We start from the raw sequence: 56335 nt of genomic DNA, 5'->3' as shown, positions 1-56335 counted from the left end.
GGTACGTCGAACGCGCCACCATGGACGGCGAACGCACCGGCCGCCTCGCCGAGATCGACGCCGACGGCGTGCCGTACTTCTCGGTCGCCGTGCTGCCCAGCCGGGTCGCCGCTCTCGACTCCGCCGGCCGGCCGTTCGAGGCGCTGGCCGACCGGCAGAGCGAACTGCCGGACGGGGAAGCGGAGACGGGCGAGGTGGTGGTGGTCGGCACCGGGCCGGCCGGCCCGCTGTGGCTCACCCCGGAGGCGCGCGGGGCGCTCGCCAACGCGACCGACCTGGTCGGCTACACCACCTACCTGGACCGGGTGCCGGTCCGCGCCGGGCAGGTCCGGCACGGCTCCGACAACAAGGTGGAGGGCGTCCGCGCCGAATTCGCGCTGGAGTTGGCGCGCCGCGGCCGACGGGTCGCCGTCGTCTCCTCGGGCGACCCGGGCGTGTTCGCGATGGCCACCGCCGTCCTGGAGGCCGCCTGCGAGGAGCCGTACCGGGACGTCCCCGTGCGCGTCCTGCCGGGGATGACCGCCGCGCACGCCGCCGCGTCCCGCGCCGGTGCGCCGCTCGGTCACGACTACGCGGTGATCTCGCTCTCCGACCGGCTCAAGCCGTGGGAGGTGATCGCCCGCCGGCTGCGCGCCGCCGCCGAGGCCGACCTCGTCCTCGCGCTGTACAACCCCGGCTCCAAGTCCCGCACCACGCAGGTCGGTTCGGCCCGGGACCTGCTGCTGGAGTACCGCGACCCGGCCACCCCCGTGGTGATGGCCCGGGACGTCGGCGGCCCCACCGAGCGGGTCCGCACCGTCGCGCTGGCCGAACTCGACCCCGCCGAGGTCGACATGCGGACCCTGCTGCTGATCGGCTCCACCCAGACCCGGTGGGTGCGGCGCGGCGCCGATCGCGAAGTGGTGTGGACGCCGCGCCGCTACCCCGAGGACTGACGCCCCGTCAGTCCGCCAGTCCGCGCACCCAGTCGGCCGCCCCGGCGACGTCCGGGGCGGTCCGCACGCCCTGCGGGGCGGCCGGGCGCTGGACGACGACCACCGGCAGGCCCAGCTCGCGGGCCGCGGTCAGCTTCGGGGCGGTGGCGGCGCTGCCGCTGTCCTTGGTGACCAGCACGTCGATGCGGTGCGTCCGCAGCAGTTCGCGCTCCCCGTCGAGGGTGAACGGCCCGCGCTCCAGCAGAACTTCGACGGCCGACGGCATCGGCGGCACCGGCGGCTCGACCGAGCGCGCCAGGAACCACAGGCCGTCGAGGTGCGCGAACGCGGCGATGCCCTGCCGGCCGGTGGTCAGGAACACCCGGCCGCCGAGCGCGGGCAGGGCCTCGGCCGCGGCGGACAGGCTCGCCACCGGGTGCCAGCGGTCGCCGTCCTGCGGCGCCCAACTCGGGCGGCGCAGCGCGAGCAGCGGGGTGCCGGTGTCGGCGACGGCCAGCGCGGCGTTGCGGCTCATCGTCCCGGCGAACGGGTGGGTGGCGTCGATCAGCGCGTCCACCCGGTGGGTGCGCAGCCAGGCGGCCAGGCCGGCCGGTCCGCCGAAGCCGCCGATCCGCACCTCCCCGGCGGGCAGCCGCGGTTGGGCCACCCGCCCGGCCAGCGAACTGGTCACCCGCAGCGCCGGATCGGCGACCAGCACGTCCGCCAGGCGGCGGGCCTCGCTGGTGCCGCCGAGGATCAGGACGTGCATGGCGGACTCCCGGGGCCGGCGTGATCGGAACCGCAACAGCCTAACCGGGCCCGCCGGAACGGCCGAGGGCCCCCGGCGACGACGGTCGGCCGGGGGCCCGTCCGGCAACCGCGCCGGGCGTTGCGGCGGCGCGGGCGGCTGCCCGCGTCAGTCGGTGACGACGGCCTGGGCGTCGATCTCCACCAGCATGGGCTCCTGCGGGAGTTCGACGAAGATCGTGGTCCGGCACGGCTTGACGCCGCCCGGCTTGACGTTCTCGTCGATGAACTCGGCGTAGACCTCGTTCATCAGCGGGAAGTCGGCACGCTTGGTGAGGTAGACGCGGAACATCACCACGTCCTCGATGGTCGCGCCGCCGGCCTCGACGATCGCCTTGACGTTCTCCAGCGTGCGGCGGGTCTGCGCCTTCACGTCGCCGTGGTACAGGTACTCGCCGGTGGCCGGATCCTGCGGGCCCTGGCCGGAGACCTGCAGGATCGGGCCCTTGCGGACACCCTGCGAGAACATCCACGCGGGGGCCGGCGCGCCGTCGGTGCGGATCTCGGTCTTGTCGCTCATGTGCGGTGCTCCAAAAGGAAAGTGACGGTCGGTCAGGACGGAAGGGTGCGGGCGGGAAGGCCTGCGTCGGCGGAGATCGCCCGGGTGCAGGCGAGCAGCTGGGGGAGCAGGTCGAGCACCTGCTCGTACGGCAGGACGACGTCGGGGACGGAGATCGACGCCGCGGCGACCACCCGGCCGGAGGCGTCCCGGATCGGCGCGGCCACGCAGTTGATGAACGCCTCGTGCTCGGCGTGGTCCTGCGCCCAGCCCTGCGCGGCGACCTGCTCCAACTCGGCGAGCAGCGCGTGCGGACTGGTGATGGTGTTCGGCGTGTGGACGGTGAACTCGATGCCGTCCACCGCCCGCCGCCGCTCGACCGGCGGCAGATCGGCCAACAGGACCTTCGCCACCGCCGTGTTGTGCAGCGCCGCCCGCAGCCCGATCCGCGAGTACATCCGCACCGGGTGCCGCGAGTCGTACTTGTCGATGTAGACCACCTCGCCGCCCTCGTAAGCGGCCAGGTGCACGGTCTGGCCGGTCGCCGCGTTCAGCTCCGCGAGGTGCGGCGCCGCGGTGCGCCGGATGCCGCGCTGCTCCAGCGCGAGGCTGGACAGGGCGAACAGGCCCGCGCCCAGGTGGTAGCGGTACTGCGCGTCCCGGTGGACGAACCGCTCCTCCTCCAGCGTCTGCAACAGCCGCAGCACGGTGGTCTTGTGCACGCCGATCAGGTCGGCCAACTGGTCGAGGGAGCGTTCGCCCTCGCCGAGTTCGGCGAGCAGGCGCAGGGCGCGGGTGACGGTCTGGCTCATGGGTGTCCCGATGTTCCGAGGGTTTCGAGGGCTTCGGGGAGGTTACGGGCTCCGGCGCCCGCGGGGGCGAGCGCGGGGGAGGCGATGCCGGACGCGGACACCCGGGTGGCGGCCCAGTCGCGTGCGTCGGCGGCGAGCAGCGCGGCCACCGTGCGGGCGTCCGGGAGGGTTCCGTGGTCGGTGGGCGCGGTCAGCGCGCTCGCCGCCGACAGGTGGCCGAGGCGCAGCCGGGAGCGCTGGTCGAGCCCGCGCAGGGTGCCCGCGAGGTAGCCGGCCGCGAAGGCGTCGCCCGCACCGGTGGGCTCGACCACGTCGACGGCGAGCGCGGGCTCGGTGACCGAACCGCCGTCCCGGCCGAGCGCGGTGACGAGGTGTCCGGAGTCCTTGACGACCAGCACCGAGGGGGAGGGAAAGCGCTTTCTGAGCGCCGCCGGGTCACCGGTGCCGAACGCGTCCTCGGCCTCGTCCGCGCCGAGCAGCAGGACGTCAGCGGCGTCCAGCAGGGCCGGCAGCACCGACGGGTCGCGGTGCCGCCACAGCGCCGGGCGCCAGTTGAGGTCGAAGGAGACGAGCCGGCCCGGGCGGCGGCGGGCCAGCAGGGCGCGGACCAGCTCCAGGCAGCCGTCGGAGAGCGCGGGCGTGATGCCCGTCAGGTGCAGCAGCGGGGCGCGCTCCAGCAGCGCGGCCGCCGCCGGGTCGTCCAGCAGGGCCGGGGAGAGCGCGGACGCGGCCGATCCGGTGCGGTAGTAGTGCAGGCGGGAGCGGCCCGCGCCCAGGTCGTGCGGCAGGCCGGAACCGCCGGTCTCCTTCAGGTAGACGCCGGTGGGGCGGTGCGGGTCCACCGCGACGGCGGAGACGTCCACGCCGGCCGCCGCCAGATCGCCGGTCAGGCGACGGCCGAAGCCGTCCGCGCCCACCCGGCTGATCCACGCGGTCGGCACCCCCAAAGCGGCGAGCGCCGCGGCGACGTTGGACTCCGCGCCGCCCACCGAGGGCCGGAACGCGCCGACGGCCTCGAACGGTCCCGGCCGGTCGGGCAGCAGCACCGCCATCGACTCGCCCAGGCACACCGCCCGGGCGATCGCCGCCCCGCCGTCCTGATCCGCCATCAATCCCGCTCCCTCACCCTGGGGCCCGCGCTCCCCGCCCCACCGCGGCGGCCCGCGAGGCCCCGGCTCGGCGGTGAGCCGGGGCGCTGCGAACCAGGTGGGAACGGTGGACGGGCCGTGTCGCGGTCCGTTGACCGCTGTCCGGCGTGAATGCTAGAACCGTAACACCAACATGCGCAATAGAGGTTGCACATGTTGCAACATCCCAGCTCGTCGGGCGGGCCGGGAGTGGAACGGAGGCACGGTCATGGGCACCACGGCAGCACAACAGCACACCGGACACCGAGCCTTCGCGGACCCCGCCCCCGGGCCGGGCATCGACACCGCCGCCGTCGCCGCCCTCGCCGACGAGACCCTCGACTGGCGCTTCAAGGCCGTTCCCGCCGACGCCTGGGGCAGCACCGTCCGCGACTGGCTCGCCACCGGCCCCACCCTCGACCGGCTCGGCACCCCGCTGCTCACCCTCGACGCCGCCGCCCTCCACCACAACCTGCAGGCCATGGCCGCCTGGTGCCGCGAGACCGGCGTCCTGCTCGCCCCGCACGGCAAGACCACCATGGCCCCCGCCCTCTGGCAGGCCCAGCTCGCCGCCGGCGCCCACGCCATCACCCTCGCCAACCTGCCCCAACTGCGCGTCGCCCGCGCCTTCGGCGTCCAGCGCCTGCTGCTCGCCAACACCCTGCTCGACCCCGCCGGACTCGCCTGGCTCGCCGCCGAACTCGACCACGACCCCGAATTCGCCTTCACCTCCTGGGTCGACTCCGCCGACAGCGTCCGGCAGATGGACGCCGCACTGCGCGCCGCCGGCGCCCGGCGACCGGTCGAGGTCCTGGTCGAACTCGGCGGCCCCGGCGGCCGCACCGGCGCCCGCGGCATCCCCGCCGCCCTCGACGTCGCCGCCGCCGTGCAGGCCGCCCCCACCCTGCGCCTGGCCGGCGTCGGAGGCTACGAAGGCGCCCTCGCCCACGACGCCTCCAGCGCCGCCCTCGACACCGTCCGCGGCTACCTCCGCGACCTCGCCGAACTGCACCGCCGCCTCGCCCCCGACTACCCCGCCCCCACCCCCGTGGTCACCGCCGGCGGCAGCGCCTACTTCGACACCGTCGCCGAAGAACTCACCCCCCTGGCCTCGGAGTTCCCCGGCACCAAGGTGATCGTCCGGGCCGGTGCCTACCTCGCCCACGACGACGGCTTCTACCGCGGCATCTCCCCGCTCGCCCGCACCACCGGAGCGACCCCGCTGCGCGCCGCCATGCACGGCTGGGCCCGCGTCGTCTCCCGCCCCGAACCCCAACTCGCCCTGCTGGACGCCGGAAAGCGCGACCTGCCGTTCGACGAAGGACTGCCCGAGCCGCAACTGGCGCGCGGAGCACGAGCGTCGAGCGGATCCGGTGACGTCGCGTCGGGAATCGCCGAGTTGAAGGACGCCGAGGTCACCGCGCTGAACGACCAGCACGCCTTCCTGCGCGGCGCCGGCGACGCCGCACCGGTCGGCGCCGTCGTCCGCCTCGGCCTCTCCCACCCCTGCACCGCCTTCGACAAGTGGAGCCTGATCCCCGTCGTCGACCACGCCGACGCCGAAAACCCGCGCGTGGTCGACCTGGTGAGGACCTGGTTCTGATGGCCGACCTACTGCTGCGCGCCGCCACCGTCATCGACGGCACCGGCGCCGACCGCTACCGCGCCGACGTCACCGTCACCGACGGCCGCATCGACGCGATCGGCCACGGCCTCACCGCCCGCCGCACCATCGACGCCGACGGACTCGTCCTCGCACCCGGCTTCATCGACCTGCACGCCCACTCCGACCTGCAACTGCTCGTCGAACCCGACCACCCGTCCCGGATCACCCAGGGCGTCACCCTCGACGTCCTCGGCCAGGACGGCCTGTCCTACGCCCCGGCCGACGACACCACCCTCGCCGCCCTGCGCCGCCAACTCGCAGGCTGGAACGGCGATCCCGAGGACCTCGACCGGAACTGGCGCACCGTCGGCCAGTACCTCGACCGGCTCGACCGGTCGATCGGCGTCAACGCCTGCTACCTCGCCCCGCACGGCACCATCCGGATGCTCGCCATGGGATGGGACAACCGCCCGCCCACCCGGTCCGAACTCGACCGCATGCAGGCCCTGTTGGACCAGGCGCTGACGGACGGCGCGGTCGGCATGTCCACCGGGCTCACCTACACCCCCGGCATGTACGCCGGCACCGCCGAACTCGTCGAACTCTGCCGCACCGTCGCCGCCCGCGGCGGCTACCACGCCCCGCACCAACGCTCTTACGGCGCAGGCGCGTTGGAAGGCTACGCGGAGATGGTGGAGATCTCCCGGCGCTCCGGCTGCCCACTGCACCTCACCCACGCCACCATGAACTTCGGCGTCAACGAAGGCCGGGCCGGCGAGTTCCTCGCCCTGGTCGACGACGCCCTCGCCGACGGCATCGACGTCACCCTCGACAGCTACCCCTACCTGCCCGGCTCCACCACCCTGGCCGCCCTGCTGCCCAGTTGGTCCACCGAGGGCGGCCCCGAAGCCACCCTCACCCGCCTCGCCGACCCCGCCGCCCGCGAACGCATCCGCGCCGACGTCGAAGAGCACGGCAGCGACGGCTGCCACGGCGTGGTCACCGACTGGGACACCATCCAGATCTCCGGCGTCCGCCAAACCGCCCTCGCCGGAGTCGTCGGCCGCAAGGTCTCCGAACTCGCCGCCGAACAGGGCCGAACCGGCACCGACGTGTTCTTCGGACTGCTGCGCGCCGACCAGTTGGGGACCACCATCCTCCAGCACGTCGGCCACGAGGAGAACGTCCGCGCCATCATGCGCCACCCCGCCCACACCGTCGGCAGCGACGGCCTGCTCGTCGGCGCCCGCCCGCACCCCCGCGCCTGGGGCACCTTCCCGCGCTACCTCGCCCACTACAGCCGCGACCTGGGCGTCCTCACGCTGGAACAGGCGATCGCCCGGATGACCGGCCGCCCCGCCCGCCGACTGCGCCTCGACCGCCGCGGACTGATCCGCCCCGGCCACCACGCCGACCTGGTCCTCTTCGACCCGCAGACCGTCCGCGACACCGCCACCTTCGACGATCCCCGCCGCCCCGCCGACGGCATCGCCCACGTCCTGGTCGGCGGCGTCGCCGCCCTCAGCGACGGCAAACCCACCGGCGACCTCGCCGGGCGGGCGCTGCGCCGCGACACCGACGGGCTGGTGCGGGCAGTGAACTGACGGCGCGCCGCGCGGCCGTCCGCCGTACGGCAGGCGCAACCGGCAGGTGGGAGAACAGGAGTGGGAGACAAGGTGACCGGAGGGGTCGGAGTGACCGGAGTGAGCGAAGTGACCGGAGCGGCTGAGGCTGCCGGGAGGGCCGGGACGGCCGGAGTGGCTGCGGCTGCCGGCGTGACCGAGGCGGCGGAGGCGGCCGATCTTCGGGTGGCGCTGGCCGCACAGCCGGTGATAGCCGTGGTGCGGGCACCGGTGATCCCCGATCCGGTCGCGCTGTGCGAAGCACTCGCCGAGGGCGGCATCGCCTGGACCGAACTCACGTTCACCACACCGGACGTGGCCCGCCACGTCGCCGCCGCGGCGAAGGCCGGCTGCCGGATCGGCGTCGGCACCGTCCTCACCGCCGAGCAGGCCCGCGAGGGCATCGACGCCGGCGCCCGGTTCCTGGTCACCCCCGGCCTGCGCCCCGCCGTCGCCGCCGTCGCCCGGGACGCGGGGATCCCCGTCGTGATGGGCGCGTTGACGCCCACCGAGGTCGCCGACGCCCTCGACCTCGGGGCCGCCGCCGTGAAGATCTTCCCCGCGAAGACCTTCGGCCCCGGCTACTTCAAGGACCTGCGCGGACCCTACCCCGGCATCCCCCTGGTCGCCTCCGGCGGCGTCAACGCCGGCAACGCCAAAGCCTTCCTCGACCACGGCGCCCTCGCCGTCTGCGCCGGCACCGACGTCGTCCCCCCGGCGGCCGTCGCCGCCGGCGACTGGTCCGACATCACCCGCCGGGCGAAGGCCTTCGTCGCCTCCCTCGGCTGAGTGGCCGGTCGGCCACGCCGGGCGCGAGGCACCCGGGCCGTCGCTCTCCGGCTCCGCGCGGAGAGCGGAGAGCGGGAGCGGAGAGCCGAAGCGGAACCGGAAAGCGGTTGCCGGAAGGGTCCGTCCGGGCCTACCGGCTGCGGGTGGTGGAGTACAGGTGGCTGTCGCGGAACTCGGTCGCCGCGAGCGTGCGGCCGACGATGATGACCGCCGTACGGATCACGCCCGCAGCCTTCACCTGGACGGCGAGGTCGCCGAGCGTGCCGCGCAGCACCAGTTCGTCCGGGCGGCTGGCCATCGCCACCACCGCGGCGGGGCAGTCCGGCCCGTAGTGGGGGAGCAGTTCCTCGACCACGCTGTCCACGTAGCGGGCCGCCAGGTGCAGGACGAGCAGCGCGCCGCTCTTGCCGAGCACCGCGAGCTCCTCGCCGGGCGGCATCGGCGTCGCCTGCCGGGCCACCCGGGTCAGGATCACCGTCTGGCCGACGGTCGGCACGGTCAACTCCCGCTTCAGCGCCGCCGCGGCCGCCGCGAACGCCGGCACGCCCGGCACCACCTCGTACGGGATGTCCGCGGCGTCCAGGCGGCGCATCTGCTCCGCCATCGCCGAGAACACCGATGGGTCGCCCGAGTGCAGGCGCGCCACGTCCTGCCCCGCACGGTGCGCCCGGACGATCTCCGCGACGATCTGGTCGAGGTCCAGGTTCGCGGTGTCCACCAGGCGCGCGTCCGGCGGGCAGTCCGCCAGCAGCTCCTGCGGCACCAGGCTGCCCGCGTACAGGCACACCCCGCAGCTCGCCAGGGTGCGCTGGCCGCGCACCGTGATCAGGTCGGCCGCACCCGGACCGGCGCCGATGAAATAGACCGTCACTTCGCTGCTCCTCCGACTTCCTCGGCCGCGCCGGACGCCCCGGCACCGCCGCCCTTGACGACGCTCCACTGGGTCACCGGCATCGCCTGCCGCCACCCCGTGAACCCGCCCACCGGCACCGCGTGCGCGACGCTCAGCTTCACCAACTCACCGCCGCAGCGCCGGTACCACTGCGTCAGCAGCGCCTCCGACTCCAGCGTCACCGTGTTCGCCACCAGCCGCCCACCGGGGCGCAGCGCCGCCCAGCACGCCTCCAGCAGGCCCGGCGCGGTCAGCCCGCCGCCGATGAACACGGCGTCCGGGACGTCCAGTTCGGCCAGCGCCGCCGGCGCCGCACCGTGCACCACCCGCAGCCGGGGCACCCCGAGCGCGGCCGCATTGCGGACGATCCGCCCGGCCCGGACCGGGTCGCGCTCCACGCTGACCGCCCGGCAACTGCGGTGCGCCCGCAGCCATTCGATGCCGATCGATCCGGAGCCGCCGCCGATGTCCCACAACAGCTCGCCCGGGGCAGGGCCGAGCGCCGCGAGCGTCGCCGCCCGGATGTGACGCTTCGTCAGCTGTCCGTCCGATTCGAAGAGTTCGTCGCGGAGGCCGGGCGTCAGCTGCTGGCGGGGCGCGCCCGGGGCGGCGGCGCAGTCGACGGCCAGCACGTTCAGCGGATCGCCCGGCGCCAGCGACCAGCCGTCCGCCACGCCCTCGCGCAACGCCTCGGCGGGGCCGCCCAGTTGCTCCAGCACCCGGATCCGGCTCGGGCCGAACCCGCGCTCCGTCAGCAGCTTCGCCACCAGCGCCGGGGTCGAGGCGTTCGCGCTCAGCACCAGCAGCCGGCGGCCCGGGTAGAGCGCCGCGTGCAGCGACTCCGGGGCGCGCCCGACCAGCGTCACCACCTCGGTCTCCTCCACCGGCCAGCCCAGCCGGGCGCACGCCAGCGACACCGAGGACGGGTGCGGCAGCACCCGCAGGGAGTCGGCCGGCGCCCCGCACTCGATCAGCGTCCGGCCGATCCCGTAGAACATCGGATCGCCGCTCGCCAGCACCACCAGCCGCCGCTGCGCGAACCGGGCCAGCAGCCCCGGCACCGACGGTCGCAGCGGCGACGGCCACGACACCCGATCCGCCGTCACCTCGTCCGGCAGCAGCGCCAACTGCCGGGCTCCGCCCAGCACGGCCTCCGCCGCGAGGAGCGACTCCCGGGCCGCCGCCGACAGGCCCGGCCAGCCGTCCGCACCGACCCCCACCACGGTGATCGCAGACACGCGCAAACTCCTCACAGCTCGGGGGACGGGCAGCCCGCAGCCTACCCGCAGGCGACCGACGTCCCCCCCACGAGCTGCGGAGATCCACCGTGCGACATTGGCCACACCCGGCGACGGGCGGGCCTCTCCGGACGGCCGGTGCGGGTCTCCGGCCGTCAGCCCTGCCCGGGTACCAGGTGGACGGCGGGCTGCGAGGGTGTGCCGGGCTCCGCCGGGGTAGGGGGGAAGGCGTGGCGGAGCAGCAGCAGGGCGAAGATCTCCTGGGCGATGCCGTCCGGGTGGCGGGAGTGCAGCAGCCGGCCGGGGGCCGGGTCCGGTCCGCGGGTCGGCTGCGGTCCACGGGCCGGGTGCGGTCCGGGGGTTGGACGTGATCCACGGGTCGGGTGCGGTCCGGGGGTCGGGTGCGGTCCGGGACCGGGGTGAGCGGGCGTCAACCGGTCGAGGGCGGTGTCGGTCCGGGCCTGGTGGACGAAGCGGGTGGCCAACTCGGCAGCCGGGGCGGCGGCGGGGTCGAGGATGCTGGTGAGCAGGCGGTGCGGCGGGGCGTGGCGCGGGTCGGTGTCGAGGCGGTAGTCGATGACGCGGACCTGCGCCGGGCAGTCGCGTTCGCGCCCCGGTTCGGCGAGTCGGGAACCGTCGTCCAGCCGCTCGGTGATCGGGAGCCGCAGGCTGCCCGGCACCTGCCACAGCAGGTCCGCGCCGCCCGCGCGGGCCGCGTGCCAGGTGGTCGGGTCGGTCGTGCCGCGATCCGCGAGGGCGAGCGTGCCGCGCGTCAACGCCGGGTAGATGGCCGCTTCGAGGGCGCTCTCGTGGTCCGGGACGGGCCCGACGTCGGCGGTGAACACGGTGCCGGTGCCGCACTCGACCAGCGCACTGACCCGCGCCTGCGGGAAGCAGCCGGAATCCTGAACGGTGGCGTGACGGCCGGTGGTTGGGGCTGTCCTGGAGCGGGCCGGCCGGCCGGTCGCGCGCGTGGCGGTCGCGCGCGTGGCGGTCGGCGCGGCGGCGATGCCGGCGGGGCGGCCGAAGAACTCGGCGTTGGGCGCGGTGTCGGGGACGTCGAAGACCGCGCCGTCCAGGGCGACCAGTCGCAGGTCGTGGAACCAGGCGGCGTCCGTGCGGCGGGCGGCCGGTGCGGGACGGGTCAGGTCGAACAGGCGGCGCAGCGGCTCCGGGCCGAGTCGCAGCCGGGCCCGGTCGATCGCGGGGGCGGCCGGCAGGTGCCTGCCCTGCGGCCACCAGGGTTCCCGCTCCAGGGCGTCGACCAGCAGGCGAGCGGTCTCCGCGTGGCCGTGCCCGTCGAACAGGCCCATCGCCAGCACGAAGTAGACCAGCACCCGGGCCGGCAGCAGGGCGCCACGCCGGTCGACCCGTCCGCAGTCGAGCAGCACCTCGTCGACCAGGGCGGGAGGGAACGCACGCGTCAACCCGCCCAGTGCGGCCCGCTCCGCGAGCTGTCCGTCCGTCGACGCGTCTCTCTGCCCGGGCGCTGACACGAAGCGTTCAACGAGCCGCAGGTCGTGAAGTCACTGCGCCGTCAGGCGCTCGGCGAGCGGCGCGGGGAAGTGTGCGGGGGAGCGGGGCCGGTTCCGTCAGTCCAGGGCGTCGGCGGCGCGGCGCAGGGCGTGGGTGGCACGGGCCAGCAGATGACGCAGCTGGTCGCGTTCGGCGGCGGTGAACTCGTCGGACAGGGCCTGCTCGACGGCGGCGGCGCGGTCGTCGGCGAGCTCCAGCGCGGCGCGGCCCCGGTCGGTGAGGCGGGTCTCCAGGACGTTGCGGTGCCAGCGGTGCGGGGCGCGCTCGACCAGGCCGCGTTCGGCGAGGAGCTTGAGCAGCACGGCCATGGCCTGCGGGGTGACCTGGCAGGCGCGGGCGAGCGCCGCGCCGCTGATGCCCGCGTTCTCCGCGAGCACGAACAGGGCCGCGTACTGAGGCACCGTCAGTCCGGCGGGCTCGACGGCGGTGCGCTTGGCGGCCAGCAGTTCCTGGTCGGCGAGGTGCAGGTCGATGCCGAGACGGTCACTGGCAGGCATTCCCATGCGCCGATGCTACAAGGGCTGCTGGTGGTCGTGACATTGACAGGCATCAAGGTATTGATGATGATCGCAGTGTTGAGCGCCGAGCGCCGAGCGCCGAGCGCTGGGTGCTGGGTGCTGGGCGTTGGGCGTTGGGCGTTGGGCGCTGGGCGTGCGACGGCTGCGCGAGTGCCAGCACTGCGACCCGTGTGATGTTGATTTGTCGATCTGTCAGCCTGGCTGGCACCCGCGTCCGGAGGACCGAACGATGACCGACCTCTCCTTCCTCTCCGCTCCCGGCATGGCCGCCGGCTTCGCGGCCGAGACCCGCCCGAGGGCGCACGGGGCGGGCATCGACGTCCACGAGTACGACCGGGTCACCGCGCCGCTGGAGTCCCTGCTCCAGTGGCCGGACGCCTGCCGCGCCGCCGCCCTCCGGCACTGCGCCGCCGCCGAGCGGGCCGCCGAGCGCGGCCACCGCCGGACGGCGGGAGAACGTCACCGGCTGGCCGCGCGCTGGTTCCACCTCGGGACCCTGCTCCCCGATCCGGACCGGGGCCGGGCGGCAGACCTCGCCGCGGAGGCGGACCGGGCGATGGGGCGGTCACTGGCGCTCCTCGAACCGCAGGCCCGCCGGCTGTCCGGCGACGGCTACGCGGGCTGGCTGCGGCTCCCGCAGGCCGGGACCGAGGTCGATGCCGGGGCCGGTGCCGGTGCCGGAGTCAGGGCCGGAGTTGGAGCCGGGGCCGGGGTCGAGGTCGGGGCCGGGGACGCGGACGGTAAGCGCTTTCCGGTCGTGGTGGTGATCCCTGGCATGGACTCCACGAAGGAGGAGTTCCACCTCCTCGCGGACGCGCTCCTCGCCCGCGGTCTCGCCGTGCTGGCGATCGACGGCCCCGGGCAGGGCGTGATGGCGGCCGAGACGTCCATGAGTGCGGACGGCCACCGGCCGGCACTCGCCCGGGCGTTGGACGCGCTCGCCGCCGACGGTGCCGACGGTGGCCGCCTCGACCCGGAGCGGGTCGCGGTGGTGGGTCTCAGCCTCGGTGGGTACTTCGCCGCGAGCGTCGCCGCCCAGGACGCGCGGGTGCGGGCAGCGGCGCTGGTCAGCGGACCGTACCGGCTGGAGTGGGACGCGCTGGTCCCGTTCGTCACCGCCACCCTCGACCGGCGCTGCGGCGGCCCGGAGGCCGCGCGCAGGTTCGCCGACGGGATCGACCTGCGCGCTCTCGCGCCGTACCTGGACGGCCCGCTGCTGCTGGTCGAGGGCGGCGAGGACCGGATCCCCGGCGTCACCAACGCGGAAGCGCTTTCCGCGCACCTGCCGCACGCCGAGGTGCTGCACGTCCCGCACGGCAACCACCTGCTCGGCAACGCCCTGGCGGACTGGCTGCCGGAGACCGCCGACTGGCTCGCCGACGCACTGCTGACGAAGCGACAGGCGGAGCGGACGGCGAACCGGTAGGTGTGCTGAGCTCGCCGCTCCGTGCAGAATCGACCCGATGAACTCCCCGCTGCCCCTGCTGTTCCTCGACGTCGACGGCCCGCTGATCCCGTTCGGCGGCGACCCCGCCCGCCGCCGGACCCACCTGACGGACCGTCGCATCCGCGAACTGACCGGCGCGTCCAACCCGCTGCTGACGCGGGTCGATCCCGCCAACGGTCCCCGACTCGCCGCGCTGCCCTGCCGGTTGATCTGGGCCACCACCTGGTTCGACGACGCGAACACCTGCGTCGCCCCGCTGCTCGGGCTGCCGCCGATCCCCGTCCTGCCCGACCCGCCGCTCTCCGAGCCCGACCCCGCACCCGGCGTCCACTGGAAGTCCCCCGCCCTGGTGGCGCACGCCGCCGGCACCCCCTTCGCCTGGGTCGACGACGAGATCACCGAGGCCGACCGTCGCTGGATCGCCGACCACCACCCGGGGGCGGCCCTGCTCTACCGCGTCGACCCCGACATCGGTCTGACGGAACGGGACTTCGCACCCCTCACCGCCTGGCTGCGCAACCCGACCTGACGGGCACCCCCGCCGGAGCGGTCGGCGTTCGGGCCGCCGTGCGACCGGAAGGCCGGAGCTGTCACAGGTCGAGGCAGAGCGCCTCCGGAAGGCCACGGATCCACGCTGCCCGCTCCGGCTCGGCGACGGCGAGGCGTTCCAGCGCCGCAACGAAGCGCCGGCCCTCGGCGGGCTCCAGGCTGCCGAGTTCGTGAGCGATGTCCTCAAGCGTGCTCAGCGCGAGGTTCGAGTCCTGCCCGACGGAGACCAGATCCTCCAACGTCGCGATCGCGGTCACCAGCGCCCTGACCAGCCCGTCCCCCGGAACCACCGAGCCGCTTCCCTCTGCCACCTGAGTGATCACGCGACGATGCTGTCACGCACGCCGACGGCCCGAACGTCGGGGGCCCGCCCGGCCGATCGAAGGCGCGCCGGCCCGGGCGCGCACGGCAGGGAAGCGGCACCGGCTGCACCGGCAGGCAGGCGCACTCCCGGAAGTCCGCGGCGAGACGCAAGCGCGCCAAGCAGAGGAACAGTTCGGCGTGGCGTTCTCCGACCACGCCGTCCCGGCGCTGCGCCCGATGCCGCCGGGCCAGCAATCCCGTATCCCGTAGATGTGGAGAACCCTAATCACGACCGGAGTGCTCGTGAAGTGCCGTCAGGTGGTCGCCGAGGCGGCGGTTTCGGGTGTGGCGAGCCTCCAGGCGGGTGGCGGTGGGGAGTTGGGAGAGTTCGGCGAGGGCGTGGGTGACGGCGGTGGCCAGGTGGGTGCGGAGATCGGCGGGGTCGTCGGTCTCCGGGACGACCTGGTCGACCAGGCCGGTCGCGGCCAGTGCGGTGGCCGTGATGCCCTGAGCGCGGGCGAGTTGAGGGGCGTGGTCGCCGTCGCGGTGGACGATGGCGGACGCGCCCTCGGGCGGCAGCGGGGCCAGCCAGGCGTGTTGGGCGGCGATCACCCGGTCGGCGGGCAGCAGGGCGAGGGCGCCGCCGCCGCTGCCCTGGCCGAGCAGGACGGCGAGGACGGGGGTGCGCAGTCCGACCAGGGTGGTCAGGCAGTGGGCGATCTCCAGTGCCACGCCGTCGAGTTCGGCCTCGACCGAGAGTTCCGCGCCGACGGTGTCGACCACGGTGAGCAGCGGCATGCCCAACTCCTCCGCCAGTTCGGCCTGTCGGCGTACGGCCCGCAGGTCGGCGGCGGTGAAGGGCAGTTCGGGCAGGTCGGGGCCGGAGCGCTGCTGGGCGACGACCATCACCGGGCGTCCGCCGATCAGGGCGAGGGCCCGGACGAGCGAACTGTCGCCGTCCAGGGGGACGAACAACTCGGCGGTGTGGTGCAGCAGTTCGCGCGCCGAGAGCCGCTCGGGACGGCGGCTGCGGAGCACCGACTCCCAGGCGTCCCCGGCGGCGGGGGACGGCGAGGGCGCAGCGGGGGAGGGCGAACCCGCGGCGGGCGGGCGGGTGGTGAGGACGGTGAGGGCGCGGGAGAGGAAGGTGCGCAGCCGCTCGGGCGGGACGATGGCGTCCAGGCGGCCGTGGGTGGCGAGGGTTTCGGCGCGCTGGACGGTCGGCGGCAGCGGCTCGCCCCGCAACTCCTCGTAGACGCGCGGGCCGAGGAAGCCGAGGCGGGCGTTCGGTTCGGCGAGGACCAGGTGGCCCAGGGTGCCCCAGGAGGCGAACACGCCGCCCATGGTGGGGTTGCGCAGGTAGGTCAGGTAGGGCAGGCCGGCGGCGCGGTGGGCGTGGACCGCGGCGGTGACGCGGACCATGCACAGGAACGCCGCGGAGCCCTCCTGCATGCGGGTGCCGCCGGAGACCGGCAGGGCGAGCAGCGGCAGGCGTTCGGCGGTGGCGCGCTCCACGGCCCGGGTGATCCGTTCGGCCGTGGCGACGCCGATCGATCCGCCCAGGAAGCCGAACTCGCAGGCGACCAGGGCCAGCGGCTGCCCGTCCAGCAGGGCGCGGCCGGTGAGCACCGCCTCGTCCATGCCGGTGCGGGCCCGGGCCCGGGCGAGGGCGTCCCGGTAGCCGGGGTCGGCGGGCTCCGCGGTGATGGGCTCGTCCCAGGACGTGAAGCTGCCGGGATCGACCAGCAGATCGAGGAGCTGGCGTGCCGTCACCTGGGGCCTCCATCAGGGAGAACGGGAGCGGGGAGCGGCGAAGGGGGCTTCGCGGTGCGAGCCTACGGGCGGACGCGGCCCGGCGGCGGGCGCGCCGCACAGTGGTGACCGGGATCACCGGGGCCGGCCCGCACCGCGCAGGGGCAGGGCGGCGGTCGGGCAGCAGCAGGACGGTGTCCGGGAGGGACGGGTCGCCGGGCGGGGCGGTGGAACGTGATGGGCCGCCGGGCGGGGCGGTGGAACGTGATGCACCAGACACGGGGCTAATTGGTATCCGAGATGCCGAATTGGCTAGAGTCGGCGCCGTGAGGCTGACCAAGAGCACCGACATCGCACTGCGCATCGCGATGCGCCTGGCGGTGCTGGACGAGGACCAGAGTCCGACCACCCGCGAAGTGGCCGAGGCGGTCGACGTCCCCTACAACCACGCGGCGAAGGTGGTCAGCCGTCTCCAGCACCTGGGCGTGGTCGAGGCCCGGCGCGGACGCGGTGGCGGGCTCGCCCTGACCGCCGCCGGCCGCACCGGCTCGCTCGGCCGGATCGTCCGGGAACTGGAGGGCGCCGGGGACGTGGTCGGCTGCGAGGACGAGCCGCCCTGTCCGCTGCGGCACGCCTGTCGACTGCGCGGGGCGCTCCGCCGGGCGCAGGAGGCGTTCTTCGCGACGCTCGACCCGTTGACCGTGGCCGATCTGGTCGGTCCGCCGACCGGTCCGGTCCTGCTCGGACTCCCCGGCCGTGGCTAGCCGGGGCCGGTCCGGCTGGACTTCGGGGGTGGGAGCGGAGCCCCGCGACGGTGGTGCGCCGCCCGGCGGCTGATCCGCCGTCAGCTCTCCGCCGGGTAGCTGCACGGGGCCGTCCGCGGTCGGTCCGGACATGCTCGGAAAGCGCTTTCCGGCACCGGGCGGATCCAGCCTCACCAGCCGTTTCCGGCTGCGCCGGGCGGTGCCGGGAGTGGGCGGAGGCTCCGGCGGCGCGGGCGTAAGCAGTGGTACCAAGTGTTCTCAGCAGTACGCGTTCCAGGCATTCCCCTTCCAGGCATTCCCACACCGTAAAATGCGCATCTCAGATGCGAGTTTGGAGCTTCGGATGCTCTCCGAGAAGTCCGCGCAGACCGTGCGTGCCACCCTGCCCGTGGTGGGCGCGGCCATCGAGCAGATCACCGGCTCGTTCTACAGCCGGCTCTTCGCCGCCCACCCCGAACTGCTGCGCGACCTGTTCAACCGGGGCAACCAGGCCGACGGCAGCCAGAAGCAGGCGCTGGCCGGCTCCATAGCCGCGTTCGCGAGCGCCCTGGTGAACCACCCCGACGAGCGGCCGGACGCCATGCTCGCCCGCATCGCCCACAAGCACGCCTCGCTCGGCGTCACCGGCCCGCAGTACCAGGTCGTCCACGACCACCTGTTCGCCGCCATCGTCGAGGTGCTCGGAGAGGCCGTCACCCCCGAGGTCGCCGAGGCCTGGGAAGAGGTGTACTGGCTGATGGCCAACGCCCTGATCGCCCTCGAACAGCGGCTGTACGAGGAGAGCGGCACCCGCGGCGAGCGCCGCCCCTACACCGTGGTCTCCCGCACCGCCGAGACCGCGGACGTCGCCACCTTCCTGCTGCGCCCGGCCGACGGCGGCCCCGTCCCGTCCCACCGGCCCGGCCAGTACGTCTCCGTGCAGGTCGAACTCGCCGACGGCGCCCACCAGATCCGCCAGTACAGCCTGTCCGGCCGGCCGGAGGGCGGCCTGCAGATCACCGTCAAGCGGGTCGCCGGCGACCCGGCCGGCGAAGTCTCCACCCACCTGCACCGGCACGCCGACGAGGGCACCGTCCTGCTCGTCAGCGCCCCGTTCGGGGACGTGCAACTGGCCGACGAGGACCGCCCGGTCGTGCTCGCCTCGGCCGGCATCGGCTGCACCCCGATCATCGGGATGCTCGCCCACCTCGCCGGGACCGGCGCTCCCCGCAAGGTGATCGCGGTCCACGGCGACCGGCAGGAGTCCGCGCACGCCTTCCGCGAGGAGTTCGGCCGACTGGTGGCGAAGCTGCCGGACGCCGAGGCTCACGTCTGGTACGAGCACCCGGAGGGCGAGTGGCCCGTCGACCGCACCGGCCGCGTCGACCTGACCGGCCTGGCCGTCCCCGCCGACGCCGTCGCCTACCTGTGCGGCCCGCTGCCGTTCATGCGCGCCGTGCGCACCCAACTGCTGGAGGCCGGCGTACCCGCCGCCGACATCCACTACGAGGTCTTCGGCCCGGACATGTGGCTCGGCCGGTAACGCCGCCCGGTCCGGTCCGTTCGGCCACCGCCCGGGAAGCGGTGGCCGAACGGGACGGACGAACGGACCGGCCCGAAGGCGGACGGCGGCACGCGTCGGCGAAAGCCGGGGCGGTTCGCCGACGCGCGGTGCGGGCCGGGCGGGGAGTCACTTCAGGACGGCGCGGATCGCCTCCCGGAGCTGCTCGCCGTCCGGCTGCAACGCCCGGTCCAGGCCCAGGGCGAACGGCAGCACCGCGCCGTCCGGCCGGGTCACCCGCCGCGGCGGCGCGAGCAGCCGGCCCTCCTCGCAGGCGATCGCCAGCACCTCGGCGGCGAACCCGGCGAACCGGTTGGAGTCGTCCAGCACCACCAGCCGCCCGGTGCGCCCCAGCGAGGCCAGCAGCGCCGCCCGGTCGAACGGGTACAGGGTCCGCGGATCGAGCACCTCCACCGACACCTCGCCCGCCAACTCCGCTGCCACCGCCAGTGCTTGGTGCACCAGATGGCCGACGGCGACCACCGTGACGTCCGTGCCCGACCGGTGCGTGCGCGCGGCGCCCAGCGGCACCGGCGACAGCGGCGCCGTCACGTCCTCCCGGACGCCCAGCGCGCCCGCCGGGGCGAACAGCACTACCGGATCGTCGTCCGCGATCGCCGAACTCAGCAGCCCGTACGCGTCGGTGGGCGTCGCCGGCACCAGTGTCTTGATGCCGACGTGCGCGAACAGGCCGTACGGGTGGTCCGAGTGCTGGCCCGCCCAGCCGCTGCGGGAACCCGAACCCGGCACCACCACGGTCAGCGGAACCCCCGCCTGACCACCCGTCATCAACGAGAACTTGTGCGCCTGGTTCGCGAGTTGCTCGAACACCAGGAACAGCAGCGACGGGATCTGCAGCTCGATCACCGGGCGCATCCCGGCCAGCGCCGCACCGATCCCCGCCGACGTGAACGCCTGCTCCGACAGCGGCGTGTCCACCACCCGCTGCGCGCCGAAGCGCTGCTGCAGACCCGGCGTCAGGCCCGCCAGGCCCGCGCCCACGTCCTCGCCGAACACGCACACCGCCGGGTCCGCCTCCAACGCGTCCGCCAGCGCCCGGTTCATCGCCTTCGCGTACGACAGCAGGGTCACGGCATCGCTCCCGCCCGGGGCCGCAGCCCGCTCGCATACAGGTGGTCGGCCGCCGTCGCCGGATCCGGCTCCGCCGAACCGAGCGCGAACTCGGCGGCGGCGGCCAGGAGTTCCGACACCTCGGCGTCGATCGCGGCGACCGTGCCGGCCGGCAGGGCCGCGGCGGCGGAGGCCAGCGGGTCGCGCTCGCGCCAGGCCGCCACCTCCTGCGCGGTCCGGTAGGACAGCCGGAAGCGGCGCTCCATGGTGTGGTGCGCCTCGAAGCGGTACGTCAGGCACTCCAGGAAGGCCGGCCCGCCGCCCGCACGGGCCGCCGCCACCGCCCGCTCCGCGGCCGCACGGACCGCCTCCACGTCCATGCCGTCCACCGTCTGCGCCGGGATGCCGAACGCCTCGGCCCGGCCGCACGCCGAACCGCCGACCGCCGCACCGGCCGGCAGCGTCGTCGCGTAGCCGTTGTTCTCGCACACGAACAGCACCGGAGCCCGCCAGATCGACGCCAGGTTCAACGCCTCCAGCAGCACGCCCTGGTTGAGTGCGCCGTCGCCGAAGAACGAGGCCACCACCCGGGGTCGGCCCTGCCGCTGCGCCGCCCAGGCCGCGCCGACCGCGATCGGCGCGCCCGCGCCGACGATGCCGTTCGCACCGAGGATGCCCAGCGAGAGGTCCGCGGCGTGCATCGACCCGCCCCGGCCCCGGTTCAACCCGTCGACCCGGCCCGCCAGTTCGGCCAGCAGCCGGCCCGGGTCGGCGCCCTTGGCGAGCACGTGGCCGTGGCCGCGGTGGGTGGACGTCAACCGGTCCTTCGCGCCGAGCGCCGCGCACACCCCGACCGCCACCGCCTCCTGGCCGATGTACGGGTGGGTTCCGCCGACGATCAGCCCCGACCGCACCCACTCCAGGGCCAGTTCCTCGAACGAGCGGATCAGCCGCATCATCCGGTACCGCCCCGCCGGGTCCGCCAACTGTGGCAGGCTCACCGGCCCGACCGCCACAGCACCGGGCAGAACTCCGGGTCCGCGTAGTCCGGTTGCCCGTCGGCCGTGCGCCGCACCACCGCGTCGTGGTTGTACACCACCGGCGTGCCGTCCGGCCTCAGGAACGAGCGGTAGCGGTTCGAGCCGTCCTGAAGGTGCAGCGAGACCGCCCGGCGCGGCTGCGCGGACCGGTTCGGGCCCGAGCCGTGGTACGTGCGGCAGTGGTGGAACGAGACGTGCCCGCGCGGGATCTCCACCGGCACCGTCCGCACCTCCGCGCCGTTGAACTCGGCGTTCTCGTGCAGCAGTTGTTCCAGTTCGGAGCGGTCGCGGGCGGCGAAGTGCCGGGTCGAGTCGTCGCCGCCGGGCCGCTCCTCCCACCGGTGGCTGCCGTCCACCATGGTGATGGTGCCCATCTCCTCCGTGCAGTCGTGGAACGGCAGGAACGCCGTCAGCATCCGCTGCGAGGTCGACGTCTGCCAGTAGTGCTTGTCGAAGTGCCACGGCACCACGTTGCTCGGCTCGCCCGGCACCGGCGGCTTGTAGATCAGCGTCGCCTGGAACACCCGGATCTCCTCCACCTGTGCCAGGCGCGCCGCCACCGCGCCCAGCAGCGGCTTGCGCAGGATCCGGCCGATCTCGGCGTGCTGGTAGTGCACGTAGTCGTTGTGCCGCTGCACCGGCCCGTCGGCCGGCGTCCAGTTCGCCAAGTGCGGCGGACGGGCCGGGAGTTCGCGGTCCCGCTCGCCCGCGTAGTAGCGCTCGGTGGCGGCCTGCAGCGCATCCAGCTCCTGGTCGCTGAACAGTCGACGCGACAGGTACCAGCCGCGCTCCGCGTACTCCAGCACCTCCTCGGCCGTCGGCAGCAGCGCCGACTCCTCCTCCGACAGGCCGAACGGGTCGATGGCGGTGGTCACGTGAGGGCTCCCCTTCGGTTCAGTGGTCCGCGGTGGCGGCGCGCTCGCGCTCCACCGCCTCGTACAGGGCCTTGATGTTGGCGGTGCCGAACGAGCCGGCGCCGCGCCGCTCGACCAGCTCCAGGAAGAACGTCCGGCGCGGATGGGTGGAGCGGGCGAAGATCTGGAACAGCTCGCCGCCGTGGTCCCGGTCCACCAGCACGTTGGTGTCGCGCAGCTCGTCCACCGGAATGCCGGTCGGACCGAGGCGCGCCTCCAGAGCACGGTAGTACGCACCCGGCGTACTGAGGAACGCCACGCCGCGGGCGTTCAACTCCCGCACCGCAGCGGTGATCGACGCCGTGGTGAACGCCACGTGCTGGGCGCCCGCGCCGCCGTGCGCCTCCAGGAACCCGTCGATCTGGCCGGACGCCCGCGAGGTGTCCGGCTCCAGCAGGGTGAACGTGACGGTGCCGCACGGGCTCTGCACCACCCGCGAGTCCATCGCCTGCGCGCCGACCTCGATGTACTCCCGGAAGATCTCCCGGAATCCCAGGCCGCGCACCGCCCACTCCACCGAGGCGTCCAACTGCCCGCCCGGCACCGCGATCGCCACGTGGTCCAACTCCAACAGCGCACCGGCCCCGGGGAGTTCACCATCTGGCAGCAGGTCCCGCGCGTCCGCGAACCGCACCGCGAGGTCGCCGAACCCGGAGACCGTGCCCGCCCCGTCCAGGCAGCCGCCGCCGGCGTTCAGCGCCCGCTCGGCCGCCGCGGCCGCCGCCACCCCGTCGGCGTGCCGCAGCGCGACCACCGCCACGCCGTCGCCGTGCCGCCGCACCCACTCCGCCACCTGGTGCTCGGCCTCCACCGCCGAGGTCACCAGCAGCCGGATCGAGCCCTGGTGGGCCAGCACCTGCGCCGTCCCCGGCGCGGTCCGGGACGGCCGGCTCAGCGTGAAGCCCCACTCGTCGCGCAGCTGCGCGGCGTACTTGTGGGCGTCCTCCGCGTACAGTTCGAGATAGGCGATGCCCGCCACGGTCATGAGTCCCCTCCGAGATGCTCGGCCGCGACGCCGAGGTGCTTGGCCGTGATGCCGAGATGGCCGGCTGCGGTGCCGAGGTGGTCGGCCGCGACGCCGACGTGCTTCGCGGTGATGCTCGGCGGGCCGAACACCAGGCTCAGGTTGTGGCCGCCGAACGCGAACGAGTTGGACAGGGCGTGCCGCACCGGACGGCGCAGCGCGGCGCCGCGAATGTGCTGCAACTCGCAGTCGGCGTCGGGCTGTTCGAGGTTCAGGGTGGGCGGCAGCAGGCCCTCGGCGACGGCCAGCGCGGACACCGCCGCCTCCACCGCGCCGGCCGCGCCCAGCAGATGGCCCGTCGCTCCCTTGGTGGAGCCGACCAGGGGGCCGGGCCCGCCGAACACCTCGCGCAGCGCCGAAGCCTCGGCCCGGTCGCCCAACTTGGTGCCGGTGCCGTGGGCGTTGACGTAGTCCACGGCCGAGGCGTCCAGGCCCGCCGAGCGCAGCGCCGCCCGCATCGCGGCGGCCGCGCCGGCCCCGTCGGGACGCGGCACGGTCGGGTGGTGGGCGTCGGTGGCCGCGCCCCAGCCGGACAGTTGCGCGTACGCGGCGGCGCCGCGCGCGGCCGCGTGCTCGGCCCGCTCCAGGACCAGGACGGCGCTGCCCTCGCCGAGCACGAAGCCGTTGCGGCGGGCGTCGAACGGCCGGGAGGCCTTCGTCGGGTCGTCCCAACCTACGGCCAGGGCACGTGAGTTGTCGAAGGCGGCGGCGATGGTCGGGTGCAGCGGGGCCTCCGCGCCCCCGCACACCACCACGTCGGCCTCGCCGCCGCGGATCAGCCGCAGGCCCTCGGCGACGGCCTGCGCGCCGGCCGCGCAGGCCGTGATCACCGCCGAGCTGTAGCCGCGGATGCCGTGCGTGATGGCGATCCGGGCGGCCGCCATGTTGGACAGCATGCCGGGCAGCAGGTACGGGCTGACCGCGGCCCGGCCGCGCTCGCGTCGCCCCGCCGCCTGCTGTTCGTAGCTCTCCAGTCCGCCTCCGCCGGTGGCCAGCACCACCGCGACCCGTTCCGGGTCGGTGTCCTGACGGACAGTCAGCTTCGCGTCGGCGAGGGCGTCGTCCGCGGCGGCCAGGGCCAGCAGCAGGAACCGGTCGGCACAGCGGGTCTCGGTCGGTGGCAGCACCTCGGCCGCCGGCACGTCCGGGGCGATTCCGGCGACCCGCAGCCAGCCGGCCGCCGGGTGGCCGTCGGGCGGTGCGGTCAGACCGGAGCGGCCGGCCGCGAGCGCGCGGAACACCTCGGGGACGCCCCGGCCGAGCGGTGTCACCCAGCCGATTCCGGTGATCTGCGCGCCGACGCCGGCGGGCTGCGGGGTGGGGGCGGTGAGGTGCGCCGGGGCGGTGGCGGGGTGCACGGGGGCGGTCACCGGGCGCCGGCCTCGGCGAGGTGCTGCTGCCGCAGCAGGCCCTTGCGGACCTTGCCGGTCGGCCCGAGCGGGATCCGCTCGTCGGGCACGGCGAGGACCGCGCGGACGGTGGCGGCGACGTGCGGCTCCAGCGCGGCCAGCACCCGGCCGGTGAGGTCGCCCGACCCGCTGTCGGCGGAGGCGAGTTGCAGCAGCACGTCGGTGACGACGCGGTCGCCGTCGCGGAACGCCACCACCGTGCAGTCGAGTACGTCCGGGCAGGCGACGAGGACGCGTTCCTCGCTGGCGGCGGTGTGCAGGCGGCGGCCGTCGCCGAGGTCGACGGTGTCGACCAGTCGGTCGACGTGGTAGTAGTAGCCGTCCTCGTCGCGGTACATCAGGTCGCCGGTGAGGAAGTAGTCGCGCAGCCGGGTGCGGTGCGTGGTGACGGAGTCGTTCCAGTAGCCGACCGCCAGGGTGGGGGAGCGGGTGCCCAACTCGCCGACCTCGCCCGGGCCGAGCTCGTTGCCGTCCGGGTCGAGGATCGCGCAGTCGACGAACGCGTGCGGGCGTCCCACGCAGCGGCCGTAGCGGTCGGAGTCCGCGGTGTGGGTGATGAAGAAGTGCGAGTGGCCCATCTCGGAGGAGCCGAGGCCGTCGATGAACACCGAGCCGGCGGTGCGGGCCCGGCCCTGGCGGGTGACGGTCTCGCGCGAGCCCCGGGCGATCAGGCGGCGGATGTGCGCCTCGTGCGCGCAGTCGCCGGTGTTCCACCACAGGCCGACCGAGGACAGGTCGCGGGCGGCGAGGTCGTGCCGGGCCAGGTCGGCCCAGGTGGTGGCGAAGCCGTAGACGGCGAGCGGCCGCCAGTGCTCGATCGCGTCCAGCACTTCCGGGCCCGACTGGCCCGACAGCAGGTGCAGTTGGGCGTCGAAGCTGAGCGCCAGGTTGACCGCGATCAGGGTGGCGGCGTGCGCGGCGGGCAGCGCGCTGAGCACCCGGTCGATGCCCTGCGGGCGGGGCAGCAGCAGCCGGTGCCGGATCGCCGCGTACAGGCCGGCGTGCGAGTGCAGGACGGCCTTCGGCAGGCCGGTGGTCCCGGACGAGTGGGTGATCGCCACCGGGTCGGTCGGCCAGTGCCGGTACGGTTCGGGCGCCGTGTCCGGGTCGCCGGAGCCGAGTTCGGCGGTGTCGGCGAGCAGCTCGGTGCCGAGGTCCAGGCCGGCCAGGGACTTGGCGTGCTCGGTGTCGGCGAGCAGCCCGGCCGCGTTCAGGCGGCGCAGGTAGCGGGCCGAAGTGTCGGCGTCCAGCGCCGGGTTGAGCAGCGCCGGGATCGCACCGAGCCGGGACAGGGCGAGGAAGGCGAGGACCTGGTCGGCCGCCGCGGACGCCTGCACCGCGACCGGGTCGCGTCGGCGCACCCCGCGTGCGTGCAGAGCGGCGGCGCGGGCGCGCACGGCGGTGTCGAGTTGGCGGAGCGTCAGCGCGGTGCGGGCGGGGTGGCCGTCGACGGGGGTGTCGAAGGTCAGCGTCGGCGAGTCGAGGCCGAGCCCCTGTTCGACCCGGGTGGTCAGGACGTTGCCGGCGCCGACTGAGCTGTCCTCGGACAGCACGGCGCGCAGGGTGCGGAGACTCATGGATCCCGTTCTTCTCGTGGTGCGGGACGTCGGCGTGCGGGGTGTCGGGCGCGGGGTGCTGGAGTTGCGGTGCGTCGGGGCGCGGTGGTGCGGGGGTGTCGGTGCGTGCGGTGTCGGGGCGCGGTGGTGCGGGGCGTTGCGGCCCGGTGCGGTGGCCGGGCCGGGCGCGGTCAGGGGGCGAGCAGGGCGGCTGTGGCGTGGTCGGGCGGGCCCTGGACGGCGGTGATCAGCAGGACCTGTTCGGCGTCGCCGTCCTCGATCAACAGGCGTGCCCGGTCGGGGAGTTCGGCCTCGGTGTCGAAGCCGGGGCCGAGCGCGACCACCGGCCCGTCGAGCTGCCAGCGGGCGGCGAGGTGGCCGAGGACCGCGTTCGGGTTGGACTGGAAGAACAGCAGGGGCGGGACGCGCCGTCCGGCGGCGGTGGCGTGGCGGAGCGCGTCCGCGGTGCCGGTGTCGCCGGTCGGGCTGACCAGCAGCAGGGCCGTGCGCGGGGCCGCGACGGCGGGCGGCGGGCCGTAGTGCGCGCGCAGGCAGCGTTCGGCGGTCTCGGCCACCAGGGGGCTGAAGCTGGACTCCACGAAGCCCGCGATGGACGGGAGCCGGTCGTCCGGACGGTCCGGCCAGGCCGCGGCGGCGAGCACCCGGAGCGGGCCGGGCAGTTCCCCGGGAACGAGCGGAGCGGCGTCGGGGGCGGTGGTGAGGGTCATGCGGGAGCCACCAGGAGTGCGGTGTTGGCGCCGCCGAACGCGGCGTTCAGGGTGAGGGCCAGTCCGGGCGCGGCCGGGCGGGGACGGTCGAGCACCAGGTCGAGCGGGCAGCCCGGGTCCGGACGCTGCCAGCCCGCGTTGACGGGCAGCAGCCCGGCGCTCAACGTGCCGACGGTAACGGCGAGTTCGAGCAGCGCGGAGGCCTCCAGGGCGTGGCCGTGCACGGACTTGGTGGAGCTGACCGGAGGGGTCCCGGTCGGGAACAGCGAGACCAGGGCGGCCGATTCTGCGAGGTCGCCGAGCTTGGAGCCCGCACCGTTGGCGTTGACGTAGCCGATCCCGTCGAGCCCGGCGCCGGCCCGGGCGAGGGCGTCGCGCACCGCCCGGGCCAGTCCGGTGCCGTCCGGGTGCGGCCGGCAGACGTGGTGGGCGTCCCCGGTGCGGCTCCAGCCGGCGATCCGTGCAAGGGCGTTGACACCGCGTCGACGCAGTGCCGGAGCGGACTCCAGGACCACGGCGGTGACGGCGTCGCCGAGCAGCATGCCCTGCCGGCCGAGGCTGAACGGGCGGACCGCGCCGTCCCCGGCCAGGGCCCGGCCGGCGTCGAACACCGCGAAGGTGTCCGGCTCGACCAGGTAGCCGGCGGCGACCACCACCCGCTCCCGGCGGCCGGAGGCGATCAGCGCGGCGGCGTCGGCGACGGCCGTGGCGGCGGCCACGCACGCGCCGGTGTACACCTTGGGCCGCAGCCCGGTGCGGTCGGCGACCTCGGCGGCGACCGGTCCGGCCCGCCGGTCGCCGTGCAGGGCGAGCAGCAACTCCGGCGGCCCGGCTTCCGGTTGGCGAGCGACCGCGCCCGCCTCGGCGAGCACGGCCACCAACTGGTCGGCCAGCCGTGGCGATCCGGCCGCCGTGGCGGCCCGGTCGGTGCGGTACCCGGCCGCGGGGAAGCGGTCCACGGGGACGAACGCCGGGCGGCCGGCCAGCACCCCGTCCAGCAGCGCGGGCAGCCCCGCGCCGAACGCCGAACGCACCCCGAGGCCGCCGACCAGGACGGCGCGCCGCGGCGGACCGTTCCGGAGAGCGGTCACGGTCATGGCGCGGCGGCCCCCGCGTCCAGCCGGAACGTGCCCTCGGACCGGGTCGGGGCGTCGGGTCGGAGCGGAGTCTCGGATCGGGGCGGGTCGTCGGGCCGGAGTGCGCGGTCGAGCTGGGCGCCGAGCGCGGCCACCGCGTCGTCCACCGTGCGGATCGTGTCCAAACGGTCGTCGTCCAGGTCGAGTTGAACGCCGTACGTCTGCTCGGCCTCGGCGATCAGCCAGGTGAGTTCGAGCGAGCCGATCTGGTCGTCGACCTGGTCGGGGGAGCGGTCGCCGTAGCGGGCGAGCATCGCCATCGCCTCGGGCCGGCCGAAGCGCGGTTCGGAGCCGGTGCTCATCGGGCGGTGCCCACCGCGGACTTGGCGATCCGGGAGGCGACCTCGGCGCTGAACTCGTCGATGGTCATCAGCGCGGTGGACTCCATGTCGTCCAGCTCGAAGCGGATGCCGAACTCCTCCTCGACCTGCACCGCCAGGTCGGCCAGCGCCAGTGACTCCAGGTCGAGACCGGCCGGGCCGAGGTCGGTCTCCGAAGTGACCTGCGAGACGTCGTAGTTCATCGCCGCCAGGGTGGTGAGGACGAACGAGCGGATCTGTTCCTGCATGGGACCGGTTTCTCCAGCGCGTCGGGGTCGGGTGCTCGGGGTTCACGGGTGCTCCGGGGCAGGGCGCACCGACGGACGGGCGGACGGTGTCTGGAGCCGTCGGCCCGGCCGGGCGCACCGCACCGGAACGGGAAAGGGGAGGAGCGGATCAGTGGGCGGCGTCGGCCTGTCGGCGCAGGGCGGCGGCGTCCCGCAGCAGCTTCCCGGTGGCGGTCCGGGGGAGCTGCGGCATCAGGTGCAGTCGGCGGGGCAGCTTGTACCCCGCCAGTTCCCGGCCCAGCAGTTCGCGCAACTGCTCGGCCGCGCCGCCCCGTTCGGACGGCCGGGAGGAGATGCCGTCGGCGGTCGCGGCGTACGCCTCGATCGCGCCGTCGGCGAAGACCACCACGGCCTCGACCACGCCGGGAAGCCCGGTCAGGGTCTGCTCGACCTCGTTCAGGTCGACCTTGAGGCCGCCGATGGAAATCTGTGAGTCGCGCCGCCCCAGGACGGTGATCCGGCCGGTGTCGGCGTCGAGCAGGGCGGCGTCCCTGGTGTGCAGCAGGCCGTCCGACCAGCGGGTCGGATCGGTCGGTCCCAGGTACGGGGAGCGCGGGCGGGCAATGTGCAACTCGCCGCCGGTCAGCGACAGTTGCACTCCGTGCACCGGCTGAAGGGCCGGATGGTGGCGGCCCGTCAGATCGGTGGCGACGACGCCGGTCTCGGTCATCCCGTACATGGTGCCCAGCGGCACGCCGTAGCGGTCGCGGAACGCCGCGGGCAGCTGGGGCCGGACCAGTTCGCCGGCCACGATCATCCGCCGCAGCTGCGGCAGCTGGGGCGGCGCGGCCGCCGCGGCCAGCAGCTCCGCGTGGAACGGCACCCCGATCACGGTGGTGGGGGCGGTGCCGTCGGCGATCGCGGTGAGGATGCCCGCGGGGGTCATCCGCTGCGTCACCACCAGCTCCACGCCCGCGTGCAGGGCATGCAGCAGTCCGCCGACCAGGCCGAGCACGTGCACCGTCGAGGACAGCAGCACGGTCCGCTCGCCCCGGGCCGGGAACTCCGGAAGCCGTGCGTAGCAGTCGAGTTCGCGCAGCAGGTCGCCGGCCGTGCGGCCGATCACCTTGGACGGGCCGGTCGAGCCCGAGCTGAGCTGGACCAGGACGCGGTCGTCGTCGGCCGCGACCCCGCCACCCGGTAGCGGCCTGAACTGCGGCCGCCCGTCGGCGAGTTCGACCAGGACTCCGGGTTGCAGCCGGTCCACCGCGCGGTCCACCTCGACCGCGGTCAGCCGGTGGTCCAGCAGGACGGCCCGGCTGCCGGCCCGCCAGGTGGCCAGCAGCACCGCGACGAACTCCGCCGAGGGCGGCATCCGCAGCGCGACCGTACCGCGTTCGCCGAGGCCGGCGGCGGCCAACTGCCGCTGCCGCTCGGCCACCAGGGCCCGGAGCGTCCCCCTGCTCACCGGAGCGCCGAAGCGCAGGCACGGTTCGCCGTCCGGTCCGGCGAGTAACTGCTCGTCCACCCAGTCCGCGGCAACCGTGCGGCCGCGCACCGGGGTTGGGATCAGCGTCAACGCAACTCCACGCGCTCGTATGGGAAGCATGGGTCGGAAGTTGTGATGCTTCAGTGTGGATCCCCCGTCGGTGCCGACCTTTGCACGGGAGCGCATCAAGGGTCAAGGTCTATACCAGTGGCGGACCGGACCCCTACGCTGTCCCTCGCTCTCGCACCGGTTGACGGATCATCAGGAGGTTCGGAGACGATGGTTCCGCTCACTCTGGCGGAGCACGGCGAGCTGGCGAAGGGCCGGCTCCCCGCCGTGATCTGGGACTTCTTCGAAGGCGGAGCCGGAGCCGAGTGGAGCCGGCGCGCCAACCTCGCCGCCTGGCGCCGTTACGTGCTGCGCCCGCGCGTCCTGGTGGACGTGTCGGCCCCCGACTGCGGCACCCAGCTGTTCGGCGCCCGGCTGGCCGCCCCGTTCGGGGTCGCACCGATGGCCTACCACCAACTCGCCCACCCCGAAGGGGAGTGCGCCACCGCCCGGGCCGCCGCCGAGGCCGGCGCGCTGCTGGTCGTCAGCATCTTCGCCAGCCGTACCCTGGAGCAGATCGCCGCCGCCGCACCCGGCGCGGCCCGCTGGCTCCAGCTGTACTGGCTGCGCGACCGCGAAGCGCTCACCGCGCTGGTCCGGCGCGCCGAGCAGGCCGACTACCGGGCCCTGGTGCTCACCGTGGACGCGCCCAAGGTGGGCCGCCGACTGCGCGACCTGCGCAACGCGTTCGCGCTGCCGGCCGGCCTGGCCGCCGCCAACCTGGACGCCGAACTCACCAGCAGCGCGCGGCAGTCCGCGAGCGGACGGTCCGGCATCGAGGAGCACTCCCGGCAGCAGTTCGACCCCGCGGTCACCTGGGCCGACCTGGCCTGGCTGCGGCAGCGCACCCGCCTGCCGCTGCTGCTCAAGGGCGTGCTCACCGCCGAGGACGCGCGACTGGCCGTCGAACACGGCGTGGACGGGCTGATCGTCTCCAACCACGGCGGCCGCCAGTTGGACGGCGCGCCGCCCGCACCCGCCGTGCTCCCCGAGATCGTGGACGCCGTCCCCGCCGAGCACCCCGTCCTGGTGGACGGCGGCCTGCGGCACGGCAGCGACCTGGCGAAGGCCCTCGCGCTCGGCGCCCGCGCCGCGCTGGTCGGCCGCCCCGTGCTCTGGGGCCTGGCCCACGGCGGCGCGGACGGCGCCCGGGCGGTGCTCGACCTGCTCCGCGAAGAACTGCTCGACACCATGGTGCTGGCCGGCCGGCCCACCCTCGCGGACCTCGACCGCGGAGCGCTCGCGCCCTGGCCGGGCGGCCGCCGCCGCGCCGTCCTGAGGCCGCACCACTCTCCTTATATATAGGGGAGTGTGACAAGACACCGACAAGCAGCGTTTGGCACCACCCACCGCACGTACGAGAGGACCCCGTGGCGACCACCGCACAACCCGAGCCCGCCGAACGCCGGGGCACCGGACCCGGCGACGACCCGTTCGCGGACTGGGACTGGGAAGACCCCGAAGGGCTCGAAGCCCGCACCGACGCGTTCACCGAGAACCTCGCCCGATGCGCCTCGATCGACCTCGTCCGGCCCGAACTGCCGCGCACCCACCAGGACTTCCAGGAACTCGGCGCCACCGGAATCGAGTTCGCCGCGTTCCGGACCCGGCACCCGCACGGACTCGGCACCGACCTGGTCGCCCTGCACGCCGACACCGGAGCGACCCGCCCCGGCCCGGTCTACCGGATCGACGGCACGCACCTGTTCACCCAGCTCGACATCGCCCGACCGCTCCCGTTCGCCGACCGCAGCGTGGACTGGGTGTACGCCGAGCACCTGATCGAGCACGTCCCGCTCGGCACCGCCGTGCACTGGCTCGGCGAGGTCCGCCGCGTCCTGCGCCCCGGCGGACTCCTCCGCCTCACCACCCCCGACCTGGCCCGCTACATCGACGGCTACCTCGACGGCGACGAGCAGTTCTTCCGCCGGCACCGCCGCCGGCTGCGCACCATGCGGGTCGGCCCGCCGATGCCGGAGCGCCGCGCCTTCATGCTGAACCAGATCTTCTACCACTTCGGACACCGGTGGATCTACGACGAGGCCGAGCTGAGGCACGTCCTGGACCGCGCCGGCTACCACGAATTCGCCATCGAGCGACGGGAGTTCCAGAGCGGCGCACGCCCCGACGTGGCCGCGCTCGACACCGCCTTCCGCAAGGACGAGTCGATCTACCTGGAGGCCGTCGCCCCCGGAGGGCCGCGCTGATGCCACTGCACCCGCAGGCCGAGGCCGTGCGCGCCCGCCGCGCCGCCGCCGGCACCCCGCCGCTGTACACCCTCACCCTCGACCGGGCCCGCGCCGCCGACCTCGCCGACCTGCGCGCCACCGCCGGAACGGGCGAACCCATCGCCGCCGTCGAGGAGTTCACCATCGACGGACCCGGCGGCCCACTCACCCTGCGGCACTACCGGCCGGCGTCCGAAGCCGTCCCGCCAGGACCCGCGCTGCTCTACCTGTACGGCGGCGGCTGGGTGCTCGGATCGCTGGACAACGGCGACCCGATCTGCCGCACCCTCGCCAACGCCACCGGCGCCGCCGTGCTCGCCGTCGGCTACCGGCACGCCCCCGAACACCGCTTCCCCGCCGCCGTCCACGACTGCTACGCCGCACTCGACTGGATCGCCCGCAACGCCCCGCGCCTCGGCCTGGATCCCGACCGGATCGCCGTCGGCGGCGACAGCGCCGGCGGCAACCTGGCCGCCGCCCTCACCCTGCTCGCCCGCGAACGCGGCGGGCCCGCCATCGTCCACCAGCTGCTGATCTATCCCAACACCGACCACCGCGTCCCCGACGACGGGCCGCGAGCGGGCAGCGAGGGGCCGGAACCGACCGGTGACGCACCGGCACCCACCGGTGGGGTACCGTCCGTGGCCGGCGGGGGAGCGGCGGGGACCGGCGAAGGGTCCGCGACGGCCGGCGGGGGAGCGGCGGGGAGCGGTGCAGCCGAGGATCCGGCGCTGTTCAACCGGCACTCGGTCGCCTGGTACTGGTCGCACTACCTCGCCGACCCGGCCGACGCCGCCGACCCCCTGGCCAGCCCGCTGCGCGCCCGCGACCACGCGGGCCTGCCGCCCGCCACCGTCATCACCGCCGAGTACGACCCGCTGTGCGAGGAGGGCGAGCAGTACGCCGCCGCCCTGCACGCCGCAGGCGTCCCCGTCACGCTGCGCCGCTACGCCGGCATGCCGCACGGGTTCTTCGCCATGGCCGGCGTCCTGTACGACGGCCGGGACGCCCAACTCTTCGCCGCCCAGCGACTGATGGCGGCGTACGGTGCCGGGTCGGCGGCCGACCGGTGAGCGGGGTGCTGAAGCTCCGGGAGCTGCACGGCTCGCTCTCCGACCCGCTGCTGGACGCGATGACCTTCCTGAACGAGGTGACCGGGCGCTACCCGGAGGCGATCTCGTTCGCGCCCGGCCGGCCCCGCGAGGAGTTCTTCGACCCGGCCGACATCCCCGGCTACCTGGACACCTACCTGCGCCACCTGCGGGAGGACCGGGGCCTGACGGACAGCCAGGTCCGCCAGGAGGTGTACCAGTACGGGCGGACGAAGGGCATCATCGCGCCGCTGATCGCCCGCGCGCTGGCCGCCGACGAGGGGATCGAGGTCGATCCGGAGGCGCTGGTGGTCACCGTCGGCGCTCAGGAGGGCATGCTGCTCGTCCTGCGCGCCCTGTGCGCCGGACCGGACGACGTCCTGCTGGTCTCCTCACCCTGCTACGTCGGGGTGACGGGCGCGGCCCGGCTGCTCGACCTGACGGTCCGTCCGGTGCCCGAATCCGGACCCGACGGCGGGCTCGACCCGGCCGCGCTCGCCGACGCCGTCCGGGAGTTGCGGGCCGCCGGGAAGCGGCCCCGGGCCTGCTACGTCGTCCCCGACTTCGCCAACCCGAGCGGCGCCAGCATGAACGAGACGTCCCGCCGCCGGCTGCTGGACGTCGCCGAGTCGACGGGCGTCCTGCTGATCGAGGACAACCCGTACGGCTTCTTCGGCCGCACCCGGCTCGTGCGGCCCACCCTCAAGGCCCTGGACGGTGACCGGCGCAACGTGGTCCATCTCGGGTCGTTCGCCAAGACCTGCTTCCCCGGCGCCCGGGTCGGCTACGTGCTCGCCGACCAGCGGGTGGCGGGCGAGGACGGGCGATCCGGCCTGCTCGCCGACGAACTCGCCAAGCTGAAGAGCATGACGACCGTCAACACCTCGGCACTCAGTCAGGCCGTGATCGGCGGCATGCTGCTGGCCGGCGGGCTGCGCCTGCGCGAGGCCAACGAGTCGGCCCGGCAGTTCTACGCCCGCAGCATGGACACCCTGCTGACGGAACTGGAAAACGCTTTCCGGCTGGTTCCCGGCGTCTCCTGGAACAGCCCCGAGGGCGGCTTCTTCGCCGTCGTCACCGTCCCCTTCCGGGCCGACGCCCGCGCCCTGGACGCCTGCGCCCGCGGCTACGGCGTGCTGTGGACCCCGATGGACGGTTTTCACCCCGGAGGCGGCGGCGAGCACCAGCTCCGGCTGTCCTGCTCCTACCTGGCGCCCGAGCAGATCGCCGAGGGCGTCCGCCGACTGGCCCGCTTCGTGTCGGACCGGGCGGGGGCGGAGCAGAGCTGACGGCGCATCACCGGCAGGGCCGGTGCGCGTGGAGGGCCCGACCGCAGCCGCGGCCGGGCCCTCGGCCGTGGGCGGCGCCGGGTCGGCAGAGCGACCGGGGGCGGCGGGAGCAGCCGGGGGCCCGGCCGGGCAACCGGGGCGGGTTCAGCGGATGCGACGGGCGAACAGGCGGGCGGCCCAAGCGACCGCGAGGACCGTCATCAGCCCGGTGAGCAGCAGGCCGCGCCAGACTTCGGGGGCGTCCAGATGGCCGGCGAACAGGGCACGCATGCCCTCCACGCCCCAGTAGCAGGGATTCCAGGAGGCGGCGGTGCGCAGCCACGCCGGCGCGAGGGCGATCGGGAGCAGGGTGCCGGAGAGCAGGGCCAGGGGCTGGGCGATGGTGTTGACGATCGGGCCGAGCGCGGCGTCGGTGGGCACCAGCAGGGCGAGGCCGTACGACACCGAGGACGCCATCAGGGCCATCAGGGCGAGCAGGGCCATGGCGAGCAGCAGGTCGGTGAACCCGACGGTCAGGCCGAACGGGATGGCCAGTACGGCGATCAGCAGGGACTGCACGAGCAGCGCGGTGGTCTCCCGCAGGGCCCGGCCGAGCAGCAGGGCGACCCGGCTGACGGGTGTCACCCGGGAGCGTTCGACGATGCCGGCGTGCAGTTCGCCGAGCAGCGTGAAGCCGGTGAACAGGCCGCCCATGACGGCGAGCGCCGACAGCAGGCCGGGCACGTAGATCCGGTAGGCGTCGGCGGTGCTGTGCGCACCGGACGCGGCCAGCGCGGAGGTCAGCAGCGGGGCGAACAGCAGCAGGTAGCAAAGGGGTTGGAGCAGTCCGACGGCCAGCCACGCGGGGGAGCGGGCCATCAGGAGCAGTTGGCGCTGGTAGACCAGCCAGGTGTCGCGGGCGAGCTTCACGGGGACCTCGTGGGGCGTCGGGGCGTCGGTGTGGCAGGGCGTCGAGATGGCAGGGGAAGGCAGCAGAGCGGCAGCACCGCAGGACAGCAGGTCGGCGGGTCGGCGGGTCGGCGGGGAGGCAGGGCAGCAGGAGTGCAGGACAGCAGGTCGGCGGGTCGGCAGGACAGCAGGACAGCGGGACAGCAGGGCAGCAGGAGAGCAGGAGAGCAGGGCGGCAGGGCGGCAGGACGGCAGGGCAGCAGGACATCGGGGAGCGGGCCGACCTGGGCCGACGGGACGTCAGGCGCTGACCGGCGGACGCCCGGTGAGGGCGAGGAACACGTCGTCCAGGCTGGGCCGTTGGAGCTGGACGTGGTCCGGCTCCAGGCCGGCCGCGGCCAGCGTGCGCAGCAGCTGCGGGATCGCGGTCGCCGCGGAGTCCACGTGCAGCCGCAGGCCGTCCTGCTCGGGGAGGGCCTCCAGGCGCTGCACGCAGGGGAGTTCGGCGAGCGCCCGGGCCGCGCGGGCGGTGTCCCCGGCGGCGGGCAGGGCGACGGTGACGGCGTCGCCCGAGATCTCCTTCTTGAGCTGCTCGGGGGTGCCCTCGGTGACGATGCCGCCGTGGTCGACGATGCCGATCCGGTCGCACAGGGCGTCGGCCTCGTCCAGGTAGTGGGTGGTGAGCAGGACCGTCATGCCCTGCTCGCGCAGGCGACGGACCTCTGACCAGACCTGGGCCCGACTGCGCGGGTCGAGTCCGACGGTGGGCTCGTCCAGGAACAGCACCCTGGGTCGGTGGACCACGCCGAGGGCGAGGTCGAGGCGGCGGCGCTGGCCGCCCGAGTAGGTCTTGCAGGGGCGGTCGCCGAACTCGCCGAGGTCGAAGGCCGCCAGGCCCTCCGCCGCGCGCTGCTGCGCCTCGGCCTTGCGGATGCCGTACATCCGGGCCTGCAGGACGAGTTCCTCGCGGGCGGTGGCGTGGTCGGTGGTGCCGCCGCCCTGGGCGACGTAGCCGATCCGGCGGCGGACCTCCCCGGGCTCGGCGCGCAGATCGGCGCCGGCCACGGTGGCGGCTCCGCCGTCGGGCGCGAGGAGCGTGGCGAGCATGCGCAGCGTGGTGGTCTTGCCTGCCCCGTTCGGGCCGAGGAGGCCGTAGATCTCGCCCTCCGCGACGTCGAGGTCGATGCCGCGCACCGCGTCGACGGTGTCGGCGCCGCGGCGGGGCCGGAAGGACTTGCGCAGCCCCTTGGTCTCGATCAACCCGGACTCCTGTGCTCGATAGGTGGGTTCGGACGCGGTGGAACAGTGACGGGTCGTCAAGACGGGGGACGGACGGGCCAGACCTTAGGGCCCCGCCCCACCCGCCGACAATGGTCTGTACCAGATGGCGGTGCCGGGTTCAGTGCGGTGCGCGCGCGAACCGCTCCAGCCGCTCCACAGCCGCCACCGTTCCACCGCCCGCACGCAGTTGACGTCCCAGTCGCCGGGCGGCGGCACGGTACGACGGGTCGTCGAGGACACGGCGCAGCGCCGCACGCAACTGCTCGGAGGTGGCGGTGGCGAAGTCGACCCGGACGGCCGCACCCAGCGCGGCCAGCCGCCCGGCCGTCACCGGCTGGTCGTGGCGGATCGGCGCGACCACCAACGGCCGCCCGTGGGCGAGGGTCTCGCCCACGGTGTTCATCCCGCCGTGGCACAGTACGGCGTCCACCGCCCCGCGCTCAAGCAGTTCCAGCACCGGGACGCGCTCGCGGGCCACCGCGTCCGGCGGCAGCCGGACACCGGACGGGTCCGCCACCACCGCCTGGACGTCCGGGAGTTCGGCCAGTGCGGCGGCCGCCCGGTGCAGGAAGCCGCCCGCGACCTCGGCGGACAGGGTGCCCATGGTGACCAGCACCCGGCGGCGGCCGGGCGCCAACCGGTCCCAGGGGAACGGGGGTTCGGGCCGGTCCGCGAGCAGGGGGCCGACCAGGGCGTACTCGGCGGGCACCGGGTCGAGTCCGGCGAGCTCGCGGCAGGTCGGTGCGATCACCAGGCCGGGGGAGAAGCGCGGATCGGCGAACTCCCCGGCCGGCAGCCCGGCCCGCTCCCACAGGCCGCGCAGCACCCCGTCCCGCCAGGACGTCAACTCGCCGTCGCCGCCCAGCGGATCGCCGATCTCCAGCGAGGACGGCGCGAACGTCGCCCACCGCACGCCCGCGCCGTGCGCGGCCAGCGCGCCCGCCGGGCTGTGCTGGTCGGCCAGCACCACGTCCGGCCGCCAGCGCTCCACGGCGCGGCGCACCGCCGCCAGCGTGAACCGGGTGTGCGGGACCACGAAGCCGTCCCAGAGCGAGCGCACGGCCTCCGCGCCGCCGACCGCCTGCTCCCGGAACAGCCGCGCCCCCGTGGGATGCACCAGTGCCTCCGGCCCGAGCAGCGGGCGCAGCGCCGACTCCGGCCCCACCCAGGCCACTTGGTGACCGCGTGCGGCCCAGGCGAGGGCCAGCGCACGGGCCGGCAGCAGGTGGCCGGCCAGCGGCGGAACCACGATCAGCAGACGCAGCGCGGAACCGGCGGGGACGGGCCGATCGGAGGCGGGGGCTGTGGCGGTGGCGGGGGTGTCGGAGGGCATGGCGGAGTCCTTCGGGTGGAGGCAGAGGCTCTGGGGGACGGGACGGGGCGGGACAGGAGGGGACAGGAGGGGACGGGGCGGCGGCCGGCGGCGCGAGCGGCGGCGATCGGCGGCGATCGGCGGGTCGGCCGGAGGAATTCGTACGTGTCGTGTGCAAACGACGGAGAACTGGTACAGACCACAAGGGGGAGTCGGGAAGGAAGCGCCGGAGATCCCTTGTGCGGGCCGGTGAGGCGTGGGAATACTAGCCCGCGTGACCGCTCTGGAAGCAGTCGCCGTCCACCTTCCGCCCGTCGCCGAGCCGATCGAACTGGTCGGGGAAGGCCTCGGACTGACGGACCGTCAGATCAGGCTCTTCCGCCGGTTCCACGGCCTCGACCAGGTCAGGGTGGACCACGACGGAGACCTGACCGATCTGCTCACCGCCGCCGCGACGGCCCTGGCCCCGCTGCGCGGGAACGAACACCGCGTGAAGTACGTGCTGCACGCGCGCAGCCTGCCGATCGCGGCGCCCTACCCGCACAACCCGCTGCACGACGTGCTCGGCCGTCTGGGGCTGACGCACGCCCGTGCCTTCACCATCACCCACCACGCCTGCGCCGGCTCCCTGCTGGCGCTGGACGTGGCCGGTCGGCTGCTGGCGGCAGATCCCGACCCCGAGGCGCTGGCGTTGATCCTGGCGGGCGAGAAGACCTTCACCCGGGACGCCCGCATCGTCCCGGACACCGCCCTCTTCGGCGAAGGGGCGGCAGCCTGCCTGGTGCGGGCCGAAGGCGAACACGACCGCGTGCTGTCCTACGCGGTCGACCAGCACGGCGAGTTCGACGGGCGACTCGCCGACGATCCGGAGCTGCTGGCGCGCTACCAGCGCAGCTACCCGGAGCTGGTGATCGCGGTGATGGAAGCCGCGCTGAACGAAGCCGGCGAGAGCTGGGAGTCGATTCGGCTGCTGCTTCCGCACAACGTCAACCAGATCTCCTGGCAACGGATCTGCCGCCGGATCGGGTACCCGCCCGAGCAGGTGGTGCTGGACAACGTCCCGGCCGTGGGACACAGCTTCGCCGCCGACATCCTGCTCAACCACCACACCGCCACCGGCCGCGGCCTGCTCCGCCGCGGCGACCGCTACCTGGTCGCCGCGTCCGGACTCGGCGCGACCTTCGCCGCCATGGTGCTCCAGCACTGAGGCGCCGTGCGCCACCGGCCCGGGAGTGCCAACCGCCCCCGGATCGGATCCGCCACGGCCGCGCGAAGTCGCCGCGCCCGCCGTGCGACCGCCGCCGCACCCGGCCCGCCCCCCGGGCCCCGCCGACAGGGAATCGCCATGACCGACCCCGCCACCGACCAGTCCACCTCCGCGGCACACCCCGCCGAAGCCTCCGTCGATCCCGAACTCCGCGGCCGCGCCCTCGACGGCATCCTCCTGCTGCTGCCCCGGGTGCTCAAACGCGAACTGCCCGACGTCACCGAGAACGCCTGCCTGTTCGACGAGGTCGGACTGACCTCGGCCGCCACCCTGGAACTCATCCTGGAACTCGAGGACCACCTCGACGTGCAGATCGACGTCGAAGGCATCGACCAGGACGACCTCCAGTCGGTCGGCACCCTCGCCGGCTTCGTCGCCGGACACGTCATCGCCGAGGACTGAGCGTGCGCGTCCGCGGACCGCTCCCCGCCACCACCCTCCCGCGCGCCGCCTCCCCGCTGCGCCTGACCGTCGCCCACGCCCTCGACCTCGCGGGCGACTCCCCGCTCGCCGCCGACCCCGACCTGCGCACCTTCACCGCCGACCTGGTCCGCCCCTACGGCCTGGCCCTCGACGAGGATGCGCTGACCGGGGCCCGCGGCCAGTCCTACACCGCGCTCGGCGAACTCGCCGTGCGCGGACTCGTGGACCCGGCACGCCCGGTGGACCTGCTGATCCTGGTCTACGCGAGCCCCGACGTCCGGCCCGGGCAGGCGGTCGCCACCCAGCTCAGCGGGGTGTGCCCCGGCGAGCCGCTGTCCTTCGCCGTCTGCGACGAGGGCGCGGGCGGCACCTTCAGCGCGCTCGCCGTCGCCGACGCCTACGCCCGCACCGGCGGTGCCCGGCGCGCCCTGCTGATCGCCGTCGAACAGGCCGACCTGCACCACCGGCCGCACCGGGCCGCCCGACTGCCCGACCGGCACTCGGCCGCCGCCCTGCTCTGGGAGGCGGACAGTGGGGGACGGCCGCTGCAACTATTGGCCAGCATCAGTGCGGTGACGGGACATCATGTCGCGCAAGCGCTACAGGAGTTGTGCGCGAAGCTGCCGGCGGGTGCGTTGCTGGTGCTCGGCCCCGGGCTGGCCGGGACGGCCGCGCCCGGCGGAGTGGACAGCCGGCGGGCCCGCTCGGGCAGTCCGTACACCGGGGGCTGGGCCGCGCTCGGTGACGCCCTCGCCGACCGGGGCCTCGCCCGGCGACCGCTCGCGCTTGCCGACCGGGAGCCCGAGACCGGTCGGCTCGACCTGGCCTGCTGGGGACCGGAGGAGCCGGCCGGGTGATCGAGATCTGGCTGACCGACACCGACACCGTGGCCGAACAGGACAGTGAACTGCAGGAGTTGATCGACCCGGACGAGCGCGCCCGGGCCGACCGGATCCCCGACGGCCCGCGGCGTCACCGTTACCTCACCGCCCACGCCGCCACCCGCCGGCTCACCGCCGCCGCCGCGGGCGTACCGCCGGAACGCGTCCGGTGGCGGCGCGGACCGCATCGGCGGCCCGAACCTGCTGGCCTGGAAGGCGAGTTGAGCGTGGACCTGAGCGCCGCCGGTCGGTGGGCGCTGTTCGCCGTCCAGCGGCTCGGCACCGGAGGGGAAGGGCAGGTCGGCGTGGACCTGGAACCCGTCCCGGCCGACCGGGCCGCCGCCCGGGTCGCCCGCCGCTCCTGCCCGGCGTCCGAAACCGACGGCGGGGCCGACGAGTTCACCCGCCGGTGGACCCGCAAGGAGGCGTGCACCAAGGCGTACGGAGGGCGGCTCGCCGACGGTCTGCGCACCCCGGTCGGGGCGCCGGGCGGACCCGGGCCGCACCGGGTCGACGGGCCGCTCGGCCCGTGCACCCTGCACGACCTGCCCGCACCGCCCGGACACCGGGCCGCCGTCGCCCGTACCGGCGTCCGGCCGATCCGACCGACGTTGCTGTCCTGCCCGGCGGACCCGGCCCGGCAGTTCGGCGTCCACCGCACCCCCGCCGCCCCCGGCCCCGACCACAGAGGCAGACCATGACCCGCGACCCCGACGATGCCACCCCGCTGCCCACCGCCGCGCCCGGCGTCCAACTCCAGCCCGCCGCCTACGAGAAGCTGCACACCGCCCTGCGCGGCGCCATCGCCCGGCTCGCCGCCGACGAGCCGTTCGAGCGACTGGTCGTGCCGCCCGTGATCTCCCGCGCCACCATCGAACGGGCCGGCTACGTCGCATCCTTCCCGCACCTGCTCGGCACCGTGCACAGCTACACCGGCAGCGCCGCCGACTGGCGCCGACTCGCCCCGCTGGTCGCCGAATCCGGGCCGTGGCACACCCGGCAGGAGGTGTCGGACCTGGTCCTGCTGCCCGCCGCCTGCTACCCCGTGTACGCCACCCTCACCGGCCGGGACCTCGGCGAACACCCCGCCAGGTTCAGCGTCGAGGCGCAGTGCTTCCGGCAGGAGGCCACAGCCGAGGCCGGCCGGCTGCGGTCCTTCCGGATGGCCGAACTGGTCACCGCCGGAACCCCCGAGCACTGCCTCGGCTGGCGCGAAGGGTGGCTCCGGCGGGTCGCCGACTGGCTGGAGACGCTCGGCCTGAAGCCGTCCGTCGAGCTGGCCGACGACCCGTTCTTCGGCGGCGGCCGCCGGGTCTACCAAGCAGCCCAGCGAGCCCAGGAGTTGAAGTTCGAACTGCGCGTCCCGGTGGCCGACGGGCTGGTGCAGGCGATCGCCTCCGCCAACATCCACAAGGACCACTTCGGCGAGGCCTTCGGCTTCACCGCCGACGGCGGCCCCGGCCACACCGCCTGCACCGCGTTCGGCCTCGACCGGATCGCCCTCGCCCTGCTGCACACCCACGGCCCCCGGCCCGCCGACTGGCCCGACGCCATCGGCACCGCCCTGAACGGAGATTGACGGAGTGTCCGAACAGCAAGACGTCGTGGTGCGGTTCCGGGTCGACACCCCCGAGGCCGAGGGGCCGCTCACCCTCGGCCAGGACAACATGATCCGCTGCCTGCGCCACGACGAGCCCTCGCACATGAACAAGCAGGCCACCTGGACCGTCCCCCCGGCCACCGACCTGCCGCTCGCCCTCGCAGCCCTGCGCACCCTCGCCGAACGGCACGCCGCCCTGCGGACCGTCTTCCCCGGGCCCGCCGACCGCCAGCCCGACCGCCAACGCGTCCGCGCCGAAGGCGAGTTCACCGTCGCCGTGATCGCGCTCGCGGACGACGAGGACCCCGACGAGGCCGCCGAGCGCTTCTGCTGGGACGGCCGCCGGCAGGCCTTCGACCTCGCCGCGGACTTCCCGCTGCGGTTCGCCCTGCTCACCCGCCACGGCGCCCCCGTACGGCTGGCCGTCGTCATCTGCCACGCCCAACTCGACGGCGTCTCCACCGGACTGCTCTTCCAGGAATGGCTCACCCTGGCCGCCGGCGACACCCTGCCCGCACCCGCCGCGCCCACCCCCATCGAGGTCGCCGAACAGGAACGGTCCCCCTCCGGGCAGCGCCGCACCCGCGCCGCCCTCCGGCACTGGGAACACATCCTCGCCGACCAGCCGTCCGCCGTTTTCGCCGACGACCGGATCGGCCCGAACGACACCCTGCTGCCCACCCTCGGCGTCCGCTCCACCGCCGGCGCCGCCTCCCTCGCCCGCGCCGCCGCCCGCACCGGAGCCTCCAACTCCGCCGTGCTGCTCGCCTGTTACGCCGCCCTCGCCGCCCACCGCGCCGACCGCGGCACCGTCGTGATGGCCGCACTCTCCGCCAACCGCCACCGCCCCGGCCTCGCCGACCACATCGGCACCCTCGCCCAGGACGCCCTGCTCGCCGTCGACACCGACTGCCCCGACCTCGACACCCTGATCGGCCGCACCCAGGCCCAGGCCCTGTCCGGCTACTGGCACGCCACCTTCGACGCCGAACGCATCTGGCAGCTCATCGAGGACGTCGCCCACCGCCGCGGCGCCCGGTTCGCCCGGCACGTCGTCGTCAACGACCTCAGCAGCACCGTCCCCGACAGCGTCGCCGCCGCCCGACCGCACCCGCCGACCGACCCCGACCTCGTCCGGTACCCCGCCGAACCCACCCCCACCCGGCTGATGCTCAACATCTGGCGCACCACCGGCTGCCTCGAATTCACCCTGCACACCCACCCCGACGTGCTCGACGACGAAGAGACCGAACTCTTCGCCCACGCCCTGCTCCGCCTGCTCGACCTGGCCGGCCGGCGCGCCGTCCGCCTCGGCCCCGACGGCGAACTCGCCGCCCTGACCGGCCTCCCCGTCGCCCGACGCGACAAGGCCCGCTGGCAGCAGATCGGCACCAACTGGATCGACCTGGACGCCGTCACCGACCTGCTGCGCAGCGCGCTCGGCGCCCGGAACGCCGAAGTGCATTGGAACAACGGCGAGTTGACGGCCATGGCCGACACCGGGGAGACGTCCTGGACGCCGGAGCAGGCACACGCGGCAGTGATGGCCGCACTACCCGGGCACGACACCGCGATGGCCCCGCACCGCTACGTCCTCAACGGCGGCACCGGCAGCGGCCGGCCCGACCTGCCCTGACCGTTCCCGACCGATCCGGACCTCCGGTGCGACACACCCGGGCGGAGCAGTCTCCCCACCGCCCGGGCGCGTCGCGGCCGGACGGTGCGGCGCGCCCGGCGAGGATGGAGCGGACACCCTCCCGACCCACCCTCAGCCGGAGCGCACCATGGAGCTGTTCCCGCCCCTGCCCCTGGAGTCCTGGCGGGACACCAAGGAGACCCTGCACCGATTCGCCCAGGTCATCGGCAAGATCCGGATGGCCGGCAGTGCCCGCCGCAACCACTGGTGGAACGTCCCCTTCCACCTCACCGGACGGGGCATCACCACCCGCCCCACCGGACCGACCCGCGGCGGCGACGCCTTCACCATCGACTTCGACTTCACCGACCACCGCCTGTACGTCCGCACCCTGGACGGCGGCGAGGACTCCTTCCCGCTGGCCGGCCGCTCCGTCGGCGACTTCTACCGCGACACCCTGCGCGCCCTCATCCACCTGGACATCGACATCGTCCCCGAACACCCCTACCCGTTCGACCTGCCCGACTCGCACCGCCCGTTCGCCGACGACGACGAACACCGCAGCTACGACCCGGTCGCCGTCACCACCTACTGGCACATCCTCAGCCAGGTCGCCCTGCTGCTGGAGCAGTACGCCACCGGCTACGCCGGCAAGACCAGCCCCGTGCACCACTTCTGGCACACCTTCGACCTCGCCGTCACCCGCTTCTCCGACCGCGAGATCGCCCAGCCCGCCGCCGACCCCGTCACCCGCGAGGCCTACTCCCGCGAAGTGATCAGCGCGGGCTTCTGGTTCGGCGACAGCAACGTCCCCGCGCCCGCCTTCTACTCCTACACGGCCCCCGAGCCCGACGGCCTCGCCGACCGCCCGCTGCACCCCGCCGCCGCCTCCTGGACGGCGAGCCGCGGCAGCCACCTCGCGCTGCTGATGTACGAGGACGTCCGGGCCGCCGACGACCCGTGGGCGACCGCGCTCGACTTCCTGGAGTCCGCCTACCGGGCCGGCGCCGACCTGGCCGGCTGGGAGCGCAAGCGCGAATGCCCGGGCGGGATCACCGACACCACCCTGCGGACGCCGCCCGCCCCGTGACCCCGTGACACCTTGGCGGAAGGGGTGCAATGAGGGCCACCGGGGCTGGAGCCGCCGGCGGGCGCGGCTGCGGCGAACCGGGCGGAGGTGGGTGCCCGGGGGCGATTGTTCGGGGGCGGGTGCGCCGTTAGGGTCGGGGCTGTGAACGGCTCCGCGCACTCCAGTGACCTGCCCGTACCGGCCCCGCAGGGTCCGACTCCGCCGGGCGGTGGGGATCTGACGCTGCTCGCCGGCCTGGCCACCGAGACGCGGCGGGCCGAGCACGCGGGGATCGACCTGCTGCCGACGGCCGAGATCGCCCGGCTGATGAACGCCGAGGACCGGACGGTGCCCGAGGCCGTCGCCGCCGAGCTGCCCGCGATCGCCGCCGCGATCGACGCGATCGCCGAACGGATGGGCCGGGGCGGCCGGTTGATCCACGCCGGGGCCGGAACCGCCGGACGGCTCGGCGTGCTCGACGCCGCCGAATGCCCGCCGACCTTCAACACCGAGCCCGGCCGGATCGTCGCGCTGATCGCCGGCGGCCCGGCCGCGTTCACCGAGGCCGTGGAGAACGCCGAGGACGACCGGGCGGCCGCGGTCGGCGACCTCGACGCACTGCACCTGACCGCCGACGACACCGTGGTCGGCATCTCCGCCTCCGGCCGCACCCCGTACGCCGTCGCCGCCGTCGAACACGCCCGGGCGCTCGGCGCGCTCACCGTGGGCCTGTCCGGCAACCGGGGATCCTCGCTGGGCGCCGCCGCCGAGCACGGCATCGAGGTCGTCACCGGGCCCGAACTGCTCACCGGATCCACCCGGTTGAAGGCCGGCACCGCACAGAAGCTGGTGCTCAACATGATCTCGACGATCACCATGATCCGGCTCGGGAAGACCTACGGGAACCTGATGGTCGACCTGCGGGCGACCAACGAGAAGCTCCGCGACCGCAGCCGCCGCATCGTCGCCCTCGCCACCGACGCCGAACCCGACGAGGTCACCGCCGCACTCGACGCCACCGGCGGGCAGGTCAAGAACGCCGTCCTGATGCTGCTCGCCGACATCGACGCCGCCACCGCTGCCGAACTGCTCGACCGGCACCACGGGCGGCTGCGCGACGCCGTGCAGGCGGCGGCGAAGGACTGACGGGCCGTCAAGGCGTCCGCCGGCAGTCAGAGTTGCTGCTCGGCCCAGATCGTCTTGCCGCGCGCCGTGTGCCGGGTGCCCCAGTTGCGGCACAGCTGGGCGACCAGCAGCAGGCCCCGGCCGCCCTCGTCGAAGGTGCGGGCCCGGCGCAGGTGCGGGGCCGTGCTGCTGCCGTCCGACACCTCGCAGATCAGCACCCCGCCGTCCCGGATCAGCCGCAGGCCGATCGGCGGCCGGCCGTAGCGGACCGCGTTCGTGACCAGTTCGCTGACCACCAACTCGGTGACGAACGCCGCCTCTTCGAGCCCCCACTCGGTGAGCGTCGCCGCCACGAGCTTGCGGGCCCGCGCCACCTCGGACGGGTCGCGCCGCAACTCGCAGCCCGCGACGTCCCGTTCGGGCAGCACCCGGGTACGGGCCAGCAGCAGCGCCACGTCGTCACTCGGCGCCGCCGAGCCGAGCGTCGCGGACAGGGCCCGCTCGCACAGCTCCTCCAGCGAACCCGCGGGCTCCGTGAGCGCCGAACCCAGCCGGTCCAGGCCGAGTTCCGGGTCGCCGCGCAACTCCGAGGTGCGCAGCAGCCCGTCCGTGAACAGAGCCAGCATGCTGCCCTCGGGGACGGCCACCTCCGCCGCCTCGAACGGCAGTCCGCCCAGGCCGAGCGGCGGGCCCGGCGGCAGCACCGGGAAGGTCGGCTTGCCGTCCGGGCCGACCAGCACCGGCCCCGGATGGCCGGCCCGGGCCATCGCGCAGGACCGCGCCACCGGGTCGTACACCGCGTACAGGCAGGTCGCGCCGACGCTGCCGCCCGCCCAGGCCGTGCCCCCGTCAGGCTGCTCGTCCAGATCCACCCGGAGCACCAAGTCGTCCAGGTGGGTGAGGAGTTCGTCCGGCGGCATGTCGATGTCGGCCAGCGTGCGGACCGCCGTCCGCAGCCGTCCCATCGCCGCCGCCGCAGGCACCCCGTGGCCCACCACGTCGCCCACCACCAGCGCCACCCGGGCGCCCGACAGCGGGATCACGTCGAACCAGTCGCCGCCCACCCCGTCCCGGCCGCTCACCGGCAGGTAGCGGAACGCCACCTCCACCGCCGCCTGGCGCGGCGTCCGCGACGGCAGCAGCGAACGCTGCAACGCGAGCGCCGTGTCGCGCTGCAGGGTGTACTGGCGGGCGTTGTCCATCGACAGCGCCGCGCGGGCCGTCAACTCGGTGGCCAGCACCAGGTCGTCCTCGTCGAACGGGGCGGGCGAACGGTGCCGCAGGAAGATCGCCACCCCGAGCGTCACCCCACGCGCCGTCAACGGCACCAGCATGGAGGAGTGGATGCCGAACGCGGAAGCGATCTCCTCACGCCGGGGCTCCTGGTCGATCCAGCCGCGCAGGCGCGGATCGCGCACATCCGTCCGCAGAGGTCGGCCCGAGGCCAGTACCTCCGCCATCGGCGACTCCGGAACGATCACGTCGCGGGCGCCCTTCGACACCGCCGACTCCGGACAACCCGACAGCACCGACTGCTGCGCCACCCGGTAGAACACCAGGCCCGCACCGGTCGGCGGCGCGCCGCCGAACACCGAGTCCAGCAGGTCCACGGCCACGAAGTCCGCGAACCCCTCCGTGGCGACGTCCGCCAACTCCTGTGCGGTGCGCTCCACTTCGAGCGTCGAACCGATCCGCAGGCCGGCCGCGCCGAGCATCGCCAGCCGCCGTCGGGCGAGATCCTCCGGGCGGCCCGAGCGGTTCGAGACCTCGCCGACCGGGAGCGGCGCTTCCGCCGCCAACGGCTGCAACGGCTGCGCGGACACCACCCAGGTCGGCCCGGCACCGGCCGTCCGCACCGGGACCACGCCCAACTCCACCGCCACCGGCCCGTCCTCCGACCGGGCGAGCCGCACCATCCCGGTGAACGGCCTGCGCCGAACCACCGCACGCAGCAAGGAGATCGGCGCATCCCCGGCCAGCAGGTCGAACGCGGAACGGCCCAGCACCCGGGCGGCCGGGAACCCCGACATCCGCTCAGCAGCCTCCGACCAGCCCGTGACCGAGCCGCCGCCGTCCACCGTCGCGGTCGCCGCACGGCCCGGAACCCGTGTCGCCATGTCCGTTACATCCCCTTCGGAGCAGCAACCCCCAGGCCATGCCCTCAGCATCACCCGGCGACGCGAACGCCTCAAACCGCCACGCCGAGCGCCCGCGGGCTCGGCGAAAGCAGACACCGCCGCGGGGACCAGCAGCCGAGACGTGGGACAGCGCCCCGGGGCGGCGGGGGAGCGGGCGAGACCGGCGGGGGACGGTTGGGACCGGTGGGGGGCGGACGGCGGCCAGCGGCTGGCCGGGGAACGGTCGGGACCGGTGGGGGCGGACGGCGGCCAGCGGCTGGCCGGGGAACGGTCGGGACCGGTGGGGGACGGTGGGAACTGGCGGCGCAGCGGCCCGGCAACGGCGGGGGACGGACAGCGGCCGGTGGCGGGCCGGGCCGGTGTGAAGAGCGGGTACGCTGCCGCGCATGATCGGCGGCGGCGGAGACGAGCGGGAGACCGCGGTACTGGCCGCGCTCGCCGAACTGGACCGCATCGACCGCGAGCGGGCCCGGCGGACCGGCCTGCTGGACACCCGGCGCACGCTCCGCGCCGTCGCCGAACGGGTCCGCGCCGAGCACGGCTTCGAACTGAGCCTCGGCGGACTGGTGGAGGGCCCCGACCTGGTGCTGCGCGCCTGGTCGGGAACGCGCCACGAGAGCCTGCACGACCTGCGGATCCCGCTCGGACTCGGCCTCGGCGGGCGGGTGGTGGCCGTCGGCAGCGCCGTCGTGGTCCGCGACTACTACCGTTCCAGCCGGATCACCCACGACTTCGACCCGCAGGTCGGCCGCGAAGCCGTCACCGGCATGGTCGGCCTCCCGATCGGCACCGGCCCCGCCCGCGGCGTCCTCTACGGCGCCACCCGCGGCGGCGGACAGATCGGCGACAGCGCGATCGACGGCCTGACCCGCCTCGCCCGCCTCGCCACCCTCGCCGTCGACGTCGCCGACGGAGCCGCCACCCTCGCCGACGCGGCCGTCACCGGCGAACGCCGCAGGATCGCCGCCGAACTGCACGACGGCGTCGGCGCCATGCTGTTCGGCCTCGGCAGCTCCGTCCGCGACCTGCGCGCCGACAGCGCCCGGAACCCCGAACTCGCCGACCGCCTGCACCGCCTCGAACGCGAACTCGGCGACGCCGCCGCCACCCTGCGCGCCGCCGTCGCCCGCCTGCACCGGGACCGGCCCGCCGATCCGGACAGCGGCAGCCCCGGCGGCCGCCTCACCGCCGACCTCGCCGACACCCTCCGCCGGTTCGAGCAACGCACCGGCATCCCCGCCACCTTCGTCCCCATCGGGCCCGCCCCGCAGCTGGATGCCGAACGCGCCGCACTGCTGCGCCGCACCCTCGCCGAAGGCCTGCTGAACGTCGAGAAGCACGCCTCGGCCGACTCCGTCGCCGTCACCCTCACCCACGACCGGCACCGCCTCGACCTCGCCGTCATCGACGACGGCCCGGGCCCGGACCCCAACGGGAAACCGCTTTCCGGTACCGGTCCGGACCCCCTCGGCATCCGCGCCACCCCTTCCACCACGGGGGCCACGGCCGCCACGGCCACCGGCGCCGGCCTGCCGGGCCTGCGCGCCCGCTACGAGAGCCTCGGCGGCAGCCTCCACCTGCACAGCGACGAGGACGGCACCACGCTGCGCGGCGAACTCCCGCTCCCCGCCCCGCCCGCACCTGCCCCCGGCCCGCCCGCCCGGTGACCTGACGGTGCGTCGGGGCCCCAGCCCCGGGGGCGTCGGCAGGTCCGGGCGGCGGCGCGCCGGGATGCCGCCGGAGTCAGAGCAGTTGCTCCTGCTGCGCCCGGCGGATCGCCTCCACCCGGTTGCGCGCGCCGAGCTTGTGCATCGCGGTCTGCAAGTACGTCTTGACGGTGTTCCGGGTCAGACCCAGCTCCTCGGCGATCTCCGGGTTGGTGCGGCCGGTCGCCGCCGAGCGGATCACGTCGTACTCGCGCCGGCTGAGCGACAGCCGGAACAGCCGGGCCTGCAACTGCGCCGGGGCCGATCCGCTCAGCCGCGGATCGAGCACCCGCCGCCCGGCGGCGGCCAGCCGCAACTGGGCGACCAGGTCGGTGTCGGTGACGTCCTTCAGCAGGCAGCCGTGCGCCCCGGCCGCGAGGGCCGCGGACAGCGCATTCCGGTCCTCGAAAGCGGTGAACAGCACCACCCGGGCGTCCGGCGCGGCGGCCCGCAGCAGCGGAACCGTCTGCGAACCCGGCAGGTCCGGCAACCGCAGGTCGAGCAGCACCACGTCCGGACGCAGCGCCGCGGCCAGCTCGACGCCCTCGCGCGCCGTCCGCGCCGAGCCGACCACGGACACGTCCTCGGCCCGCCGGATCAACGCGGACACGCCGTCGCACACCACAGGATGGTCGTCGACGACCAGGACCCGTACGGTACGACCAGTGGAGCCATCCGCCATCCGAGCGAACTCTCCTCTCCAGGTGGGGGGACCGCAGGGTTGCGGCCAGCGGAAATATTGGGTGCGACGGTAACTGAACGCAGAGGGGTCAGGCCATGGGCTCAGCCGAGAACGTCCATAACAATGAGCACTCGCCGTCCCGGCCGGGCACCGGCGCGGCGGACCGGGCAGGGGCCGGCGCCGGGGACGGTCGGCCGCGACCGGGCCGGGCCGAGTCCGCCGCGAACTTCCGCGCCGCCCGCGAAGTGCTCTGGCAGCACGCCACCGACTACGACACCGCCTACCGCACCTTCGAATGGCCGGACTTGGGCGAGTTCAACTGGGCGTTGGACCACTTCGACCCGATGGCGCGCGGCAACGACCGCCCCGCGCTGTGGGTGGTCGAACCCGACGGCCGCGAGCGCGTCCACACCTTCGACCAGCTCGCCCGCCGCTCCGACCAGGTCGCCAACCACCTGCGCGAACTCGGCCTCGGCCGCGGCGACCGGGTGCTGGTGATGCTCGGCAACGTCAGCGAACTGTGGGAGGTGATGCTCGGCGCGATCAAGCTCGGCGTGGTGCTGATCCCCGCCACCCTGCTGCTGTCCGCCGAGGACCTCGCCGACCGCCTGGACCGCGGCGAGGTCCGTGCCGTGATCGCCGCCGCCGAGGTCGCCGACCGCTTCGAAGGCCTCGACGGCGCCCCGCTGCGGATCGCCGTCCGCGAAGCCGGCACCGCCGGCGCCGCGCCCGAGGGCTGGCACGACTACGCGCAGGTCGACTCCGCCGCCGAAACCTTCACCCCCGACGGCCTCACCCTCGCCGACGACCCGCTGCTGCTGTACTTCACCTCCGGCACCACCTCCAAGCCCAAGCTGGTCGAGCACACCCACGCCTCGTACCCGGTCGGCCACCTGTCCACCATGTACTGGGTCGGACTGCGCCCCGGCGACGTCCACCTCAACATCTCCTCGCCGGGCTGGGCCAAGCACGCCTGGAGCAACCTGTTCGCGCCGTGGAACGCCGAGGCTACCGTCCTGGTGTTCAACTACGGCCGGTTCGACGCCCAGCAACTGCTCGACGTGATCGCCCGCTGCCGGGTCACCACGCTGTGCGCCCCGCCGACCGTCTGGCGGATGCTGATCCAGGCCGACCTGGGCGCGCACCGCACCGAACTGCGCGAACTCGTCGGCGCCGGCGAGCCGTTGAACCCCGAGGTGATCGAACAGGTCCGCGCCGCCTGGGGCCTGACCATCCGGGACGGCTTCGGGCAGACCGAGACCACCTGCCAGATCGGCAACAGCCCCGGCCAGCCCGTCCGGCCCGGCTCGATGGGACGGCCGCTGCCCGGCTACCACGTCGCCCTCCTCGACCCGGACGGAAAGCCCGGCAGCGAAGGCGAATTGAGCCTCGACCTGGCCCGCCGCCCGCTCGGCCTGATGCGCGGCTACCGGGGCGACCCGGAACGCACCGCCGACGCCATGCGCGACGGCTACTACCGCACCGGCGACGTCGCCGCCCGGGACGAGGACGGATACATCACCTACGTCGGCCGCGCCGACGACGTGTTCAAGGCCAGCGACTACCGGATCTCCCCGTTCGAGCTGGAGAGCGTCCTGATCGAACACCCCGCCGTGGCCGAGGCCGCCGTCGTCCCCTCGCCCGACCCGCTGCGACTGGCCGTCCCGAAGGCGTACGTGGTGCTGGTCGAGGGCCGCACCCCCGGGCCCGAACTCGCCCGCGACATCCTGGCGTTCACCCGCCAGAAGCTCAGCGCCTACAAGCGGATCCGCCGCCTCGAATTCGGCGAACTGCCGAAGACCATCTCCGGCAAGATCCGCCGGGTCGAACTCCGCGCCCACGAGGCGGAGCGCGCCGGCGACCGCAACCCGAACGAGTACCTGGACAGCGACTTCCCGGAGCTCCGCCAGGGCTGAACCGCCGCCTCCCCGCAGGCGGACGGAACCGGAAACCGCTTTCCGCGCACCGCCCCCCGCGCCCTCCCCGCTCGGAGCCCGCTCGGAGCCCCGGGCGGGAGAGGTGCGCGGCGAGTGGTGCGCGGAAAGCGGTTTCCCGCCGCCCGGGAGCAGGGACGGAAAGCGCTTGCCGGCCTCCCCGCGGGTACCGGTAGCATCTCCCTCATCTCCCGGGCGTAGCGCAGTGGCAGGCGCAGCGTGTGGACAACGCGCGTACGCCGGTTCGAATCCGGCCCCCGCGAGGTCCCGGCGACGGGTCCGTAGCGCAGAGGCAGACGCGCCGCTTTAACAGAGCGGATCACGCCGGTTCGAATCCGGTCGGGCCCGACGCCGTTGACGCACCGTCACCCGGAGGAACCCCGACGAGCACGCCCGAGCCGGACGGCCTGCACGGCCCGCACGGCCCGGGCGGCACGCCCGCCCCGGACGCCACTCCCGCCCCGGACGAGGCCGAGCCGGCCGGTGAGCAGCAGGACCTCGCGGTCGGTCTCGGAGAGCAGCGTCAGCACCCGGAAGACGTGCTCGCGGTCGCCGACGCGGTCCTCGAACGCGGCGGGCGGGGCAGCGTCCACCACGGCCCGGAGGCGGTCGGCGGGCGCCCGCCGGCGCAGGTTCGGAGCGGACCCGGTCGGCCAGCAGCCGGCGGGCCGCCGCGAGCAGCCACGGCAGCGCGTCGTCCGGCACCGCCGCTCCTTGCGCCGGGCCAGCAGGGACGTCTCCGGCACGGTCTCCTGCGCGGACTCACGATCCGTGCGGTGCAGCAGGCGGCCGAGCACCCGGTCGGCGTGGGCGCCGCAGAGCGCCTCCGGCCGCCGTGCCGCTCCTGCGGTCCTTCCTGACCCGGCAGGCGCGCCCTTCCTGTGAAACGACCGTCCCCCGGGAAACGTCCGGCACCGTGCAGACCGTTGCACCCCGCCGCTGGTCGGGTTCCGCGAGCCCGGAGAACGCCGCGGGGCCGCCCGACCGGGCGGCCCTGCGGGGTGTCGGGCGACGGTCAGCGGGCGGACATCCGCAGTGCGCCGTCCATCCGGATCGTCTCGCCGTTGAGGTAGTCGTGGTCGGCGACCATGGCCACCAGGCGGGCGTACTCCTCGGGGTGGGCGAGGCGCTGCGGGAAGGTGACGGTGGCGGCGAGGCCGGCCCGGATCTCGTCGGAGAAGCTCGCCATCATCGGGGTGTCGACGATGCCGGGGGCGATGGTGACGACCCGGATGCCGAACTGGGCGAGGTCGCGGGCGGCGGTGATGGTCATCCCGGCGACGCCGGCCTTGGACGCGGCGTAGGCGATCTGCCCGACCTGGCCCTCGAAGGCGGCGATGGACGCGGTGTTGACGACCAGTCCGCGCTGGCCGGCCTCGTCCGGCTCCTGGCCGGACATCGCCTCGGCGGCCAGCCGCATGACGTTGAAGGTGCCGATCAGGTTGACGTTCAGCACGGTGCGGAACAGGTCCAGGTCGTGCGGGCCGCGGCGGCCGACGATCCGGGCGGACGGGGCGATGCCCGCGCAGTTGACGGCCAGCCGCAGCGGGCGGCCGTCGGCGGCGATCCGGGCCAGCGCGTCGCGGACCGGCTGTTCCTCGGTGACGTCCGCGCCGAGCAGGGTGACGCCCTCGGGCGCGGCGGGCGCGGACTCCACGGCCTTCGGCAGGTCCAGGCCGTAGACGTGGGCGCCGAGGCCCGCCAGGTGGGCGGCGGTGGCCGCGCCGAGGCCGGAGGCGGCACCCGTGACCAGGGCGGCGGTACCGGTGAGCTGCATGGTGGAAAGCCCTTTCCGAGTGGGATCCGGGGGTCGCTGCGGGGCCCGCGGACATGGGGTGACGTGCCGTCAGGAACGGCGGGCGGTCGGGTCAGCGGGCGGCGAACTGACGGCTGATCACCAGGCGCTGGATCTGGTTGGTGCCCTCGAAGATCTGCATGATCTTCGCCTCGCGCATGTACCGCTCGACCGGGAAGTCCCGGGTGTAGCCGTAGCCGCCGAGCACCTGCACCGCGTCGGTGGTCACCTTCATCGCGGCGTCGGTGGCGATCAGCTTGGCCACGCTGGCCTGGCGGCTGAACGGGCGGCCGAGGTCGCGGCGGCGGGCCGCGTCCAGGTAGGTGGCGCGGGCCGAGTCCACGGCGGCGGCCATGTCGGCCAGCAGGAAGCCCAGACCCTGGTGGTCGACGATCCGGCGGCCGAACGTGGTGCGCTCGTTGGCGTACGCCACGGCGGTGTCCAGTGCGGCCTGGGCGAGACCGGTCGCGCAGGCCGCGATGCCGAGCCGGCCCGAATCCAGGGCGGAGAAGGCGATCGGCAGGCCCTGGCCCTCCGAACCGATCAGGCGCTCCGACTCGAGCAGCGCGCCGTCCCAGTACGCGGCCGTGGTCGGCACGCCGTTCAGGCCCATCTTCTCCTCGGGCGCGCCGAAGGTCAGCCCCTCGACCTGACCGGGCGCCAGGAAGCACGACACGCCGTGCGGTCCGGGCGCCGTCCGGGCGAACAGGGCGTAGAAGTCGGCCTTGCCGCCGTGCGTGATCCACGCCTTGGTGCCGGTGACCCGGTACCCGCCGTCCACCGGCTCCGCCTTGCAGGTCAGCGCCGCCGCGTCGGAGCCCGCGTTCGGCTCGGACAGGCTGTAGCCGCCGACCAGTTCACCGGCCAGCATCCGGGGCAGCCACTTCTCCTTCTGCTCCGGCGTGCCGAAGGCGTTCAGCGGGTGGCAGGCCAGGGTGTGCACGCTGGTGGCGACCGCGACGGCCGCCCAGCGCGAGGCCAGCTCCTCCAGCACCTGGAGGTACACCTCGTACGGCTGCCCGCCGCCGCCGAACTCCTCCGCGTACGGCAGGCCGAGCAGGCCGGCCCGGCCGAGGAGCGCGAACAGGCCCTCCGGGTACAGCTCCTGCTTCTCGTGGGACTCCACCTTCGGGGCGAGTTCCTTGTCGGCGAGATCACGGGTCAGCGCGATCAGGTCCGCGGCTTCCTCAGTGGGAAGCAGGCGATCCACGGCCATGTTCCGGCTCCAAGCGGTACGCAAAGCGGTACGTCAGTACCGGTTAGCGTAGCGCAGCGGGGCCCGCCGTGGGGGACCGCGGAGGCGGCGAACTCGGAAGTCTCCCGGAAAGTGGCAGATGGTGGGCGTGGGACGGGTGGGGAGCGGCGGTCGGGCCGGGCGGATCGGCGGCCCCGGGGAGGCCGACTGTCATACTGGCCGGGTGATCGACAGCGCCGCCGCACTCCAGCCCAGCGGACGGGGCGCCGCCCGCCGCAGCGCCCTGTTCGAGGAACTCGTCGCACTCTTCGTCGCCGAGGGCTTCGCCCAGTTCACCCTGGACGACCTCGCCGCCCGGCTGCACTGCTCGAAGCGCACCCTGTACGGGCTGGCCGGCTCGAAGGAGCAGCTGGTCCGGGCGGCGGTGGTGCACTTCTTCCGCAGCGCCACCGCCCGGGTGGAGGCCGCGCTGGCCGCCGAGACCGACCCCGCCGCCCGGCTGGCCGCCTACCTGCGGGCCGTCTCCGCCGAACTCGCCCCCGGATCGGCCCGGTTCTTCGACGACCTGGCGGCCTTCGAACCCGCCGCCGAGGTCTACGGCCGCAACACCCGCGCGGCCGCCCGGCAGATCCAGCGGCTGATCGACGACGGCGTCGCGGAAGGCGCTTTCCGGGAGACCCACGTCGCGTTCGCGGCGGACGTCATCAGCTCGGTGATGGTCCGCATCCAGCAGCGCCAGGTCGCCGAGGCCACCGGCCTCGCCGACGCCGAGGCGTACGGGCACCTGGCCGAACTGCTGCTGCACGGGCTGCTGCGCTGAGCCCTCCGGTCCACCGGCCGCCGGCGGAGCACAGTCAGGGCGCGAACCGGGCGGAGAACGCGTGATCCGAGGACCGGACGGCCCTGCGCCTGCCGGTCTTCCAGCTGTGCCTCGCCGTGCTGGGGCCGGTGTTCGTGCCGACCGACGGGTCGGCGGTCGTCCTGGTCGTGCAACGGCTGCGCCGCCACTGTCCCGGCCGAACTGGTGCGGGGTACCTGCCGGTTGGAGCGCGTCCAGC

52 protein-coding genes and 2 tRNA genes (1 of these 54 cut by a window edge) are annotated in these 56335 nt (G+C 74.7%); 25 read left to right on the top strand and 29 right to left on the bottom strand.

Translation table 11 applies throughout. The features are described from left to right. Positions 1-935, top strand: the 3' portion of a protein-coding gene (locus ACFV1L_RS01240) for a precorrin-2 C(20)-methyltransferase (RefSeq protein ID WP_380361817.1). It extends 607 nt beyond the left edge of the window; the window shows 935 of its 1542 coding nt (coding positions 608-1542); its start codon lies beyond the left edge, outside the window; the stop codon is at positions 933-935. A gap of 7 nt (positions 936-942) precedes the next feature. Here the strand turns inward: ACFV1L_RS01240 and ACFV1L_RS01235 are convergent, their stop codons facing one another. From ACFV1L_RS01235 to ACFV1L_RS01220, 4 genes are all read right to left on the bottom strand, one after another. Beyond that, the gene (locus tag ACFV1L_RS01235) at positions 943-1683 is read right to left on the bottom strand and encodes a cobalt-precorrin-6A reductase (protein WP_380361816.1); all 741 of its coding nucleotides are present in this window, start codon (positions 1681-1683) and stop codon (positions 943-945) included. Between the two features lie 147 nt (positions 1684-1830). After that, positions 1831-2241, bottom strand: coding sequence for a RidA family protein (locus ACFV1L_RS01230; protein ID WP_380361814.1), 411 nt, complete (start codon positions 2239-2241; stop codon positions 1831-1833). A gap of 32 nt (positions 2242-2273) precedes the next feature. Next, positions 2274-3032: an IclR family transcriptional regulator gene (locus tag ACFV1L_RS01225; RefSeq protein ID WP_380361812.1), complete on the bottom strand. Its 759-nt coding sequence runs from the start codon at positions 3030-3032 to the stop codon at positions 2274-2276. Further along, positions 3029-4141 (bottom strand): sugar kinase, encoded by a 1113-nt coding sequence (locus ACFV1L_RS01220; RefSeq protein ID WP_380361810.1) that lies wholly within the window; start codon positions 4139-4141, stop codon positions 3029-3031. Before ACFV1L_RS01220 ends, ACFV1L_RS01225 begins: the two co-directional genes overlap by 4 nt. Before the next feature lie 247 nt (positions 4142-4388). Here ACFV1L_RS01220 and ACFV1L_RS01215 point away from each other — a divergent pair, with 247 nt between their 5' ends. The 3 genes from ACFV1L_RS01215 (at position 4389) to ACFV1L_RS01205 (ending at position 8176) form a co-directional block, all read left to right on the top strand. Continuing rightward, positions 4389-5762 (top strand): alanine racemase, encoded by a 1374-nt coding sequence (locus ACFV1L_RS01215; RefSeq protein ID WP_380361808.1) that lies wholly within the window; start codon positions 4389-4391, stop codon positions 5760-5762. Continuing rightward, positions 5762-7369 (top strand): amidohydrolase family protein, encoded by a 1608-nt coding sequence (locus ACFV1L_RS01210; protein WP_380361806.1) that lies wholly within the window; start codon positions 5762-5764, stop codon positions 7367-7369. Before ACFV1L_RS01215 ends, ACFV1L_RS01210 begins: the two co-directional genes overlap by 1 nt. A gap of 153 nt (positions 7370-7522) precedes the next feature. Continuing rightward, the gene (locus ACFV1L_RS01205; protein WP_380361804.1) at positions 7523-8176 is read left to right on the top strand and encodes a bifunctional 4-hydroxy-2-oxoglutarate aldolase/2-dehydro-3-deoxy-phosphogluconate aldolase; all 654 of its coding nucleotides are present in this window, start codon (positions 7523-7525) and stop codon (positions 8174-8176) included. Between the two features lie 130 nt (positions 8177-8306). Here the strand turns inward: ACFV1L_RS01205 and cobM are convergent, their stop codons facing one another. The 4 genes from cobM to ACFV1L_RS01185 form a co-directional block, all read right to left on the bottom strand. Then, on the bottom strand, positions 8307-9047 hold the full coding sequence (gene cobM / locus ACFV1L_RS01200) for a precorrin-4 C(11)-methyltransferase (protein ID WP_380361802.1): 741 nt from the start codon (positions 9045-9047) through the stop codon (positions 8307-8309). Continuing rightward, positions 9044-10306: a precorrin-6y C5,15-methyltransferase (decarboxylating) subunit CbiE gene (gene cbiE, locus ACFV1L_RS01195; protein WP_380361800.1), complete on the bottom strand. Its 1263-nt coding sequence runs from the start codon at positions 10304-10306 to the stop codon at positions 9044-9046. The genes cobM and cbiE overlap by 4 nt, the downstream gene beginning before the upstream one ends. 155 nt (positions 10307-10461) lie before the next feature. Further along, the gene (locus ACFV1L_RS01190; RefSeq protein ID WP_380361799.1) at positions 10462-11802 is read right to left on the bottom strand and encodes a transposase domain-containing protein; all 1341 of its coding nucleotides are present in this window, start codon (positions 11800-11802) and stop codon (positions 10462-10464) included. A gap of 96 nt (positions 11803-11898) precedes the next feature. Then, complete coding sequence (locus ACFV1L_RS01185) at positions 11899-12345, bottom strand: MarR family winged helix-turn-helix transcriptional regulator (protein WP_380361798.1); 447 nt, start codon at positions 12343-12345, stop codon at positions 11899-11901. A 244-nt stretch (positions 12346-12589) separates the two neighbouring features. On the opposite strand from ACFV1L_RS01185, the gene ACFV1L_RS01180 reads away from it, so the two are divergent. Together ACFV1L_RS01180 and ACFV1L_RS01175 are read left to right on the top strand one after the other, a co-directional pair. Next, a complete protein-coding gene (locus tag ACFV1L_RS01180; protein ID WP_380361796.1) occupies positions 12590-13786 on the top strand; it encodes an alpha/beta hydrolase family protein in 1197 nt (398 codons plus the stop codon). Between the two features lie 37 nt (positions 13787-13823). Beyond that, positions 13824-14336: a hypothetical protein gene (locus ACFV1L_RS01175; protein ID WP_380361794.1), complete on the top strand. Its 513-nt coding sequence runs from the start codon at positions 13824-13826 to the stop codon at positions 14334-14336. 61 nt (positions 14337-14397) lie between these two features. Here ACFV1L_RS01175 and ACFV1L_RS01170 read toward each other — a convergent pair whose 3' ends face one another. Together ACFV1L_RS01170 and ACFV1L_RS01165 are read right to left on the bottom strand one after the other, a co-directional pair. Next, positions 14398-14679: a hypothetical protein gene (locus ACFV1L_RS01170; protein ID WP_380361792.1), complete on the bottom strand. Its 282-nt coding sequence runs from the start codon at positions 14677-14679 to the stop codon at positions 14398-14400. 262 nt (positions 14680-14941) lie between these two features. Further along, the gene (locus tag ACFV1L_RS01165) at positions 14942-16432 is read right to left on the bottom strand and encodes a carboxyl transferase domain-containing protein (RefSeq protein ID WP_380361790.1); all 1491 of its coding nucleotides are present in this window, start codon (positions 16430-16432) and stop codon (positions 14942-14944) included. Between the two features lie 305 nt (positions 16433-16737). Here ACFV1L_RS01165 and ACFV1L_RS01160 point away from each other — a divergent pair, with 305 nt between their 5' ends. Together ACFV1L_RS01160 and ACFV1L_RS01155 are read left to right on the top strand one after the other, a co-directional pair. Next, entirely contained in the window at positions 16738-17175 is a 438-nt protein-coding gene (locus tag ACFV1L_RS01160; protein ID WP_380361788.1) for an RrF2 family transcriptional regulator, read from the top strand. A gap of 343 nt (positions 17176-17518) precedes the next feature. Further along, entirely contained in the window at positions 17519-18697 is a 1179-nt protein-coding gene (locus ACFV1L_RS01155; RefSeq protein WP_380361786.1) for a globin domain-containing protein, read from the top strand. Positions 18698-18844: 147 nt separating this feature from the next. Here the strand turns inward: ACFV1L_RS01155 and ACFV1L_RS01150 are convergent, their stop codons facing one another. From ACFV1L_RS01150 to ACFV1L_RS01100, 11 genes are all read right to left on the bottom strand, one after another. After that, positions 18845-19807 (bottom strand): alpha-ketoacid dehydrogenase subunit beta, encoded by a 963-nt coding sequence (locus tag ACFV1L_RS01150; RefSeq protein ID WP_380361784.1) that lies wholly within the window; start codon positions 19805-19807, stop codon positions 18845-18847. Continuing rightward, on the bottom strand, positions 19804-20787 hold the full coding sequence (locus ACFV1L_RS01145) for a thiamine pyrophosphate-dependent dehydrogenase E1 component subunit alpha (protein WP_380361782.1): 984 nt from the start codon (positions 20785-20787) through the stop codon (positions 19804-19806). Before ACFV1L_RS01145 ends, ACFV1L_RS01150 begins: the two co-directional genes overlap by 4 nt. After that, on the bottom strand, positions 20784-21701 hold the full coding sequence (locus ACFV1L_RS01140) for a phytanoyl-CoA dioxygenase family protein (RefSeq protein WP_380361780.1): 918 nt from the start codon (positions 21699-21701) through the stop codon (positions 20784-20786). Before ACFV1L_RS01140 ends, ACFV1L_RS01145 begins: the two co-directional genes overlap by 4 nt. Positions 21702-21720: 19 nt before the next feature. Beyond that, positions 21721-22725, bottom strand: a complete 1005-nt coding sequence (locus ACFV1L_RS01135; RefSeq protein ID WP_380361778.1) for a 4-hydroxyphenylpyruvate dioxygenase family protein — start codon at positions 22723-22725, stop codon at positions 21721-21723. After that, positions 22722-24134 carry a beta-ketoacyl-[acyl-carrier-protein] synthase family protein gene (locus ACFV1L_RS01130; protein ID WP_380361776.1) on the bottom strand — a complete coding sequence of 471 codons (1413 nt, stop codon included), beginning with the start codon at positions 24132-24134 and terminating at the stop codon, positions 22722-22724. The genes ACFV1L_RS01135 and ACFV1L_RS01130 overlap by 4 nt, the downstream gene beginning before the upstream one ends. Then, complete coding sequence (locus tag ACFV1L_RS01125) at positions 24131-25750, bottom strand: AMP-binding protein (RefSeq protein ID WP_380361774.1); 1620 nt, start codon at positions 25748-25750, stop codon at positions 24131-24133. The genes ACFV1L_RS01130 and ACFV1L_RS01125 overlap by 4 nt, the downstream gene beginning before the upstream one ends. Before the next feature lie 170 nt (positions 25751-25920). Then, positions 25921-26457, bottom strand: coding sequence for a hypothetical protein (locus tag ACFV1L_RS01120; protein ID WP_380361772.1), 537 nt, complete (start codon positions 26455-26457; stop codon positions 25921-25923). Further along, complete coding sequence (locus ACFV1L_RS01115) at positions 26454-27554, bottom strand: beta-ketoacyl synthase N-terminal-like domain-containing protein (RefSeq protein ID WP_380361770.1); 1101 nt, start codon at positions 27552-27554, stop codon at positions 26454-26456. Before ACFV1L_RS01115 ends, ACFV1L_RS01120 begins: the two co-directional genes overlap by 4 nt. Next, positions 27551-27895 carry an acyl carrier protein gene (locus ACFV1L_RS01110; protein WP_380361768.1) on the bottom strand — a complete coding sequence of 115 codons (345 nt, stop codon included), beginning with the start codon at positions 27893-27895 and terminating at the stop codon, positions 27551-27553. The genes ACFV1L_RS01115 and ACFV1L_RS01110 overlap by 4 nt, the downstream gene beginning before the upstream one ends. Beyond that, positions 27892-28161, bottom strand: coding sequence for an acyl carrier protein (locus tag ACFV1L_RS01105; RefSeq protein WP_380361766.1), 270 nt, complete (start codon positions 28159-28161; stop codon positions 27892-27894). Before ACFV1L_RS01105 ends, ACFV1L_RS01110 begins: the two co-directional genes overlap by 4 nt. Before the next feature lie 148 nt (positions 28162-28309). Beyond that, positions 28310-29719 (bottom strand): class I adenylate-forming enzyme family protein, encoded by a 1410-nt coding sequence (locus ACFV1L_RS01100; protein WP_380361764.1) that lies wholly within the window; start codon positions 29717-29719, stop codon positions 28310-28312. Positions 29720-29908: 189 nt separating this feature from the next. Between ACFV1L_RS01100 and ACFV1L_RS01095 the strand changes: the two genes are divergently transcribed. The 4 genes from ACFV1L_RS01095 to ACFV1L_RS01080 all read left to right on the top strand — a co-directional run bounded on the left by ACFV1L_RS01095 (position 29909) and on the right by ACFV1L_RS01080 (position 34345). Beyond that, complete coding sequence (locus ACFV1L_RS01095) at positions 29909-31042, top strand: alpha-hydroxy acid oxidase (protein ID WP_380361763.1); 1134 nt, start codon at positions 29909-29911, stop codon at positions 31040-31042. A 65-nt stretch (positions 31043-31107) separates the two neighbouring features. Next, positions 31108-31944, top strand: coding sequence for a methyltransferase domain-containing protein (locus ACFV1L_RS01090; RefSeq protein WP_380361761.1), 837 nt, complete (start codon positions 31108-31110; stop codon positions 31942-31944). Next, positions 31944-33038: an alpha/beta hydrolase gene (locus tag ACFV1L_RS01085; RefSeq protein ID WP_380361759.1), complete on the top strand. Its 1095-nt coding sequence runs from the start codon at positions 31944-31946 to the stop codon at positions 33036-33038. Before ACFV1L_RS01090 ends, ACFV1L_RS01085 begins: the two co-directional genes overlap by 1 nt. Further along, complete coding sequence (locus ACFV1L_RS01080; protein WP_380361757.1) at positions 33035-34345, top strand: PLP-dependent aminotransferase family protein; 1311 nt, start codon at positions 33035-33037, stop codon at positions 34343-34345. The genes ACFV1L_RS01085 and ACFV1L_RS01080 overlap by 4 nt, the downstream gene beginning before the upstream one ends. A gap of 144 nt (positions 34346-34489) precedes the next feature. Here ACFV1L_RS01080 and ACFV1L_RS01075 read toward each other — a convergent pair whose 3' ends face one another. From ACFV1L_RS01075 to ACFV1L_RS01065, 3 genes are all read right to left on the bottom strand, one after another. Then, the gene (locus ACFV1L_RS01075; RefSeq protein WP_380361755.1) at positions 34490-35254 is read right to left on the bottom strand and encodes an ABC transporter permease; all 765 of its coding nucleotides are present in this window, start codon (positions 35252-35254) and stop codon (positions 34490-34492) included. A 279-nt stretch (positions 35255-35533) separates the two neighbouring features. Next, on the bottom strand, positions 35534-36493 hold the full coding sequence (locus tag ACFV1L_RS01070; protein ID WP_380361753.1) for an ATP-binding cassette domain-containing protein: 960 nt from the start codon (positions 36491-36493) through the stop codon (positions 35534-35536). A 139-nt stretch (positions 36494-36632) separates the two neighbouring features. Beyond that, positions 36633-37847 (bottom strand): glycosyltransferase, encoded by a 1215-nt coding sequence (locus ACFV1L_RS01065; protein ID WP_380361751.1) that lies wholly within the window; start codon positions 37845-37847, stop codon positions 36633-36635. A 253-nt stretch (positions 37848-38100) separates the two neighbouring features. Between ACFV1L_RS01065 and ACFV1L_RS01060 the strand changes: the two genes are divergently transcribed. The 8 genes from ACFV1L_RS01060 (at position 38101) to murQ (ending at position 45848) form a co-directional block, all read left to right on the top strand. Continuing rightward, the gene (locus tag ACFV1L_RS01060; protein WP_380361749.1) at positions 38101-39033 is read left to right on the top strand and encodes a 3-oxoacyl-[acyl-carrier-protein] synthase III C-terminal domain-containing protein; all 933 of its coding nucleotides are present in this window, start codon (positions 38101-38103) and stop codon (positions 39031-39033) included. A 138-nt stretch (positions 39034-39171) separates the two neighbouring features. Beyond that, positions 39172-39495, top strand: a complete 324-nt coding sequence (locus tag ACFV1L_RS01055; RefSeq protein ID WP_380361747.1) for an acyl carrier protein — start codon at positions 39172-39174, stop codon at positions 39493-39495. Positions 39496-39497: 2 nt separating this feature from the next. Continuing rightward, on the top strand, positions 39498-40373 hold the full coding sequence (locus ACFV1L_RS01050; protein ID WP_380361746.1) for a hypothetical protein: 876 nt from the start codon (positions 39498-39500) through the stop codon (positions 40371-40373). Beyond that, positions 40370-41098, top strand: a complete 729-nt coding sequence (locus ACFV1L_RS01045; RefSeq protein ID WP_380361745.1) for a 4'-phosphopantetheinyl transferase family protein — start codon at positions 40370-40372, stop codon at positions 41096-41098. The genes ACFV1L_RS01050 and ACFV1L_RS01045 overlap by 4 nt, the downstream gene beginning before the upstream one ends. Continuing rightward, entirely contained in the window at positions 41095-41976 is an 882-nt protein-coding gene (locus ACFV1L_RS01040; RefSeq protein WP_380361743.1) for a hypothetical protein, read from the top strand. The genes ACFV1L_RS01045 and ACFV1L_RS01040 overlap by 4 nt, the downstream gene beginning before the upstream one ends. A gap of 4 nt (positions 41977-41980) precedes the next feature. Further along, positions 41981-43633, top strand: coding sequence for a condensation domain-containing protein (locus tag ACFV1L_RS01035; protein WP_380361741.1), 1653 nt, complete (start codon positions 41981-41983; stop codon positions 43631-43633). A 148-nt stretch (positions 43634-43781) separates the two neighbouring features. Further along, a complete protein-coding gene (locus ACFV1L_RS01030; RefSeq protein ID WP_380361739.1) occupies positions 43782-44723 on the top strand; it encodes a DUF5996 family protein in 942 nt (313 codons plus the stop codon). 216 nt (positions 44724-44939) lie between these two features. Next, positions 44940-45848 (top strand): N-acetylmuramic acid 6-phosphate etherase, encoded by a 909-nt coding sequence (gene murQ, locus ACFV1L_RS01025; protein ID WP_380361840.1) that lies wholly within the window; start codon positions 44940-44942, stop codon positions 45846-45848. A gap of 26 nt (positions 45849-45874) precedes the next feature. Here the strand turns inward: murQ and ACFV1L_RS01020 are convergent, their stop codons facing one another. Then, entirely contained in the window at positions 45875-47944 is a 2070-nt protein-coding gene (locus tag ACFV1L_RS01020) for a SpoIIE family protein phosphatase (RefSeq protein WP_380361738.1), read from the bottom strand. Positions 47945-48351: 407 nt separating this feature from the next. Between ACFV1L_RS01020 and ACFV1L_RS01015 the strand changes: the two genes are divergently transcribed. Then, positions 48352-49632: a sensor histidine kinase gene (locus tag ACFV1L_RS01015; protein WP_380361736.1), complete on the top strand. Its 1281-nt coding sequence runs from the start codon at positions 48352-48354 to the stop codon at positions 49630-49632. Between the two features lie 76 nt (positions 49633-49708). On the opposite strand, the gene ACFV1L_RS01010 is transcribed toward ACFV1L_RS01015, so the two are convergent. Next, positions 49709-50353 (bottom strand): response regulator, encoded by a 645-nt coding sequence (locus ACFV1L_RS01010; RefSeq protein WP_380361734.1) that lies wholly within the window; start codon positions 50351-50353, stop codon positions 49709-49711. Positions 50354-50448: 95 nt separating this feature from the next. On the opposite strand from ACFV1L_RS01010, the gene ACFV1L_RS01005 reads away from it, so the two are divergent. The 3 genes from ACFV1L_RS01005 (at position 50449) to ACFV1L_RS00995 (ending at position 52635) form a co-directional block, all read left to right on the top strand. Beyond that, positions 50449-52269, top strand: a complete 1821-nt coding sequence (locus tag ACFV1L_RS01005; protein ID WP_380361732.1) for an AMP-binding protein — start codon at positions 50449-50451, stop codon at positions 52267-52269. Between the two features lie 208 nt (positions 52270-52477). Continuing rightward, positions 52478-52551 (top strand) — tRNA-Val (locus ACFV1L_RS01000). 11 nt (positions 52552-52562) lie between these two features. Then, a tRNA-Val gene (locus ACFV1L_RS00995) sits at positions 52563-52635 on the top strand. 17 nt (positions 52636-52652) lie between these two features. On the opposite strand, the gene ACFV1L_RS00990 is transcribed toward ACFV1L_RS00995, so the two are convergent. The 3 genes from ACFV1L_RS00990 to ACFV1L_RS00980 all read right to left on the bottom strand — a co-directional run bounded on the left by ACFV1L_RS00990 (position 52653) and on the right by ACFV1L_RS00980 (position 55298). Further along, positions 52653-52883, bottom strand: a complete 231-nt coding sequence (locus ACFV1L_RS00990) for a hypothetical protein (RefSeq protein ID WP_380361730.1) — start codon at positions 52881-52883, stop codon at positions 52653-52655. Positions 52884-53302: 419 nt separating this feature from the next. After that, positions 53303-54064, bottom strand: a complete 762-nt coding sequence (locus tag ACFV1L_RS00985; protein ID WP_380361729.1) for an SDR family NAD(P)-dependent oxidoreductase — start codon at positions 54062-54064, stop codon at positions 53303-53305. A gap of 91 nt (positions 54065-54155) precedes the next feature. Next, positions 54156-55298: an acyl-CoA dehydrogenase family protein gene (locus tag ACFV1L_RS00980; RefSeq protein ID WP_380361727.1), complete on the bottom strand. Its 1143-nt coding sequence runs from the start codon at positions 55296-55298 to the stop codon at positions 54156-54158. A gap of 202 nt (positions 55299-55500) precedes the next feature. On the opposite strand from ACFV1L_RS00980, the gene ACFV1L_RS00975 reads away from it, so the two are divergent. Beyond that, on the top strand, positions 55501-56097 hold the full coding sequence (locus ACFV1L_RS00975; RefSeq protein WP_380361725.1) for a TetR/AcrR family transcriptional regulator: 597 nt from the start codon (positions 55501-55503) through the stop codon (positions 56095-56097). The last annotated feature ends 238 nt before the right edge of the window (positions 56098-56335 follow it).

The organism is Kitasatospora sp. NPDC059646 (genome assembly GCF_042734615.1).
Taxonomy (GTDB): Bacteria; Actinomycetota; Actinomycetes; order Streptomycetales; family Streptomycetaceae; genus Kitasatospora.
This window is presented reverse-complemented; position numbering and strand designations above follow the sequence as displayed.

What these genes read in the sequence shown, in the direction of transcription:
- ACFV1L_RS01015 (WP_380361736.1), top strand. Translation starts at nt 48,352, where the DNA reads ATGATCGGCGGCGGCGGAGACGAGCGGGAGACCGCGGTACTGGCCGCG.
- ACFV1L_RS01220 (WP_380361810.1), bottom strand. Translation starts at nt 4,141, where the DNA reads ATGGCGGATCAGGACGGCGGGGCGGCGATCGCCCGGGCGGTGTGCCTG.
- ACFV1L_RS01010 (WP_380361734.1), bottom strand. Translation starts at nt 50,353, where the DNA reads ATGGCGGATGGCTCCACTGGTCGTACCGTACGGGTCCTGGTCGTCGAC.
- ACFV1L_RS01135 (WP_380361778.1), bottom strand. Translation starts at nt 22,725, where the DNA reads ATGACCGTGGCGGGCATCGCCTATCTCGAACTGTACGCGGAGGACGCC.
- ACFV1L_RS01215 (WP_380361808.1), top strand. Translation starts at nt 4,389, where the DNA reads ATGGGCACCACGGCAGCACAACAGCACACCGGACACCGAGCCTTCGCG.
- ACFV1L_RS01085 (WP_380361759.1), top strand. Translation starts at nt 31,944, where the DNA reads ATGCCACTGCACCCGCAGGCCGAGGCCGTGCGCGCCCGCCGCGCCGCC.
- ACFV1L_RS01020 (WP_380361738.1), bottom strand. Translation starts at nt 47,944, where the DNA reads ATGGCGACACGGGTTCCGGGCCGTGCGGCGACCGCGACGGTGGACGGC.
- ACFV1L_RS01105 (WP_380361766.1), bottom strand. Translation starts at nt 28,161, where the DNA reads ATGCAGGAACAGATCCGCTCGTTCGTCCTCACCACCCTGGCGGCGATG.
- ACFV1L_RS01185 (WP_380361798.1), bottom strand. Translation starts at nt 12,345, where the DNA reads ATGGGAATGCCTGCCAGTGACCGTCTCGGCATCGACCTGCACCTCGCC.
- ACFV1L_RS01115 (WP_380361770.1), bottom strand. Translation starts at nt 27,554, where the DNA reads ATGACCGTGACCGCTCTCCGGAACGGTCCGCCGCGGCGCGCCGTCCTG.
- ACFV1L_RS01040 (WP_380361743.1), top strand. Translation starts at nt 41,095, where the DNA reads ATGACCCGCGACCCCGACGATGCCACCCCGCTGCCCACCGCCGCGCCC.
- ACFV1L_RS01120 (WP_380361772.1), bottom strand. Translation starts at nt 26,457, where the DNA reads ATGACCCTCACCACCGCCCCCGACGCCGCTCCGCTCGTTCCCGGGGAA.
- ACFV1L_RS01210 (WP_380361806.1), top strand. Translation starts at nt 5,762, where the DNA reads ATGGCCGACCTACTGCTGCGCGCCGCCACCGTCATCGACGGCACCGGC.
- ACFV1L_RS01095 (WP_380361763.1), top strand. Translation starts at nt 29,909, where the DNA reads ATGGTTCCGCTCACTCTGGCGGAGCACGGCGAGCTGGCGAAGGGCCGG.
- ACFV1L_RS01030 (WP_380361739.1), top strand. Translation starts at nt 43,782, where the DNA reads ATGGAGCTGTTCCCGCCCCTGCCCCTGGAGTCCTGGCGGGACACCAAG.
- ACFV1L_RS01055 (WP_380361747.1), top strand. Translation starts at nt 39,172, where the DNA reads ATGACCGACCCCGCCACCGACCAGTCCACCTCCGCGGCACACCCCGCC.
- ACFV1L_RS01155 (WP_380361786.1), top strand. Translation starts at nt 17,519, where the DNA reads ATGCTCTCCGAGAAGTCCGCGCAGACCGTGCGTGCCACCCTGCCCGTG.
- ACFV1L_RS00985 (WP_380361729.1), bottom strand. Translation starts at nt 54,064, where the DNA reads ATGCAGCTCACCGGTACCGCCGCCCTGGTCACGGGTGCCGCCTCCGGC.
- ACFV1L_RS01225 (WP_380361812.1), bottom strand. Translation starts at nt 3,032, where the DNA reads ATGAGCCAGACCGTCACCCGCGCCCTGCGCCTGCTCGCCGAACTCGGC.
- ACFV1L_RS01125 (WP_380361774.1), bottom strand. Translation starts at nt 25,750, where the DNA reads ATGAGTCTCCGCACCCTGCGCGCCGTGCTGTCCGAGGACAGCTCAGTC.
- ACFV1L_RS01005 (WP_380361732.1), top strand. Translation starts at nt 50,449, where the DNA reads ATGGGCTCAGCCGAGAACGTCCATAACAATGAGCACTCGCCGTCCCGG.
- ACFV1L_RS01180 (WP_380361796.1), top strand. Translation starts at nt 12,590, where the DNA reads ATGACCGACCTCTCCTTCCTCTCCGCTCCCGGCATGGCCGCCGGCTTC.
- ACFV1L_RS01235 (WP_380361816.1), bottom strand. Translation starts at nt 1,683, where the DNA reads ATGCACGTCCTGATCCTCGGCGGCACCAGCGAGGCCCGCCGCCTGGCG.
- ACFV1L_RS00980 (WP_380361727.1), bottom strand. Translation starts at nt 55,298, where the DNA reads ATGGCCGTGGATCGCCTGCTTCCCACTGAGGAAGCCGCGGACCTGATC.
- ACFV1L_RS01110 (WP_380361768.1), bottom strand. Translation starts at nt 27,895, where the DNA reads ATGAGCACCGGCTCCGAACCGCGCTTCGGCCGGCCCGAGGCGATGGCG.
- ACFV1L_RS01175 (WP_380361794.1), top strand. Translation starts at nt 13,824, where the DNA reads ATGAACTCCCCGCTGCCCCTGCTGTTCCTCGACGTCGACGGCCCGCTG.
- ACFV1L_RS01230 (WP_380361814.1), bottom strand. Translation starts at nt 2,241, where the DNA reads ATGAGCGACAAGACCGAGATCCGCACCGACGGCGCGCCGGCCCCCGCG.
- ACFV1L_RS01065 (WP_380361751.1), bottom strand. Translation starts at nt 37,847, where the DNA reads ATGCCCTCCGACACCCCCGCCACCGCCACAGCCCCCGCCTCCGATCGG.